The 57,671-nt window shown below is 46.4% G+C and carries 54 protein-coding genes, 1 tRNA gene and 1 pseudogene; 20 read left to right on the top strand and 36 right to left on the bottom strand.

Annotation, left to right across the window (positions count from 1 at the left end):
• Positions 1-36: 36 nt before the first annotated feature.
• Positions 37-1,464 carry a family 43 glycosylhydrolase gene (locus tag H583_RS0108585; RefSeq protein WP_028560112.1) on the bottom strand — a complete coding sequence of 476 codons (1,428 nt, stop codon included), beginning with the start codon at positions 1,462-1,464 and terminating at the stop codon, positions 37-39.
• A 362-nt stretch (positions 1,465-1,826) separates the two neighbouring features.
• Between H583_RS0108585 and H583_RS0108575 the strand changes: the two genes are divergently transcribed.
• Both H583_RS0108575 and H583_RS0108570 read left to right on the top strand, forming a co-directional pair.
• Complete coding sequence (locus tag H583_RS0108575; protein WP_028560110.1) at positions 1,827-2,384, top strand: PadR family transcriptional regulator; 558 nt, start codon at positions 1,827-1,829, stop codon at positions 2,382-2,384.
• A 3-nt stretch (positions 2,385-2,387) separates the two neighbouring features.
• Positions 2,388-2,876, top strand: coding sequence for a DUF4188 domain-containing protein (locus H583_RS0108570; protein ID WP_028560109.1), 489 nt, complete (start codon positions 2,388-2,390; stop codon positions 2,874-2,876).
• A 172-nt stretch (positions 2,877-3,048) separates the two neighbouring features.
• Here the strand turns inward: H583_RS0108570 and H583_RS0108565 are convergent, their stop codons facing one another.
• Positions 3,049-3,411, bottom strand: a complete 363-nt coding sequence (locus H583_RS0108565; protein ID WP_028560108.1) for an MmcQ/YjbR family DNA-binding protein — start codon at positions 3,409-3,411, stop codon at positions 3,049-3,051.
• A gap of 351 nt (positions 3,412-3,762) precedes the next feature.
• Here H583_RS0108565 and H583_RS0108560 point away from each other — a divergent pair, with 351 nt between their 5' ends.
• From H583_RS0108560 to H583_RS0108530, 7 genes are all read left to right on the top strand, one after another.
• Positions 3,763-4,743, top strand: a complete 981-nt coding sequence (locus tag H583_RS0108560; RefSeq protein WP_028560107.1) for a LacI family DNA-binding transcriptional regulator — start codon at positions 3,763-3,765, stop codon at positions 4,741-4,743.
• A gap of 314 nt (positions 4,744-5,057) precedes the next feature.
• Entirely contained in the window at positions 5,058-6,125 is a 1,068-nt protein-coding gene (locus H583_RS0108555; protein ID WP_028560106.1) for a BMP family lipoprotein, read from the top strand.
• Positions 6,126-6,217: 92 nt separating this feature from the next.
• The gene (locus H583_RS0108550) at positions 6,218-7,771 is read left to right on the top strand and encodes an ABC transporter ATP-binding protein (protein ID WP_028560105.1); all 1,554 of its coding nucleotides are present in this window, start codon (positions 6,218-6,220) and stop codon (positions 7,769-7,771) included.
• Positions 7,761-8,852: an ABC transporter permease gene (locus tag H583_RS0108545; protein ID WP_028560104.1), complete on the top strand. Its 1,092-nt coding sequence runs from the start codon at positions 7,761-7,763 to the stop codon at positions 8,850-8,852. Before H583_RS0108550 ends, H583_RS0108545 begins: the two co-directional genes overlap by 11 nt.
• Positions 8,842-9,798: an ABC transporter permease gene (locus H583_RS0108540; RefSeq protein WP_051236201.1), complete on the top strand. Its 957-nt coding sequence runs from the start codon at positions 8,842-8,844 to the stop codon at positions 9,796-9,798. Before H583_RS0108545 ends, H583_RS0108540 begins: the two co-directional genes overlap by 11 nt.
• Before the next feature lie 33 nt (positions 9,799-9,831).
• Positions 9,832-10,770, top strand: a complete 939-nt coding sequence (locus tag H583_RS0108535; protein WP_173477215.1) for a nucleoside hydrolase — start codon at positions 9,832-9,834, stop codon at positions 10,768-10,770.
• A 46-nt stretch (positions 10,771-10,816) separates the two neighbouring features.
• Positions 10,817-11,731 (top strand): nucleoside hydrolase, encoded by a 915-nt coding sequence (locus H583_RS0108530; protein WP_028560101.1) that lies wholly within the window; start codon positions 10,817-10,819, stop codon positions 11,729-11,731.
• A gap of 757 nt (positions 11,732-12,488) precedes the next feature.
• Here the strand turns inward: H583_RS0108530 and H583_RS0108520 are convergent.
• From H583_RS0108520 to H583_RS0108495, 6 genes are all read right to left on the bottom strand, one after another.
• Positions 12,489-13,553: an amidase domain-containing protein gene (locus H583_RS0108520; protein WP_028560099.1), complete on the bottom strand. Its 1,065-nt coding sequence runs from the start codon at positions 13,551-13,553 to the stop codon at positions 12,489-12,491.
• Between the two features lie 403 nt (positions 13,554-13,956).
• A complete protein-coding gene (locus H583_RS0108515) occupies positions 13,957-15,624 on the bottom strand; it encodes an AraC family transcriptional regulator (RefSeq protein ID WP_028560098.1) in 1,668 nt (555 codons plus the stop codon).
• A gap of 135 nt (positions 15,625-15,759) precedes the next feature.
• Positions 15,760-17,688 (bottom strand): ABC transporter substrate-binding protein, encoded by a 1,929-nt coding sequence (locus tag H583_RS0108510; RefSeq protein ID WP_028560097.1) that lies wholly within the window; start codon positions 17,686-17,688, stop codon positions 15,760-15,762.
• 159 nt (positions 17,689-17,847) lie between these two features.
• The gene (locus H583_RS0108505; protein WP_028560096.1) at positions 17,848-18,867 is read right to left on the bottom strand and encodes an ABC transporter substrate-binding protein; all 1,020 of its coding nucleotides are present in this window, start codon (positions 18,865-18,867) and stop codon (positions 17,848-17,850) included.
• A gap of 170 nt (positions 18,868-19,037) precedes the next feature.
• Complete coding sequence (locus H583_RS38105) at positions 19,038-19,631, bottom strand: pentapeptide repeat-containing protein (protein WP_028560095.1); 594 nt, start codon at positions 19,629-19,631, stop codon at positions 19,038-19,040.
• A gap of 183 nt (positions 19,632-19,814) precedes the next feature.
• Complete coding sequence (locus H583_RS0108495) at positions 19,815-20,594, bottom strand: ABC transporter ATP-binding protein (RefSeq protein ID WP_051236198.1); 780 nt, start codon at positions 20,592-20,594, stop codon at positions 19,815-19,817.
• A 297-nt stretch (positions 20,595-20,891) separates the two neighbouring features.
• Here H583_RS0108495 and H583_RS0108490 point away from each other — a divergent pair, with 297 nt between their 5' ends.
• The 5 genes from H583_RS0108490 (at position 20,892) to H583_RS0108470 (ending at position 25,696) form a co-directional block, all read left to right on the top strand.
• A complete protein-coding gene (locus H583_RS0108490; RefSeq protein ID WP_081667055.1) occupies positions 20,892-21,704 on the top strand; it encodes an ABC transporter permease in 813 nt (270 codons plus the stop codon).
• Between the two features lie 12 nt (positions 21,705-21,716).
• Complete coding sequence (locus tag H583_RS0108485) at positions 21,717-22,643, top strand: ABC transporter permease (RefSeq protein WP_028560092.1); 927 nt, start codon at positions 21,717-21,719, stop codon at positions 22,641-22,643.
• A gap of 80 nt (positions 22,644-22,723) precedes the next feature.
• Positions 22,724-23,719: an ABC transporter substrate-binding protein gene (locus tag H583_RS0108480; RefSeq protein WP_051236196.1), complete on the top strand. Its 996-nt coding sequence runs from the start codon at positions 22,724-22,726 to the stop codon at positions 23,717-23,719.
• Between the two features lie 22 nt (positions 23,720-23,741).
• Positions 23,742-25,361, top strand: coding sequence for an FAD-dependent oxidoreductase (locus H583_RS0108475; protein ID WP_028560090.1), 1,620 nt, complete (start codon positions 23,742-23,744; stop codon positions 25,359-25,361).
• Complete coding sequence (locus tag H583_RS0108470) at positions 25,358-25,696, top strand: 4Fe-4S dicluster domain-containing protein (protein ID WP_028560089.1); 339 nt, start codon at positions 25,358-25,360, stop codon at positions 25,694-25,696. Before H583_RS0108475 ends, H583_RS0108470 begins: the two co-directional genes overlap by 4 nt.
• Positions 25,697-25,755: 59 nt before the next feature.
• On the opposite strand, the gene H583_RS0108465 is transcribed toward H583_RS0108470, so the two are convergent.
• The 14 genes from H583_RS0108465 to H583_RS0108400 form a co-directional block, all read right to left on the bottom strand.
• A complete protein-coding gene (locus H583_RS0108465) occupies positions 25,756-26,907 on the bottom strand; it encodes a serine hydrolase domain-containing protein (protein WP_028560088.1) in 1,152 nt (383 codons plus the stop codon).
• A gap of 151 nt (positions 26,908-27,058) precedes the next feature.
• Positions 27,059-27,715, bottom strand: coding sequence for a metallophosphoesterase family protein (locus H583_RS32325; protein WP_036708949.1), 657 nt, complete (start codon positions 27,713-27,715; stop codon positions 27,059-27,061).
• A gap of 100 nt (positions 27,716-27,815) precedes the next feature.
• A complete protein-coding gene (locus tag H583_RS0108455) occupies positions 27,816-29,231 on the bottom strand; it encodes a Sapep family Mn(2+)-dependent dipeptidase (RefSeq protein ID WP_036708946.1) in 1,416 nt (471 codons plus the stop codon).
• Positions 29,232-29,264: 33 nt separating this feature from the next.
• Positions 29,265-30,110: a carbohydrate ABC transporter permease gene (locus tag H583_RS0108450; protein WP_036708943.1), complete on the bottom strand. Its 846-nt coding sequence runs from the start codon at positions 30,108-30,110 to the stop codon at positions 29,265-29,267.
• 2 nt (positions 30,111-30,112) lie between these two features.
• Positions 30,113-30,985, bottom strand: coding sequence for a carbohydrate ABC transporter permease (locus H583_RS0108445; RefSeq protein ID WP_028560085.1), 873 nt, complete (start codon positions 30,983-30,985; stop codon positions 30,113-30,115).
• A 102-nt stretch (positions 30,986-31,087) separates the two neighbouring features.
• Positions 31,088-32,353 (bottom strand): ABC transporter substrate-binding protein, encoded by a 1,266-nt coding sequence (locus tag H583_RS0108440; protein ID WP_028560084.1) that lies wholly within the window; start codon positions 32,351-32,353, stop codon positions 31,088-31,090.
• Positions 32,354-32,395: 42 nt separating this feature from the next.
• The gene (locus H583_RS0108435; protein ID WP_028560083.1) at positions 32,396-33,571 is read right to left on the bottom strand and encodes an acyl-CoA dehydrogenase family protein; all 1,176 of its coding nucleotides are present in this window, start codon (positions 33,569-33,571) and stop codon (positions 32,396-32,398) included.
• 95 nt (positions 33,572-33,666) lie between these two features.
• Positions 33,667-34,761: a response regulator transcription factor gene (locus tag H583_RS0108430; RefSeq protein WP_028560082.1), complete on the bottom strand. Its 1,095-nt coding sequence runs from the start codon at positions 34,759-34,761 to the stop codon at positions 33,667-33,669.
• A complete protein-coding gene (locus H583_RS0108425; protein WP_028560081.1) occupies positions 34,754-36,478 on the bottom strand; it encodes a cache domain-containing sensor histidine kinase in 1,725 nt (574 codons plus the stop codon). Before H583_RS0108425 ends, H583_RS0108430 begins: the two co-directional genes overlap by 8 nt.
• Before the next feature lie 585 nt (positions 36,479-37,063).
• Positions 37,064-38,089, bottom strand: coding sequence for an alpha/beta hydrolase family protein (locus H583_RS0108420; protein WP_028560080.1), 1,026 nt, complete (start codon positions 38,087-38,089; stop codon positions 37,064-37,066).
• 32 nt (positions 38,090-38,121) lie between these two features.
• Positions 38,122-38,751: a GNAT family N-acetyltransferase gene (locus tag H583_RS0108415; protein ID WP_028560079.1), complete on the bottom strand. Its 630-nt coding sequence runs from the start codon at positions 38,749-38,751 to the stop codon at positions 38,122-38,124.
• Positions 38,748-39,548: a helix-turn-helix domain-containing protein gene (locus H583_RS0108410; RefSeq protein WP_028560078.1), complete on the bottom strand. Its 801-nt coding sequence runs from the start codon at positions 39,546-39,548 to the stop codon at positions 38,748-38,750. The genes H583_RS0108415 and H583_RS0108410 overlap by 4 nt, the downstream gene beginning before the upstream one ends.
• Before the next feature lie 617 nt (positions 39,549-40,165).
• Complete coding sequence (locus H583_RS0108405) at positions 40,166-41,002, bottom strand: sulfurtransferase (RefSeq protein WP_028560077.1); 837 nt, start codon at positions 41,000-41,002, stop codon at positions 40,166-40,168.
• Between the two features lie 256 nt (positions 41,003-41,258).
• A complete protein-coding gene (locus tag H583_RS0108400; protein ID WP_036708940.1) occupies positions 41,259-42,473 on the bottom strand; it encodes an MFS transporter in 1,215 nt (404 codons plus the stop codon).
• A gap of 116 nt (positions 42,474-42,589) precedes the next feature.
• On the opposite strand from H583_RS0108400, the gene H583_RS0108395 reads away from it, so the two are divergent.
• Complete coding sequence (locus H583_RS0108395; protein ID WP_051236191.1) at positions 42,590-43,093, top strand: GNAT family N-acetyltransferase; 504 nt, start codon at positions 42,590-42,592, stop codon at positions 43,091-43,093.
• A gap of 79 nt (positions 43,094-43,172) precedes the next feature.
• On the opposite strand, the gene H583_RS0108390 is transcribed toward H583_RS0108395, so the two are convergent.
• Complete coding sequence (locus H583_RS0108390; protein ID WP_028560074.1) at positions 43,173-43,466, bottom strand: hypothetical protein; 294 nt, start codon at positions 43,464-43,466, stop codon at positions 43,173-43,175.
• Between the two features lie 368 nt (positions 43,467-43,834).
• On the opposite strand from H583_RS0108390, the gene motA reads away from it, so the two are divergent.
• Entirely contained in the window at positions 43,835-44,626 is a 792-nt protein-coding gene (motA, locus tag H583_RS0108385; protein ID WP_028560073.1) for a flagellar motor stator protein MotA, read from the top strand.
• Positions 44,619-45,428: a flagellar motor protein MotB gene (motB, locus tag H583_RS0108380; RefSeq protein ID WP_028560072.1), complete on the top strand. Its 810-nt coding sequence runs from the start codon at positions 44,619-44,621 to the stop codon at positions 45,426-45,428. The genes motA and motB overlap by 8 nt, the downstream gene beginning before the upstream one ends.
• Positions 45,429-45,635: 207 nt before the next feature.
• Here the strand turns inward: motB and rluF are convergent, their stop codons facing one another.
• Entirely contained in the window at positions 45,636-46,337 is a 702-nt protein-coding gene (gene rluF, locus H583_RS0108375) for a 23S rRNA pseudouridine(2604) synthase RluF (RefSeq protein WP_028560071.1), read from the bottom strand.
• 385 nt (positions 46,338-46,722) lie between these two features.
• Here rluF and tadA point away from each other — a divergent pair, with 385 nt between their 5' ends.
• Complete coding sequence (tadA, locus tag H583_RS0108370; RefSeq protein WP_036708938.1) at positions 46,723-47,217, top strand: tRNA adenosine(34) deaminase TadA; 495 nt, start codon at positions 46,723-46,725, stop codon at positions 47,215-47,217.
• Here the strand turns inward: tadA and H583_RS0108365 are convergent.
• Complete coding sequence (locus H583_RS0108365) at positions 47,214-47,399, bottom strand: aspartyl-phosphate phosphatase Spo0E family protein (RefSeq protein WP_028560069.1); 186 nt, start codon at positions 47,397-47,399, stop codon at positions 47,214-47,216. The genes tadA and H583_RS0108365 overlap by 4 nt on opposite strands.
• A gap of 363 nt (positions 47,400-47,762) precedes the next feature.
• Between H583_RS0108365 and H583_RS0108360 the strand changes: the two genes are divergently transcribed.
• Positions 47,763-47,836, top strand: a tRNA-Arg gene (locus H583_RS0108360).
• Positions 47,837-47,995: 159 nt separating this feature from the next.
• Positions 47,996-49,045 carry a tyrosine-type recombinase/integrase gene (locus H583_RS32320; protein ID WP_051236189.1) on the top strand — a complete coding sequence of 350 codons (1,050 nt, stop codon included), beginning with the start codon at positions 47,996-47,998 and terminating at the stop codon, positions 49,043-49,045.
• A gap of 57 nt (positions 49,046-49,102) precedes the next feature.
• Here H583_RS32320 and H583_RS32315 read toward each other — a convergent pair whose 3' ends face one another.
• The 11 genes and pseudogenes from H583_RS32315 to H583_RS37155 form a co-directional block, all read right to left on the bottom strand.
• The gene (locus H583_RS32315; RefSeq protein WP_051236188.1) at positions 49,103-49,804 is read right to left on the bottom strand and encodes an N-acetylmuramoyl-L-alanine amidase; all 702 of its coding nucleotides are present in this window, start codon (positions 49,802-49,804) and stop codon (positions 49,103-49,105) included.
• Positions 49,804-50,238, bottom strand: coding sequence for a phage holin family protein (locus tag H583_RS0108345; RefSeq protein ID WP_342663517.1), 435 nt, complete (start codon positions 50,236-50,238; stop codon positions 49,804-49,806). Before H583_RS0108345 ends, H583_RS32315 begins: the two co-directional genes overlap by 1 nt.
• On the bottom strand, positions 50,235-50,426 hold the full coding sequence (locus H583_RS0108340; protein WP_028560067.1) for a hypothetical protein: 192 nt from the start codon (positions 50,424-50,426) through the stop codon (positions 50,235-50,237). The genes H583_RS0108345 and H583_RS0108340 overlap by 4 nt, the downstream gene beginning before the upstream one ends.
• A gap of 54 nt (positions 50,427-50,480) precedes the next feature.
• On the bottom strand, positions 50,481-50,768 hold the full coding sequence (locus tag H583_RS0108335) for a hypothetical protein (RefSeq protein WP_028560066.1): 288 nt from the start codon (positions 50,766-50,768) through the stop codon (positions 50,481-50,483).
• Positions 50,769-50,922: 154 nt separating this feature from the next.
• Positions 50,923-51,165 (bottom strand): hypothetical protein, encoded by a 243-nt coding sequence (locus tag H583_RS0108330; protein ID WP_028560065.1) that lies wholly within the window; start codon positions 51,163-51,165, stop codon positions 50,923-50,925.
• Positions 51,162-51,320, bottom strand: a complete 159-nt coding sequence (locus tag H583_RS36565) for a hypothetical protein (RefSeq protein WP_154665843.1) — start codon at positions 51,318-51,320, stop codon at positions 51,162-51,164. Before H583_RS36565 ends, H583_RS0108330 begins: the two co-directional genes overlap by 4 nt.
• Positions 51,321-51,393: 73 nt before the next feature.
• Complete coding sequence (locus H583_RS0108320; protein WP_028560064.1) at positions 51,394-51,927, bottom strand: hypothetical protein; 534 nt, start codon at positions 51,925-51,927, stop codon at positions 51,394-51,396.
• Positions 51,928-51,991: 64 nt separating this feature from the next.
• Positions 51,992-53,908: a phage tail spike protein gene (locus tag H583_RS0108315; protein ID WP_028560063.1), complete on the bottom strand. Its 1,917-nt coding sequence runs from the start codon at positions 53,906-53,908 to the stop codon at positions 51,992-51,994.
• A gap of 18 nt (positions 53,909-53,926) precedes the next feature.
• A complete protein-coding gene (locus tag H583_RS35210) occupies positions 53,927-54,439 on the bottom strand; it encodes a phage distal tail protein (RefSeq protein ID WP_051236186.1) in 513 nt (170 codons plus the stop codon).
• On the bottom strand, positions 54,439-54,762 hold the full coding sequence (locus H583_RS0108305) for a hypothetical protein (RefSeq protein ID WP_028560062.1): 324 nt from the start codon (positions 54,760-54,762) through the stop codon (positions 54,439-54,441). The genes H583_RS35210 and H583_RS0108305 overlap by 1 nt, the downstream gene beginning before the upstream one ends.
• A pseudogene (locus H583_RS37155) lies at positions 54,762-57,671 on the bottom strand (hypothetical protein); the annotation flags it as partial. The gene H583_RS0108305 and the pseudogene H583_RS37155, both read right to left, overlap by 1 nt.

Genomic DNA, 57,671 nt, shown 5'->3' with positions numbered 1-57,671 from the left:
CTTCCCGATGTTCGAAAAGATGCTAACGCCCAATCATTAAGGAATCAATGACACAATTACTTTAGAAATATTGGCTCCTCCCATACCTCCGCTCAGCTTAATCGTGTTATTCGTCCCCGGATTCAAGTCGACCAGGCGGCTGGTCTTGCCGGTATAGTTGCCCCAGCCTCCTGTGCCCGGAAGGGCAAGGAAATAGCCGTCCCCGGCTGTATCGCCACTGGCATCTACTTTAAAAGCAGCCCCGCTGTCGGCGGAAGCATACTGCACAGTAACTAGCGCCTTGCCGCCTGCCCCGCCGTTTATGCCTGTCAACTGGATATAGGAACCGGCAATATGCATGTTTTCAATATTATTGCCTGAACGTACCGCCCCGCCCCCGATGGTTACGTTGCTGGCGGTCATGGCATATTCGGTCTTCTGCGTATATTCATCATAATTATCATTTATTAAATCATAATACTTGATCTCTGTAGCGTGGGAACGCGGACCGACAGCCGGCACACCGTCAGTCGTTTGAATAACCTTTTGAATGGTTCCATCCGCATTAAAATATAACCGGTCTACAGCAACTGAACGCAGTGTACCGTTGCCCGAAATTTTGGCATTGTGATAGAACATGTACCAGTTGCCCTTGTATTCCACAATAGATCCATGTGATGTTTCGCTGCCGACTACCGGGTCCAGAATGACGCCGCGGTTGACCCATGGTCCAAGCGGATTGCTGCTGGTAGCGTACCGCATGTTGTTCGCTCCAGGGTTATTATCGGAATACATCAGGTAGTACGTGCCGTTGCGCTTGAATACCCAGGATGCCTCATGGAAATCATTCAGCTCGGTGAACTGCTTGAGCGGACCGTCCAGCGACATCATGTCAGCGCCCAGCTTGACGCCGTAGCTTTTGCCCCCGCCTCCGCCATACAAGTAATAGCTTCCGTCGTCATCGCGGAACACCGCAGGGTCAATAAAGCTGTTGCCAGGCAGCCCCTGTATATAGCCTTGAACCGTAAAGTCTGCAGCAGGCTTGTCGCTTGTTGCCACCCCGATTTTCCAAGTGTCATTCCAATTGCTGCCGCTTGGGTGAGGGAAATAGAAGTAATAGGTTCCGTCCTTGTAAGCAGCGTCAGGAGCCCACATAAAGCCGCCCTCCGGACGCCCCCAAGGCACATCATCCGCACGCAGGATTTCTCCTTCGTCCACCCAATCCACCATGTTGTCCGACGAGAAGACATGGTATTTATCCATCAAATCGCTGCCCCTGGAAGGGAAGATATCATGTGACGCATAAACATAAATACGTCCGTCAGCCCACACATGCGCAGAGGGATCAGCGGTAAAAATGCTCGTAAAAATAGGGTTTCCAGACATGGTGGTTGTACCCAATGCAGAAGAAGAGGACGTGCAAGCAGTAAAGATGGACAACAGCATCGTTCCTGACAATACTAGACTCAAGAGCTTTTTGTTCATCAGTGTTACCTCCTCATAACATAGATTCGGGATGCATCCCGTTATGCAGTGTCAATTGCATACATTAGCCTGCTAGTAAACCAGACAGCGAAGACGAATTCATCTCACCCCCTCGGCATTCGGCAATGGCAAAATTGTAAATCTATGATCCATCTTCAGTTTATCGTAAATGTAAGCGCTTTTATAATGAGACATTTTTAAATTATCCTTGTCATTCTTATCCTGGTGAATAAATTGATCACATTCACGTATGCTATCTCTCCTCTCTCTGCTGCAGAAATGTTTCATGAATCACTGGCATTCTCTTTAAAAATGGGTTACTATATATCAAAAAGATATATATCTATAAGATAGGTGATGAAATGAGTAAATACAATGACACAACCTATGCCATTCTGGGTATCCTGACAACCTCCTGTCGTTCAGGCTATGCCATCAAGCAGTTTATCGACCAGAGCCTGACTCATTTCTGGAAAATCAGCTACGGTCAAATTTATCCTGCCCTGAAGCTCATTACCGAGGAAGGGCTGGCAGAACTGCAGACGCATCAGCAGCCCGGCAAGCCTGACCGCCACGACTACATTCTGACTGATAAAGGAAAAGATGTGCTTAAATCCTGGCTTGAACAGCCTGTTGTACAAATGCCATTTGAACGTAACGAAGTGCTGCTGAAGCTTTTTTTCGGGAGCCACCTGTCCGCAATACAAACCATCAAGCTTCTTCACAATTATAAGGAGATGCTTGAAGCACGCTATGAGGTCTATCTGACTATTGAGCAGTCTATAGAGTCCGAAAAGAGTGAGGATGAAGCGGATGCGAGGTACTGGCTGCTGACATTGGACTATGGCAAACGAACGACACAAGCCGGAATTGAGTGGTGCACAGCCACGATACAGCAATTTCATGGAGAGGAGCATTGAGGAATGGCTAACCTGTTGCAAGGCCGCTATACCGTAGATAATCAAGAAGATATTGTTGTTTTTCTGATCGGAATGAGAATTAATAAATGGTGGGCCGTACACAAATGGCTGCCCGTATTTCTGGCTATGCCGGGGATGATTACAGAGCTGTTTTCCAATAAGGAGAAACTCGGGTTTCTCTCGCAGGAAACGTACTTTGGATTAAAAACGACGGTCATGATTCAATATTGGAATTCAGCTGAGCAGCTTCTGTCCTATGCCAAGCAGGAGAAGCACATGGCTGCATGGAAGGCTTTCAATCAAAAGGTCGGCAACAATAAAGCTGTCGCAATTTATCACGAAACCTATCAGGTGAAGAAGGGCAATTATGAATGCATCTATGTCAACATGCCGAAATACGGGCTGGGCAAAGCACTATCCCCTATTCCGGTCACCAAACAGCGTCACTCTGCAAGCTCGCGGCTCGCATCTGTCTCCTCATCGGATAAATAACTGGAAGAAATATTGAAGCAAGCGACCAATAATGCACCGCCCAAGCTATTCAAGCTTGAAGCGGTGCATCGTTGCCGGTGCAGATTTGCCGAGTGGATGCTTGGCGCGCATATGAGCGGCTACTGCACATAGCATCATGACCGCAAACCAAATACCGGCCCATACAAGCCATTTATTTTCGTTTCGTTTTCATTTCTGCAATCGATTCCCTCACACTCTTGGGAAGCTTGCTCACAATCAAATCGTAAGAGTGATCGATCATGGCCTTAATGTCATCTTCCGGCAAGGAAGCATCCGGCTTAACGGTATTCCAATGCTGCTTGTTCATATGGTAGCCCGGTGTGACGCCTTCATATTGCTCTCTCAGATTTTCCGCAATTACAGGGTCACATTTCAGGTTTATGAAATCCTTCTCCTCAAAAATTATCGCGAATATTTTACCTGCGACTTTAAAAACCATGGGATCGGGCCCAAAGGGATATTCCTTGGCGGCTCCTTTTTTCTTCAAGCAATATTCGATGATATAACGATCCATAACAGCCTCTCTCCCTCTTAGTAAACATCAATTTCCCTGCTTATTTATACCATAATTATAAATGGCATCTCCGATAAAAGTCATGCATTCTGTTCTCTTTTCCAGAACTAATGTTCCCGCTATTGTTGTTACCATGCTAGCACCCCACATGAATTTTTATACACACACTATCCACCCCATCTCTTTGAAATAAAAAAATTGATTGCATTTTACTCAAGCTCATGCTATCTTCATATCAAGAAACCGCTTTCTTATTTTTTTGAACTCCTGAGAAACCGGTTTCACACTAAAAAATGGTATTTTCATTTAAATAGCTGCAATATTTTAAAAGCTGCAATAGGAGATTGATTGATGAAGCCCAATATTGTGGATGTAGCCAGCCATGCAGGTGTATCAAAGGCCACCGTTTCAAGAGTGATTAATCATAATCCCAAAGTCAATCCTGAAATACGTGAGCGTGTGCTTGCTGCCATTCAAGAGCTTGGGTATCAGCCAAGCGCCATTGCGCAAAATCTGGCTACGAGTACAACGAACACGATCGGGTTGATTTTGCCGGACATTACAAACCCGTATTTCCCTGCTCTTGCACGGGGGATTGAGGATGCGGCGCACCGCCTCGGATATGGACTGTTCATTTGCAACACAGACAATGACTTTGCCACAGAGCAGGAATATATTCAGAAGATGGTTCATCAAAGGGTTGTAGGCATTATCCTGATCTCATCCGTGCTGAAAGAAAAGAACGTCAAGGATATGCAGCAGTTGAACATTCCCTTTGTGCTGTGTGACCGTCTGCTCGTCGACTCTCCATTTGACTCGGTAACGATCGATAACTACAAAGCGGCTTACGAAGCTGTCTTGCATTTCATCGGACAAGGCCATAAGGATATCGTGCATTTGGCTGGCCCGCCCAATGTTCATTCCGCGATTGAGCGGAGGCAAGCCTATATTGACGCGATGAGGGCGCATCAGTTGCCCCCTGTTGTGGCGAATGGCAGCTTTAATTATGACGCAGGCTATCACGCGATGGAGGAGTTGCTCCAGCATATGACGCCTACGGCGGTGTTTGCGGCAAATGATTTAGTCGCGCTTGGAGCGATGAGCGCCATCTTTAAAAAAGGGCTCCGAATCCCGGAGGACATTTCGGTTGTAGGCTGTGACGATATTTTGTTCGCCCAAATGAGTTATCCAAAGCTGAGCACGATTTCCGTTCCTGCTTATCAGATTGGAGAAAAAGCCGTCGAGCTGTTAATTGACCGATGTAAGGGGGTGAACGATGGTGAAACGAGAAACATCATTCTTTCACACACCTTTATTCAGAGGGAATCCTGACAGCTTGCAACTGGACTCCCGGCATGGTGGCCGGTGGCAGCCCGAGTATGGATAAGGCTGCCACTGCCACTGTATTCCGTACAACAGATTGTTGTAGTAAAAAAATCACGGGCTAATGACCGCCACTCAGGTGAAGATTTAGAAAGGAATATGAATTTCTTCAATTATGTAAGTGCTTAAATTGTATACAAAGCATAATATTCCTATTATTTTACGCCCGTCTCAGCTACATTCGTGTCCTTAATTGTTTCATTTCATTAAATTCAACGAAATTGAAATCTGTGCGATCACCATAAATCAGGGAGGCATTTCTAATGAAAAGATCTATGAATAGAAAATGGTTGGCAATTGGCATGGTTTGTCTGATGGTTCTGCTTGCAGCTTGCGGTAAAACGGGGACCGACGTTAAAACGGAAGGTACTGCTTCCGGAGATGGTGCCAAAAAGCCGACAGTCGGGTATTATGTCAACTCTACACTAGGAGACAAATCTTTCTTTGACTCTGTAAAGCGCGGTGTCGACCAGGCTGCCAGCGAGCTGGGCTACGAGGCCAAAACCATTGAAGGCGGCAATAACCAGGCGGACTGGCCTGCGGGACTCGAGTCCATGATCACAAGCAAAAAATATGATGTGATCGTCGTCGGCACCAGCCAAATGATTGATCTGACGAAAGAACTGGCCGCGAAGTATCCGGATCAAAAGTTCATTTTCTACGATGATGCCATTGCAGATATGCCTAACGTATATTCCATGATCTACTCTCAAAGCGAAGGTTCATTCCTGGCTGGCGCTTTTGCCGCACTGGTCACGACCAGCACAGAATTGACAAACAGCAATCCGGAAAAAGTCATTGGCTTTATCGGTGGCATGAATGTCCCTATTATTAACGATTTTAAATCCGGCTATGAGCAAGGTGCCCACTATATCGATAAGGATGTCCAAATCGTGTCTTCCTACATCGGCAACTTCTATGATGCTCCAAAAGGCAAAGAGCTGAGCCTTGCCATGTACAACGGCCAAAAGGCAGACATTGTGTATCAGGTAGCGGCTGCTGGCGGTCTTGGCGTGCTGGAAGCCGGCAGTGAGCTTGGCAAATACAGCATTGGTGTAGACAGCAACCAAAATGGCTTGTACCCGGGCAGCGTACTGACATCCATGCTGAAAAATCTGGACTCTTCGACGTTCCGCGCCTTGCAGATGTTCAAGGAGGACAAGCTGCCGTTTGGAAAAGTGGAGCTGCTTGGTGTCAAAGAAGACGGCGTAGGCCTGGCAGCAGACAAGCTGTACGAAGAACATGTGCCTCAAGCGATCCGTGACAAAATGAAAGAGGTTGAAGATAAATTAAGAAACGGTGAAATCAAGGTTGAAAGCGCGCTTGATTAAGCCGTCCGCTCCATTACGCTAACAAGTGCAGAGGGGAACAAGCAGTTGCTCCCCTCTGCGGATTACACGCCATAGGCGGGAGGGCGACATTCATGACGGTACTGCTCGAAATGAGAAATATTCATAAAACGTACCCCAACGGTACCATTGCCAATCGCGGTGTTCATTTGGAGGTGCATGAAGGCGAAATCCATGCATTGGTTGGTGAAAACGGCGCGGGCAAATCAACCTTGATGAAAATTTTATTCGGTTTGGAAGCGCCTACATCAGGCGAGGTTTACTACAAAGGCAGCCCTGTCCATTTTCAGGGGCCTCGTGACGCCATCAAGCATGGCCTCGGAATGGTTCACCAGCATTTTATGCTGGCATCATCCTTGACCGTATCTGAAAATATTGTGCTTGGCGATGAGCCGCGAAAAGGGCCATTTGGCCTGTTCCGGGACCGGGGCAAGGAAATTCAGGATATTCAAAGCCTTGTGGACCGTTTCGGACTCAAGCTTGATCCGAATGCAGTTGTCGAATATATCTCGGTCGGCCAGAAGCAACGGGTTGAAATCATGAAGGTGCTTTATCGCGGGGCCAAGCTGATCATCCTGGATGAGCCGACGGCCGTTCTTACACCACAGGAAACGGATGAGCTTTTTGACTCCTTAAAAACACTGGTCGCTCAAAAATACACCATTATTTTTATTACGCACAAGCTGCGCGAGGTCATGGAAATTTCAAACCGGATTACGGTGCTCAAGGCAGGCCAGACGATTCATACGATGCTGACCAAGGATACGAACAAGGAAGAAATATCACGGTTAATGGTTGGCCGCGATGTGTTGCTTCGTGTCGAGAAAAAAGAACAGGTGTTGAAGGAGACGGTACTGGAGCTTCGTGATGTTCATGCAAATGATGCCAAAGGCTTTCCAATGCTGAAAGATGTGTCATTGGCCATTAGAGGCGGGGAAATATTCGGCATTGCCGGAGTAGAAGGCAACGGACAACGTGAATTGGTCGAGGTCATCACCGGACTGATTGGAGCGACAGGCGGACAGGTCTTGTATTTCAATGAAAATATATTGGGCAAAAGCATTGGGCAGATCCGCAATATGAAAATTGCCCATATCCCCGAGGACCGTCAAACGACCGGGGCATGCTTAACCTCAACCATCGAGGAAAATTTAATTTTGGATGTTTATGATCATCCCGAATTCCGTTTTGGCCCTTTCTTACGGAAAAAGAAGCTGAAGGAATTTGCCAAGGTTATGATGACAACCTTTGATGTAAGAGCGGCCAGCGAAGAAACGTTGGCGGGTTCGTTGTCGGGGGGAAACCTGCAGAAGGTGGTTATCGCCCGTGAAATTGCCAAAAATCCAAAGCTGATTATCGCATCGCAGCCAACCAGAGGCGTGGATATAGGCGCAATCGAATCGATTCACCGTGAAATTGTGAAGCGCCGTGATCAAGGGGCGGCTGTCCTGCTTGTATCCGCCGAGCTGTCGGAAATTATGAGCCTGAGCGACCGCATCGGCGTGCTGTATAACGGTGAGCTCGTTGCCATTTTGAACAATACCGATGATCTGACCGAGCAAGAAATCGGCTACTACATGCTTGGTATCAAGAAAGCGGAAAAAGAGGTGGTTCCTCGTGAATCATAAACGTTTTTTATACCTGGACGTAATTGGGATTGCCGCTTCGATTGTATTGGCTGTTGTGGTTGGCTTTATCATTATTATGATGGTCAGCGATGAGCCGCTGCAGGCGATCTCCTCATTTTTGCTCGGGCCATTTTCAACGCCTTTTAACCTAAGCACCGTATTTAATAAGGCGGTTCCACTCATATTTACAGGCCTTGCGCTGGCTGTTGTGTTTCAGTCCAACGTCTTCAGTATGGGTGCCGAAGGGCAGCTGTATGTGGGCGGGTTTACCGGTGCGCTGGCAGCTGCCTACATCCCGGGCTTGCCGGTCTGGATTCACCTGCCTGTCATTTTGCTGTGCGCGCTGGCTGGTGGCGCCATGTTCGGGGCCATCCCCGGCTTCTTGAAATCAAAATGGAATGCCAATGAAATTGTAACGACACTGATGCTCAACTATGTCGGTATTATTTCCACTTCTTATCTGGTTAACAACTGGTTCAAAGACCCTGGAAGCGGCGGCTTTGCACGCATGCAGTACTTCGAGAAAAATCTGCTGCTGCGCAAAATTTCCGACAGCTTCCCTGTTCATTACGGCTTTTTTATCGCTCTGCTGTCTGTAGTTGTGATTTCCGTCATGCTCTATAAAACCAGACTGGGCTATGAGCTTCGGCTGGTTGGAAAAAATGAAGCCTTCGCCCGTTATGGCGGAATTAAAACCAAAAGGCTAATCATTTACAGTGTGATGATCAGCGGTGCGCTGGCAGGACTTGGCGGCATTGTTGAAATTCTTGGCGTACATGGCACGTACAAGGATAATTTCTCAGCCAATCTGGGCTTTGACGGCATCATCATTGCGCTGCTCGCCAGAAATAACCCCGTAGCTGTCGTGATTGCCGCCTTATTTTACGCTTATTTGCAAGTAGGCGGACAAATTATGCAGGCTGAAAGTGATGTATCCCGCGAATTGGCCGTCATCATTCAGGTACTGCTCGTCTTATTCGTATCTGCCCAAGCCGTATTTAACTACTTCAAGCAGCGTGCCGTTCTCAAGCACTCACAGTCTCATGCAACCAAAGGGGGGAAAAAGGACCATGTGGCTTAATGTATGGGCTCAAATCGCAGATCTAACCATCATTGCCGTCCTGCTGCGCTGTATGACGCCGATTTTGCTGGCAGCGATCGGAGGCTTGATCTCGGATATTACAGGTGTAACCAATATCGGTCTGGAAGGGCTTATGCTCGTATCGGCCTTTACCTCGATTGCAGTCAGTGCGGCTTCAGGCAATTGGATGGTTGGTGTTGTTTCCGGCGTCCTGATTTGTGTCGGCATGTCATATGCCATGGCCTTTTTCCATATCAAGCTCAAGGTTGATATTGTCATTACCGGATTCGCCATGAATATATTCGGCTCCGGGGCCACCATATTTTTGATGAGCAAACTGTTCCAGGCAACAGGCAGCTACAACCCTAGCAATCTGGACAAAATTCCGGTGGTAAATATTCCGTTTATCGAGAACATTCCTTATGTGAACAAACTGTTTAGCGGTCATAGCTTGATGGTGTGGATCGCTTTCCTGGCTGTGTTATTTTGCTTTATTATGCTGTACCGGACACCTTACGGCGTTCATCTGCGGGCGATCGGCGAAGCTCCGGATTCCGCCAAATCCCTTGGCATCCCTGTAGGACGGCTGCAATATTCCGCCATGGCCTGGAGCGGGGTGTTCGTTGGCTTGGCCGGTTCATTCATGTCCATGGGAATGACCAGCATGTTTGTTAAGGATATGACAGCGGGGACAGGATTTTTGGCTCTGGCGGTCGTCCTGCTGGGCAACCGTAATCCGATCGGGGTGTTGATTGGCTCCATTATATTCGGCTTAGCCAAGACATTTGAGACAATCTTCCAAACCATCCCGAACAGTCCGGTTCCCAGCCAGTTTGTACAAATGATGCCGTATGTGGTCACCGTGCTTGCCCTTGTTGTTTTTGCGATCAGAAAGCAAAACCGGCAAAAGAAAGGACTTGTTGCACCTGCGGCGGCGAAATCATAACGACGATGACATGAGAAAAGGATGCGTGTATACATGAATGACATCATAAAGCGTAAAATAATTCTGGATTGTGATCCCGGCCATGACGATGCCATCGCGATTTTGCTGGCAGCAGGAAATCCGTCCATTGATTTGCTTGCGATTACGACTGTTGGCGGCAATGCCGGTGTTACCCATACAACAAGGAATGCCTTGCAAGTATGCGAAGTAGCCAACATTCCACATGTGCCTGTCTATCGCGGATGCAGTGATCCTCTTGTCCGTAAAGGAGAGACGGCTGCTGAGATTCATGGGGAATCCGGCATGGAAGGTCCTGTGCTGCCGGAGCCTACCCGTTCTGCTGAGAAGGAGCACGCGGTGGATTACATTGTCCGTACACTGCTCGCATCGGAAGGCGATATTACCCTTGTAGCTGTAGGTCCGCTGACCAATATTGCCATGGCTATGCGCAAGGACGCTGCGATTTTGCCCAAAATCAAAGAAATTGTCATCATGGGCGGCGGAACATTCGGTAATTGGACCCCTGCTGCGGAGTTTAATATCTATGTGGATGCGGAAGCAGCCAAGGTTGTTTTTGACAGCGGTGTTCCGATTGTCATGATGGGACTGGATTTGACGCATCAGGCGTCTGCGACCGGAGAGGTTGCGGAGCAAATTGCACAAATTGATACTCCGGCAGGAAGATTGGTTAATGACCTGCTCATCTTCTTCCGCAAAACGTATCAGGACATGTTCGACATTGCCGATCCGCCTGTTCATGATGTATGCTGTATCGCCTACTGCATCGATCCGACCGTAGTAGAATGCAAACATTATCGGGTTGATATTGAAACCAAAGGTGAACTGACCTATGGCATGACGCTGGTTGACCGGCATAACGTAACGGGTCTGGCTCCGAATGTCCAGTTTGCATACAAACTCGACCATAGCAAGTTCTGGGGTCTGGTGAAGGATGCACTGGCTGCATTATAAATAACCCGAACAGTTTGTTACAATAGAATCGTAAAGGAGGCTTAACATGAAATCCGTTATACTGGATGTAGATACAGGAATTGATGATGCAATGGCGATTGTTTATGCTGCCCGTTCGCCGGAGCTTGAGCTTGTCGGGCTTACAACTTGCTTTGGCAACATCCCGGTACAGGATGCTACAAGAAATTCACTGCTTATGCTGGAGAAGCTGGGCGTACAGGCTCCAGTAGCAGAGGGAGCAGCAGTTACGTTCCGCCGCGGCGAGAAGGAGGACTACGCGCGCCATGTCCATGGCCAGGACGGCTTGGGCGGTATCGTGGACAAGGAGCCTGCCGGACATAAGGCCGATGTGTCTGCCGCAGATTTCATTATTGAGCAGGTCAAAAAACGTCCGCATGAGCTCACCATTATCGCGGTAGGGCCGCTGACGAATATAGCTTTGGCGCTGGAGAAGGCGCCAGAAATCGTACCGCTTATTGCAGAGCTTGTTATTATGGGCGGAGCGGTATACGTCCGGGGGAATGTTTCGCCGTATGCGGAAGCCAATATTAAATCCGATCCCGAAGCAGCAAAATATGTGCTGCATTCAGGGGTGAAGACGACACTGGTCGGACTGGACGTTACGATGAAGACGCTGCTGCCGCATGCACAACTGGAACACTGGCGTGCTTCTGACAATCCGCTGGGCCCTTACTTGGCGCAAATGACCGATTTCTATATGGCTTGTTATGAAGGTTTCCAACCGGGCATTGGCGGCTGCCCGCTGCATGATCCGCTCGCTGTCGGCATCGCAATCGACTCTTCATTTGCACAATATGAGGATGTACAGGTGGATGTCGTAACCGAAGGCGAGAAGGACGGACAAACGGTCGCCAACCCTGAGGGAACAACGAAGATTCGTGTATGCGTCGGCGTTGAGAATGAGCGGTTTTTGGATCATTTCTTGAATCGTATGGTCTAGAGGCCAGTTACGAGATACAGCTGCAATTGAAGATAGAATAAAGAAGCCATAACCAACTCCTACCAGTCGGTTATGGCTTTATTCATTTGGATAAAAGTATACGCTAATCAGGAAAAGTTCAGAAAAACCATTTAAACTGTTTTATTCTAGGGTAAGCAAAGTACTGTATGTCACCGTTCTTTTCAAAAGCACCCAATGCCCCCATACGTTCCTCTTCTATATATTTATATCCCTTTTCCTGCATTCGTTCCAAGTAAATCTCAAAAAGCTCTTTCTCATTCGTAACCAGCGGTGAATTTACAGCTTTGAGAAAATATCTGTTCTCTGAGAATGGTACTTTTATTAGACTGTTTTTTGGAGCCAACGTAATAATTAGGACAACAAACGAAGCGAAGATCAAGAAAGCCCTTAAGAGAAAAATACGCTTCTTAATGCCTCTCCCTCCTTATTATTTCCCTATACCAATCATTTTAATTTTACCATATGAAACATGAGATAGATATTTCTTAACATTCAAATGTTTTTTGTATAAGGCTCTTGGCTCTACACAGACATCAGTGCTTGACACCAACTTGGGGGGAGCGCTGCGAGCAAGAGGGGGCTTCCGATCGCTGTTGTCCCCAGATTTCTTGAATCTAACCGCCACAGCGATTGAAATCCGCGGACAAAGGCGAACGTTTCACTTCTTTAGCCTCCCTCTTCCTCTCCGCTCTTGCGACGTTAGGCTGTCAAGCACTGATTCTTAGATTGAGCCAGACTATTTTACGGAATAAAATATAAACTGATAATTCGATGAAGTATATCCTGATGCTATTGAATTCAATGCTTTATCTTTGGTATTGGTAGTATGATAAGAAAGGGTAAAATCTCCATTCGAATAACCCGTAATTATCATGGTATGAAATGCTTCATACCACCAAAAGTTCTTTTTTAAAATCTGAACTACATCACCTTTGTAGTAAGACTTATTGTAAATAGTACTTTTATTATCATATACATAGGAACCAGAGAAGGTTTCATTAGAAAAAATAGGATACCATTTAGCATTAAATTCTTTTGCACTTATCCAAGGACTGGGAGAAGCTAACGTCCAAGAGTGATCAAGTTCAGCTACAGTTTGTGGTGATGGGTACGTAGAATTCTTTTTATAGACATACCATGAGCCGTTCATAGGTATGCCACCAGCATAGAGTGATTGAGAAACAAAATTGGCACAATCTCCTCCTAAAGCTGTAACATTAGGGTAAGAGGAATTATAATTATTATAATTATTAAGTGCGTAATTCACTGCATTTGTTGAGTTATAGCTCCAATTATTCAAAGTATTAAAGTTACTTGCTTTTCTATATTCTTGTACTGATTTTACTGAAATAGTATTGTAATATTCTCTTATAAATTGCTCATCTACATAGGGAGCATATTTGGAAATATAGCTATTAAATTGGTTTCTATGCTCTTCTTTAATAGATGGGGATTCTTTGATGAACAGAATCATTTCCTTCATAGCTGATATTTTATCTTCTTTTTCTGTCGAAAGAACGAGATTATACATTTCCTCATTCCCAGTCGATGATCTCAAGCTTTCAGCAATTTGAATTTCATATTTTTCTTCTTGTTTCAAATAGGTTTGATATTTAGCTTCTATTTCTGCTATTTCCTCAGTTGTAATACGATCAGTGAGAGATTTGTTACTGACTTCCAACCCTGCTTCCAACTTTTCCTGTACTCGTGACTCTGTATCTGTTACAGCAAATACAAATGATGGAACTGACAGGCACATCAAACTAATTAACAATACTAATAAAAATCTTTTTAACCTCATTATCTACCAGCCTCCCAAAGATTTTTTCATTTGCAGCCTTAAAATGACCTTAGACTTTACTAAATAACTGCATAATAGATATGTCTCATGTTCGTCATTATTTTCCACTGATACCCTTCATTCTAAAGAAGTAGCTTTTACATGATTTAAATTAAATAATACCAGCAGAGCGTTTGTGACTCCAATCATCAACAACAACCGCGCAACTATGACTAATTAATTCCAATATATCAATTTTAAGGCTTATTTACAATTATACACATTTTAATTGAGTTGTAAATTTAATCGGTATTTTCCATTTGGATTTATTCCTTGAATCCGATCAGCTTTCGTTCAATAGATTCTCTTTTCCTACTTACGACTAATAGTAACCGTATTGAATAACAACAGACCGTATTCTTCTTCATAATCTATTTTCTTCCACCACAGCTGGCAGCAACTCAATCTGATGCTCTCTAGTATAGGCATCCATCAAATTCCACTTGCCCTCCTCCAGCACATGAACCTTCCCGTTTCTGACTGCGGTTAATTCCTTCCAGCGCTTGCTGTACATCAGTTCCCATGTCGCTTGACACGACGGCCCGCTGCTTGGCAGCATAACGAACAACCGGTCGCCTGCGTATAACGGCAATTCTGATTCTACAATTTCACGGTAGGGCTCCCCGGCATCCAGAATTTCCTGAACAGCCGCCTGCGCCCCAAAGCCGGACGGATGATAGAGCAGTGAAGACAGACCGCTCGTCCCCATAACAAACAGACGGCGCCCGCGATGATAAATCAACACCGTAGCCGTCTCTCCTGGAAGAATCGTCCCCTTCAACCGCTGCCACATCAACGTTAATCGGCGGCCATATTCAGCCAGCCACTGATTTGCTTCCTTATGCTTTCCAAGCAGCTCACCTAAGCATAACAACCGCTGCTCCACGGGTGCAAAAGCATTGTAAGTAACTGTCGGCGCAACTTTGGCCAACTGCTCGTATTGTCGTTCATCCGGGCTTGAGAAGATAATAAGATCCGGTTCCAGTTCCGCTGCCTTATGCAGGTTAAGAGGTATGCCAATATCTTCAATTCCCTGCGCAATCGTCTGCATCCATGTATTGCGCAGCGCGTATACATTCCCGCCTAGCGGCCGCACCCCCAGCACCAGCAGATCTCCCGTAGCCTCCCCATAATAAAGGATACGTTGCGGCTGTATCGGGATTTGAACTTGATGGCCTGTCCAATCATAGACATTCCGCCGTTGATGCAACGACTGGGCATACTGCCTTGGTGTCATCCCGGTGAACTGCCGAAACCGCCGGTTATAATAATACTCATCAGCAAAGCCGACTTTACAGGCAATTTCACGCAGCGGCGCATTCATGGACAGGAGCCATTCTTTGGATCGGTCGATTCGCACCTGGTTCAAATAATCCAACGGCTTCTTTCCCGTCAGAGTTTTGAATAGTGCGCTATATTGCCAGGCTGGCAACTGCGCCTGTTCTGCAAGCTGCTTCACCGTTATCTGACTGGAGTAGTTCTCTTCCAGATAACGGATTGTCTTTTCAACCGCAGGGATATCCCCCGTATTTCTGCTGAAAGGCCAGTTATGCTCCAGCATAATCCCCATCAATTCCTGGAATAGCAAATGCCGCTTGAACCAATCCATTTCCTCCGCTTCATCTGCATCCATCAGGATGCCAGTTGCCAGCCGGTTGCATCGCTCATACGGGTACATATGCCAAGCATGATGAATAGGCAGCAGTTGCTCTTCTACTATTTTCTGACCCCGTTCATTTGCACATATAATTGAAAAATAAATACAATGCAGCTCAACATCATCACTGGAGAGATTGTTCACATACCAACTGTTCCCGGGAGCAAGCAGATAGCAGCTTCGCTCCCCGGCCGGGATCAACTGGTCATTGACATAGAGACTTACAGCCCTCCCGGTTGTCATCAGCAGGGTATGCCGCCGCTCCTCGCTTCTTAAATCGGATACCCATTCGGCTGGACAGTTCAGCAGCTCGGCAGAAGACAACTGAAACAGCAGCGATTTCAACCCGTGAAGCTCGAAGCTCTCATTATTCATAGCTGAATCACCTCTCGATGATAATCGTTATCACTCTCCTTAGTGTAAATAAAAGACGGAAGCTAATCAACATGGATTTAGCTTCCGTCTTTTTCATTGTTGTTTATATGTCCTCCAGTACAGGCCGAACGGACGTTACTGCTGCAGCCGCGTTACATGTTCAATAAACTCATCCACAGCCTCTTCAACTTTATAAGGCCCAAAATTCCATTTGTCACGGGTAACGTTGATTACCCGGTTATTCTTCACAACGGGAATCGATTGATAGACCGGCTCGCGGAACAACTCCATCATTTCTGGCAGCTCTTCATCCTTCATTTGGGTGAAAAAGTAGTCAGCCGGATGATTGACCAGCTCTTCCATGGACAGTACACCGCCGCCATCTGCATATTTCTCAAATTGCTGTGGCATCTTGAATCCAAAATCTTCATAAACCAGTTTCCCCAATGTGCCGCCTTTACCTCCCAGCAGCACTTCGCCTTTATATAAAATAAACGTTATGGCTGTCGTTCCCGGCTTGATTTTAACTTTGATTTGTTCCCGGATCGTCTGCAGCTTCTGCTCAAACTTGGCAATCCAGGCTTCCGCCTCCGGCTTTCGGTTCATAATATCGCCAATCGTTCGCAACGTGTCTACGACATCCGGATCGCCGCCCCAGGCTACGGCGATAGTTGGAGCAATTTTACCATACGCTTCATAGCTGGCAGCTTCGAAATAATCCGGCACAATGATTAAATCCGGCTGCAACGCCGTGATGGTCTCTTTGTTCCCGAGCCCTTCTCCAATGCTGGTGACCCCTGCCAGCTCATCCGGATATTGATCAAGCACAGCTTGGTCTGCGCCCACTGGTTTTAAACCTAATGGCAGCACATATCCGCCATAGGTTATAATGACGACTTTTTTTGGCTCAATCGGGATTTCCGCTTGCCTTCCCAATGCATCCGTGTATGTTCTTGTTTGTTCCGGCATTGCACTTGCATTGCCATTGCTCGATTGACTCTGCTCTTGCGCGCCCTCCTTCAATGCAGGACCTGCACCACCGCATGCTGCAAGCAGCAGAGATAAGCTAAACAACAGGGATACCGCCAAAGAAGGCTTGTAACGACCTTTCATTTCATTCCCACCCCAATGATCTAATTGATAATGATTCTCTTCGTTATCAATATAATGTTCTTCACCCTGGGGAGCAATGAACGATCCGGGCATAATATTAGGACGAATTGAACCTTTTGATCCGATACTTTGCATTTTGAATTGCGCGGGGGTTATGCCTGCCACCTTTTTAAAAAGCTTGCTGAAATAATACATATCCGTATAGCCGACACTTTCCGCAATCTGCCGAATAGTCGCTTCTGTGCCCGCAAGCCGCAGCTTGGCATAATGCATTCTTGTGCGAATGAGATATTCACTTGGACTGCATCCGTATTTGCGCTTGAAAACCCGTGCCAGATAATGAGTGCTGTAATGAAACTGACTCGACAAGGACTCCATAGAAAGTGTTTCGTGATAATGCTCATTCATGTACCGGGCAATCTGGGCAGCCAGATCGGGTACTTGTATATCCGCCCCGACAGTCTGCAGTTGATGGAACTGCTCGTACACAAATTGATAGAACAGGCCTGACACCTGAAGCCGTTCGAGTTCCTTGCCCTCCGACCACAGCTTGTCCATCCTCTCTAGAAGGGAGAGCAGTGACAATGGATAAAGCGGCTGTAGGGTATATCGAAGATTGAATGGGACCGTTTGCCCCGAACGCTGGCCTGTTGATGAAGGCGAATGTCCCGGAAACGGCTTATATAGGAGCAAATAATAGTCAAATGTACTATTCAAGCATTGAATGTTGAGTGTGGCACCCTTGCCGCAATGAAGCAGATGGGAGGTGGTATCATACAACTCCGTCTCATCCAGCATTAACCTGGCGTCTCCTTGATTGGCGAATAAAAAAGCGCTGGCAGGAAGCCGATACGAACGAAGCTCTTCCCCCGGCTTCATGGTCAAATGCCGGATATCCAATACTTTAATAGGGGTTTGGAGCCAAAGTTTGATGACTTTCTGCCACTCCATCCTAACACCTCAACCATTCATTTATGCATAAAACTACGTCATTAGTCATCGTTGAATCACCTCTCGATGAGAATTATCCTCACTCTCCTTAGTGTAAGTAAAAGGAGGAAGCTAATCAACATGGATTTAGCTTCCTCCTTATTCCACTGCATGCATTCTTTACGGGTTAAGCACCTTGGGCAAATTCTGTGTAATCCACTCGCGTGATAAGGCATCACTATAAGCTTCTAATATGCCAAACGTATATACCTTCCCGCCTTTGACTGCAGGCAGGCTCTTCCATACACTGCTTTCCAGCAGCTCTCCGGTTTCCTTCACGGCCTCCTCGGCAACCGGCGTCAAAATGAAAATACGGTCGCCGGCGAACTCTGTAAGCTTCTCCATAGAAATCTCCACAAACCCTTGATCCTGATCCAATGCTTGCTGAATGGCAGGAGTCGGCTTGAAGCCGCCCTCATCGTACAATACTTGCGACAGGCCTGTACGAGCCATGGCAAACAACCGGTTGCCGGGATACATCGTAAATACCGAAGCTGTCTCATCCTGGCCGATACCCGCTTCACGAATCTGCTGCCACATCGCCTTGACCTGACGGTCATAGTTCTCCAGCCATTGCTCCGCTTCCTTTTGCTTTCCAAACAGCTCGCCCAGTGTGCGCATCCGATCCTCCAAGGAGGCAAAGGTGTCAAAAGTAACTGTAGGCGCTACCTTGGAAATTTGCTCATATTGCTTATCGTCACGATTGCCAAAAATAATTAAATCGGCATCCAGAGTCATCGCCTTCTCCACATTGAAGGGAAAACCCAGGTCCTCGGCATTTGCGAGTTGATTGTCATAGACCGTTCCATCTACATTGGATTTTAAAATACCGATTGGTTTCACACCCAGAGCGAGCAGATCTCCTGTTGTCTCCCCATGAAAAATAACTCTTTTGGGCGATACAGGCACTTCCACCTCATGTCCGGTCCAATCTTTGAATTTTTTCGTCTCTTCATCACCCGATTTGGACGGATTGCCCTGATTCGTCTCCCCCGAATTTACAGGCTGTACCTCTCTGGCACCCTCTGCATTTGGCTGACTACTGTTGCTGTTCTTCGTATTTCCACCGCAAGCAGCCAACAAGATCACCATGGTGGCGATCAGCAAAAGCAGCTTGGACAGTTTCTTTGTCTTTGTCATTATAGATTCCCCTCCGAAGCTATATAGATAATGATAATCATTATCTTAATCTGCTTATCTTAAGGGAAATGCATGGTCATCACAATGGACAAATAAAAATGATGCTTTTTATTTGGACAAAACACTGCGCAAATTTAGTTGAAACCTTGGTGATCTCTCTAACCCCCAAACTATTCTTCTTTCAAATGAATATTCATGCTATATAGCAATGATACTGCTTCCGGTAACATGAAAACTGCATTCGCAATTCGATTGCTGCCCGGGTCAATCTGATAGTTCGCAGCATATGAGAAATCTGCTTTTGTCAGATTGGTATCACCAAAAATACTCTCACTGAAATCAGTCGAGCTAAAATCTGAATTTGTGAAATCAGCTTCCCTGAAATCTACGTCTTTGGCGAGGCATTTCCTGATGATACACTTCTGCAGCCCGAGTCCGATAAAAGTGGAATGGTTTAATGTACATTCTTCGAATACGAACGTACCCGGCATGCTAATTTTAGGCCAATGCGCTTCCGTCCAATTAATTCCAATCATTTTGCATTTGGAAAAGCTCACTTGTGAGAACTTGCAATCCAGTACTCTGATTACGTTCAAGTTGCAATTTATAAACTGGCAATCTGAAAATTTACAGTCTGTGAATAACGTTTCTCCAAAATCACAGTTCGTAAATGTACAATCGTAGAATTTGACCGAGTCGAGCACCTCTTTGGAAAAATGGACTTCCTTAAACTGTTCATCATAATATTCGGATTCAGTGAACAACCTTCCTCACTCCCAAGACTGTTTGTTGTCATCATAACTTCTACAATCGTATTACATTAACCTGCCTGCCGGCTCAACGGATCTTGTCCTCTTGCTCCACATTAAACCCCTTTGAATCCATAACAAAAACTGCACCTCCCATGTTAGTTGAATGTCCAACAGTTGGAGGTGCAGTTCCTGATGCTAAATTCCAGTCCCTTGCTTCAATACGCTTTGTTCCGCCGACTCGAATTGGTTTAGAATGTGCAATCGCAGATTTTGGAATTCCGGCCCTGCTTTTTTACGTGGATGTGGCAAATCAACCGGTACAATGGAGCTGATTTCACCTGGACGGGGTTTTAATATAACAACCCGGTCAGCCAAAAAAATAGCCTCATCAATATCGTGGGTCACAAAAATCATCGTGGTCTGGTTGGTCCGCCAAATATCTAGCAACACTTCCTGCATATGAGATCTGGTGAATGCATCAAGCGCGCCAAAAGGCTCATCAAGCAATAGCACCTTGGGATTGCGCAGCAAGGCCCGCGCTATAGAGACACGCTGTGCCATCCCTCCCGACAGTTCGCGCGGATAAGACTTCTCGAAGCCTTTCAGCTTCACCAGCTCAATCAGCGTATCGACCTTTTTCCGTACTTCCTTATCACGAAGAGACAGGTCGGCGGCAATGTTCTTCTCTACAGTCAGCCACGGAAATAATCGATGCTCTTGAAATACAAATCCTTTGTCTATTCCAGGTCCGGTGATCGGCTCGCCATTAAGCCCAACGAAACCGGAATAGGCCTTATCCAGTCCCGCAATAATGCGCAGCAGCGTACTCTTGCCACAACCGCTTGGGCCAATGACCGTGACGAATTCTCCCTCCCTAATATTCAAATTGATATCACGGAGTGCGTGCACAATGCCTTTCCCTGTTAAAAACTGCTTATCAAGATTTTGAATATGGAGCAAAGCGGAAGACGTCACATAATCACCTCTGCAAATTTATATCCGACTAATATGATGTTATTTCTAGGCTATCATTGCATCATTGAAAGTGTCAATACTCGGTTCCATTTGGTCAGAAAAGCTAAATTCAACTTGACTAATCGGAATTGTTGGTATACATTACTCTTTGCACTCCTATATTGTGCAAATTAAACACCTCGTACCTTACAAAAGGACCCCTTTAATGAATCTCCCTTGCAGCTAAATTCTCATATTTCATACTTGTCCACCATTCAAATGGCGATTGTAAATTTGAATCACAAAGAGGGTGTATAGTTGAGCATACCCAGCAAAATAGCTGTCAACCCAAAAATCAAGCAGGAACCGGGCAGATTAACCCTCTCCCTATTGGCTTTGGTGCTTCCTGTTACCACATTAATCATTTGGCAGGTTCTTGGAGATCTGGAACTGATATCAGATTTGCTCTTTCCAACTCCTTATACCATAGGCACGACATTTATTGAACTCGTTCAGTCCGGTACTCTTTGGGAACATGTCAGCGTTAGTGTCCGGCGTGTTTTGACAGGATTTCTGATCGGAGCCAGTTTGGGATTTCTATTTGGCATTGCCGTCGGCTTGTTCAAACGAACAGAAAAGCTGCTTGATCCGACGATTCAAATGATTCGTATGATCCCAAGTCTGGCAATTGTTCCGTTATTCGTGCTTTGGTTCGGGATTGGCGAGTTATCGAAGGTTCTCATTATTGCCCAGGCCACGTTTTTTCAGCTGTATATTAATACTTTTCTGGGCATTCGGAATGTGGACAATAAACTATTCGAAGTGACGCATGTGCTGGGCTACAGCCGCTTTCAGCAAATTATCCGTCTTGTTCTGCCGGCCGCGCTGCCGAATATTTTGTTAGGCGTCCGGATTTCATTCGGTATTTCATGGCTGGGTCTGGTCGTTGCCGAGTTAATCGCCTCGACTTCCGGAATCGGCTACATGATGTCCGATGCCCGGCAGTTTTCAGATACGCCGGTTGTATTCGTAGGAATATTTCTGTTTGCCATCCTTGGCCTTACAGCAGACAGTCTGATCAGACTGCTGCAGCACAGGCTGCTCCGTTGGAAAACCACTATTAACAGGTAAGGAGGGGAACTTATGAGCAGCCCGACAAACGAGACGCTGCGGACAGAGCGCAGAGGTTCCCGCTGGCGGCAAAGAAACAGCCCGCCTACAAGCGGCTTTCCCGTCCCGGGACAAGAGAATAGGCTAAATGATGCTACTGCCCCCTCCACCGCTTCACAGGTCAGAACACGCTGGCAGTTGTTTTCAACCGATGCCATCCAAGGTGTTATCCTGCCAGTCATTATATTGACGGTATGGCTCCTTATTGACTGGAGCGGCAGCGTTCCTAAAACCCTTCTACCGTCCCTTTTTTCCGTCATCGAGGTTTTTGGGCGCATGCTGGCTTCCGGTGAATTACTGTCCCACCTCGGTTACAGTTTAGAACGCGTGGCCTATGGTTTTTTGACTGGAGGCCTGCTGGGGCTTGGACTAGGCGTCATAGCCGGATTCATACGCAAGATCGATTATTTGATTGATCCCAGTCTTCAAGTGTTGAGACTGGTGCCGCATCTGGCCCTGGCACCACTCATTACGCTATGGTTTGGCTTCGGCGAAGCATCCAAAATCGTCATCATCGCATCCGGGGCATTTTTTCCGCTCTACATCAATACATACATTGGGATTCGCAATGTAGACAACCAGCTGTTTGAAGTGGCAGACATATTGCAATACAACAAGTGGAGGCGTGTAACCCATCTCATGCTGCCGGCAGCGGTGCCGAATATTTTAATGGGTCTTAGAACCTCCATTGCGGTCTCCTGGATCAGCCTCGTCATTGCGGAATATGTAGGTGCCTATAACGGGGTTGGGTTTCTAATCAATGAGGCCAAACAGAATCTCAAGCCCGAAGTGATTTTTGTTGGCATTATCGTGTTCGCCATTGTCGGGAAAATTCTCGATACGCTGATCAAACTCCTGGAGCGCAGTCTGCTGCATTGGCGGGACAGCTATCAAGGCTGATTCAAAGCCAGGTTAATGCCCTTTCATGGACCCATCGAAACTACACAATGACAAACCTACTTGGAAAGGAACGCGATTCTATGAATTCCACCCGTAAACACCGAATCTTGTCCTTACGACTCGCCATTATCTCATTACTGTTATTCTCCTTACTCCTTTTACAGGCTTGCAGCAGTACGTCTGCAGATGCCAAGAGCGTTCCGTCCGTTCTGAACTTTGGCTATATCGGTTCCAATACGCTCAATTTGCCCAACGGTGCTGAAGGCTGGGGACTCTATAAAGGAATTATTCAGGAAGAATTAAAAAAACACGGTATTGAAAAAGTAAATACTTTCGGTTTCCCTAATGGACCGGACGAATCGGAAGCACTGATCAGCCGTCGTATTGACGTTGGAACGATTGGTGATACGCCTGGCATTATTTCATATTCAGGTGGCGCCAAAACACATCTTCTGGGTCAAATCAATTCCGGGCTTAAAGCATTCGTAATCGGCAAAAAAAATGGCCCCGCTACAGTAAAGGAACTTGAAGGCAAAGTGATCGCCGTCCCAAAAGGTTCATATAGTCATCGGTATATTATCGGCTTGCTTAAAGAAGAAGGTGTCACCAAATATGAGCTCGTACACATGCTTGGCTCCGATGCGGCCGCAGCCATTGCCAGAGGTGATATTGACGCAAATGTAGGATTTGGAGCCGATGCATTATCATTGCTGGATCAAGGATTCCCGCTCATTCATTCATCAGATGACACCCCTCATTTGGCAGGAGCAAGTATAGCCGTCGTCACAGATGACTTTCTCAAAAAATTCCCGGACTTCCCTAAAATTTGGGATGAAGCCCGAGCAAAATCACTTGCCGATCTGAAGCAGCATGAGGAAGAGTATTACGAATTTGTGTCTAAGGTCATCGGGACGTCTGTCGAAAATGTAAAGATTCTTTATCCGATCAGCGCAATAACAGATCAGCTTATTACGGATAAGACTTACGAGCATTTGGAGAGTGTAAAAGAATTTCTGACTGAAGAAGGGCTTTCCAAAAAAGACTTTAATCTCAAGGACTGGGCAGTTAAAAGATGAAAATGAAGGGCGGTTCGACAAGATGAGTAAAGATGCTAAGGAAGCTCTGAAACTTCAAGCGGATGTGTTAGTCATTGGCGGCGGTCCGGCAGGCGCATGGGCTGCAATTACCGCTGCCGGGCAAGGCGCCAGCGTCATTCTTGTTGACAAAGGCTACTGCGGGACCAGCGGAGCGACGGCTCCCTCCGGTACAGCCATTTGGTATGTGAAGCCTGAGCAGCAAGCCCGCGAAAATGCCATGATGAGCCGGATGGATATGGGCGGGAATCTGGCGGAGCGTCCATGGATGCAGCGTGTGCTTGATCAGACTTATCATAGTATGCATCAGATTCGGGACTGGGGCTATCCGTTCCCAACCGACGAGACAGGAGGACCGAATTACATTAGTGTACAGGGTCCTGAATACATGCGCCTCATGCGCAAACGGGTACAAAAAGCCGGCGTTCGCATCCTGGATCACAGTCCTGCTCTGGAGCTGCTGTCTGATAGTCATGGCGTGGCCGGGGCTGCCGGAATTAATGAGCAGACGCGGCAACCTTGGCGCATCGATGCTGCGGCAGTTGTCATCGCTACAGGGGGCTGTGCATTTTTAAGCAAAGCACTCGGAACGAATGTCCTGACAGGAGACGGTTATCTGATGGCCGGAGAAGCAGGAGCCGAGTTTTCCGGAATGGAATTCTCGACAGCCTATGCGATTGTACCGTATTTCTCACCGGTCACGAAGACAGCACTATATCAATTTGCTACGTTCTACTACGAGGATGGAAGAGTCATCGATGGAGCCGGATCGCGCAGAGGCCGTTCAATTATCGCCAAGACCCTGCTCAAAGAGCCGGTGTATGCATGTCTGGATAAAGCTGACAAGGCACTACAAGTTTCGATGAGAAAGGCACAGCCCAACTTCTTCTTATCCTTTGACCGGCTGAAAATCGATCCTTTCACAGAGAAATTCCCGATTACCCTGAGATTCGAGGGTACGGTTAGAGGCACGGGAGGCATCAATATTGTGGATGAAACCTGTGCAACGAAGGTTCCGGGCTTGTTCGCAGCAGGCGATGCGGCCACCCGCGAGCTCATTTGTGGCGGATTTACGGGCGGCGGCAGCCATAATGCAGCCTGGGCAATGTCATCGGGGTATTGGGCCGGAGAAGGCGCTGCCCGCTTTGCCTTGAAGCAGGGCGAGAATCGTTTCAACCGCAATGCCCGCGGCTTATCCGGACTGTCCGGCGTGCCTGTACAAGCGGAAGGCTCCCGGAGCCGGATAAATACGGAGGAAGTTGTCCGCCTTGTACAGGATGAAGTCTTTCCTTATGATCGCAACTGGTTCCGCAGTGAAGAGGGCTTAACCGCATCCCTCGGCCGCCTGAACCAGTTATGGCTGGAAATCAAACAGGGTATCCGGACAGCAGAAGGAAGCAGAGTCGGTGTAAGAGAGGTTGCAGCGATGACGGCTACGGCCAGATGGATGTATGAAAGCGGACTGGCAAGGCGGGAAACCCGCGGGATGCATGTGCGTACGGATTTTCCGGAGCGGGATGCCGCGCAGCATTACCGGCTGATCAGCGGCGGCTTGGATCAGGTATGGGTGAAGCCAATCACTGCAACAGATAACGGGAATATAGAGGAGGCATTACAAGCGTGATTGAAGTATTAAGTGCCGACCGCTGCATCAGCTGCAATCAGTGCGTAAAAATCTGTCCAACCAACGTTTTTCAGGAAGTGGAGAACGGTATCCCGGTCATTGCCAGACAATCCGATTGTCAGACCTGTTTTATGTGTGAGCTGTATTGCCCTGTAGATGCCCTCTACGTACTGCCCAATGCAGATGGAATTGAGCAGGTTCAAGAGTCCGCTGTCATTGAAAACAAACTTCTTGGCAGTTACCGTGAACGGGTAGGCTGGGGGAAGGGCCGTAAATCCACCGCTTCGGACGATGAATCTTATATTGTCTTTCGCAGGGCTCGCGGCTCGAATTAGCCCAAAAATGAAAAAAAGGAGCATGCGCAGCTCCTTTTTTCTTTGGACACGGGCACTTCTCAAACATCCCAAATGCTCGCGTAAGCATAGTTGCGTACCGTGCCGTGCCAGCGATACCACGGCGAACCATTTTCTTGCTGCGCATAGAACAGTGTCACTTCTGCTTCAGGATCAATGACAACATAACACCCTCTGGCCCCATCCCAGCCAAACTCCCCATTTTGACTAAGTGAATTGTTGTCCTCACGATTCACCAAAGTTCTTACACCAAGGCCGTATCCATAACCGAATTTGCTTGCCCCGCCAAATCTGTCAAAGTCCTGCTGGGCAACAGGAGACAGGCGGTTCCTTCGCATCGCATTCACTGTTTCCGGTCTTAGAATACGCTCTCCATTCGGCGCCAGGCCCTGGTTGCACAGCGCCTCTGCAAATACAATATAGTCGGACACCGTAGAAAACAACCCTCCGCCGCCACTTTCATATGAGCGGCCCGGCTCAAACATGAGCGTTTCCCCGATGCTGTCCGCTTGATGCGTCTGGCTATTAAAATGGTTATACAGCTTGCAAAAACGGCTTTCGTCCTTCAGCTTAAAAGCGCTGTCCTTCATGCCGAGCGGATTAAAAATATGCTCCTCCAGATAGCTTCCAAAAGCTTGACCCGTAATCACCTCAAGCAGGGCTCCCAGCACATCATGACAAACCGTGTATTTAAAACGCGAACCTGGCTCAAAGGCAAGCGGCTCCTGCGCCAACGTTTTGATTACTGCAAGTGTCTGGCCTTCCCCATTGCTTTTTGCAACAGCCCTATGAATTGCATCCGTATTGATCGTTTCAATACCTGCTGTCATCGTAAACAAATGCTCAATCGCAATCGGATTTTGAGCGGGGAGAAGCTCTACTGTTCCATCCGGCAGCGAATGACGGACAAGCATATGCTTAAACTCAGGGATGTATTCATATAGAGGATCAGAGAGCTTATACTTTCCTTGCTCAAGCAGTTGCAGCAACGCTGTACATGTCACAACCTTCGTCGCCGAATACAACCTGAAAATACTATCTCTGCTAAAAGGGATCTGATTCTCTACATCAGAAAAACCAGTATAATGCTCGTAGACAGGCTGGTGCTTGTGATACATGGCAACACCCAGACCAGGAATGTTTTTTTCCCGATAAAACGTATCCAAGTATGCGGTAAATTTCGTAAAATTCATCCTTATCCACCTGCCGTTTCACATAATCGCAGTCCCTAAGCATCCTTCTCCCTTATATTTTACTGAACCTGAGTGCTCATTATAATAGTGTGTTTTAAAAGAATATAGTGTATATTTAGCGTTTCACACCAACCGCCTATATCCTCGACGATCAATCGGTTACATCTATGGATTGTGTTGGTTCAAATATGATTTCAGCTACTTTTCCTTCCCCATTAATTTTTACGGCTGTAAGGCCTTTAGGCCGATATGCCCCTGTATCTATATTCATTACATTGCTCTCCGCATCAAATTCAGCCCTTCCTGATTTACAAGGAGTATGCCCGATAATCTGCAGCTTTCCAATATTCTTGAGTTGGCTCCTGTTCCACAAGACACTCTCTGGATGGGATTCTTCAAACGGATTTTCTGCTTTCATAGAAATACCTGCATGACTAATGAAAACATGGTCCGTTTCATAATATAGAGGCAGTGATTTCATCCAAGGAACATAAGTAACCAGATCCAATGATCTTCTTTTAAATTGTTTTAATGTCTCTTCTCCGCATTGTCTTAACCAATTCTCATTTCCTTCTTCTGTGTGCACAATAGCTTCAAACTCATGATTTCCCTTAAGAAAATAAACGTTATTGGGATTGTTTTTTTGCAATTCAATCGCATATAGAATGGTCTCCGGAGAGAATTTCCCTCTATCCAATAAATCACCCAACTGCACGAAGATCTGTTTTTCACGATCCCAATGCTCGTTAATTAACTTCGTAAACGTATGAAAACAACCATGTACATCACCAACTACGAATAACTCCATGCCTAACCCCCATAAAATGCCTAGCAGTATTTACGCTTCGCGTTATATTCACAAACTTCACAAGTCCCCTTTGGCTCTCTACTGAATATCACCGTAGCACTTAGCAGAAGTACTCATTTAGCTCAAGAAGCGCCATAATATAGATCTTTAATGCCATCATCAAATTAGGAATAGATTGAACTTCATCTGGACCGTGAATATGTCCATGTCCTTGAGGCAATCCAAGTTCTGAGAAATCAGCAGGCAGTCCAGGACCAAAGCCAACCGCATTGGTCAGCTTCCTGGCATAGGTGCCACCACCCATAACAAATGGCTCCCTCTGCTCACCGGTTATTCCCTGATAAGCACTCATTAATCGCTCTACCTCTGGTGTGTTAGGGTCACAATAGCTTGGTTCACTAACCGTAACATGATTAAGCGTTAGTCCACTTTCCGTTAGCTTCTGCAATAATGTCTGTGCTGATTGCTTAATGGGATAACGAATATTCAGCTCAAGCTCCACGCTGCCATAATCTACGTTCACTATCGTTCCAACACAGGTTAGAGGTCCGGACAGCTCATCCTCACATTGAATATGGAGCGCCCTGCCATCATAATGTCTGCAAATGTCATGCAGCTTTTGAAGTCCCGTATGAACAGTACCCTCAAACCATTCATCCTCAATCAGCGGCTGGAGCAGATTGGCAATGGCATTGCTTGTTCCTTGAGGAAATGCAGCATGCCCGGACTTACCCCATGCTTCCAGCTTAATCTCTTGCTCTGTCACACTATATTGTATGGATGGAGGCAATGTGCTTAGCTTAGCCAGATGCGCTTCATTGCGCTGCAGCACAAGCCCTGCATAACCAGGCACGCTATTGGAAGAAACTCCACCCTTTAATGAAACGATCGATGAAGTCCCAAGTTCAAAGCCTAGTAACACCGATAGCATCCCCTTCTCGCCATAGCAGACCGGAAATCCGCTGTCAGCAACAATATTGAAGTCCGGCACAGCATAATGCTTGCGATAATACGCAACATCGTGCATGCCAATCTCTTCTCCACTGCCAATGATTTGCTGAAGATGATAGCTTAAGGTTATCCCCTGCTCCTTTAAGAATCTAAGAGCGTACAAGACAGCAATAACCGCTCCTTTGTTATCTTGCACACCTCTGCCAATGAGGAAGTCGTCCTTTTGTGTAGCTTGAAAAGCCGGGTAAATCCAGCCTTCTCCTGCCGGCACAACATCAACATGTCCCCATATGCCGACGGATCGCTTATCCTCATCACCCATGCTAATTACTGCACAGTAATTTTCCCTATTCATCGTATTAAAGCCATGACGCTGCCCCAAGCTGAGCACATACTGCACAGCCTGTGCACACTGCTGGCCAAAAGGATACGACGAGGACGGATCATAGCTGGCTACGCTCGGAATTTGTACTAATCCAGCAATATCCGCAAGCAACTCTTGCTTATGCGACTCGATCCACTCACTAATCTGCGCTTCCAGCGCTGGTGATCTCCATTGTATCATTCCGTTGATCCTCCCTACTAGAATATTTCCCCCTTATCCCTTGATCGCTCCTTCAGTTAATCCAGCAATAATATGCTTCTGACCTGCAGCATATATAACGATTATAGGAAGCATCGCCATTAGGTATGACGTAAAAGCCATCGTGTAATTAAAGGAATATTCCGTCTTAAAATTATATTGGAACAAGGGTAGTGTCCAAAACTCCTTGGCTTTGTTCAAAATTAACAGGGGCAGCATAAAGTCGTTCCAAAACCATAACGCGTCCATAATAACCAGCGTAACCAACATCGGCATCGTTAGTCGCAAAATAATAGAGTGGTAGATTTGAAAGGTGCTGCAACCATCAATTCTAGCTGCTTCCTCTATCTCAGTTGGCATCGCTTGAATATAATTCACAAGCAGAAAAACCCCTCTTGTTAAACTGAGTGCTCCATATAATAGGATAAGTCCATAAGGATTTAATAGATTAAGATTCGTCATAATCTTTGTTAACGGAAGCATTATGACCTGAAAGGGTACAAATAGACCCAAAAGAATGTACACATAAACAAAGTTGTAATATTTCTTATGGCGATTACGTGCAATGGCATAGGATACAGTTGGATTAATCAATAGAACCATAATAATAGAACCCACCGTAATGAAGGTCGTATTCCATACATATCTCCAATAGTTACCCTTAGAAAGCAGTTCCGTATAATTAGAGAAATTCAATGATTGAGGCAGGCTAAAAAATCCTCTCCCCGCTTCCTCCAAGGATTTGAAGGAATTAACAATAACAAGATACATCGGTCCCAATATAATGATGATGCCAATAAGTAATATGATATTACGTATAATTCTCCAGCCAAGCCCCTCTTGTCGTATCGTAAAATTCATACTTAATGCACACCACCCTTACTTGAAATTTTAATTTGAATGAAGGAAAGCACCGCAATAATAATAAACAAAATGACCGATTCGGCATTTGCCATCGCAAATTTCAAATTCTGAAAGGCATCGTTATAAATCATAATCCCAATCACATTTGTAGATTTTATTGGTCCTCCGCCTGTCAATGTATAGGCATAGTCAAAGGAGGTAATACCCGACTTAATCGCAAGCACCATGTTAACAGTAATCGTAGGCATGAGATAGGGGAACGTAATATAGCGAAAGCGATTAAAGGTGCTCGCTCCGTCAATTCTTCCCGCTTCATACAGCTCAGAGGGTACAGATTGCAGACCAGCAATAAAGATCAAGGTCGGTAATGCAACTGCCTGCCAAATGTTAACAACAACGACTGCAATTAGCGCATATTTCGGATGTGCCAGTGGGCTTTGAAACAGGGCAGCAACGTTAAGTGCTTCGCCAATTGGAGGTATGACTCGTACAAAGAGCTGATCCCAAATTAATGAAATGGTCACCGCACTTATCATCGCGGGCAAAAAGTAAACCGACTTCGTAAAGGTTTGAAATTTCTTAAGCGAGTTTAAGCTTAATGCTAAAATTAAGGATAAAATCATCACTCCAGCTACAAGCATACCTGCGTACTTTCCTGTAACGATTAACGATTGCTTAAAGTTGGGGTTATTCCATAGCTCGATATAATTATGAAAGCCGATATAGTTATACTGAGCGCTAATTCCATTCCAATCTGTAAAGCTATATTGAATACCTACAAAAACTGCATAAGCAAAAAATAATGTATACAGAATGACAGCAGGAAGTGTGAATAAGAAATAAGTAGAGCGTTCTAGAAATTTGCTTATCATGCTATGCAGCACCTTCCTCATCTTATAATGCCTTAAGCTGGCAAAAAGGCTGAACGACAACTTGATACACTCAAATTGTCGTTCAGATCAAAGCTATTGTTATTACTTAACAGCGTTCAGCTTGATGGTTTCATCAATGTTTTTCAGGTATTGTTCAGGCGTGTCATTGTTAATGAGGTAGCCCTGTGTTGTAGCATATAGTTCCGTTACAATTGCACTTGGAATTTTGGAAGACATCCAGTCATGAACATTACCGTTGTCAATAAAGTCAAGCAGCGGCTGCAATGGCTCATCGCCATACGTTGTACCATTGATAATGGAAGGTTCGCCTGATACATCAGACCACTTCTGAGCAACCTCTGGACGAGCTAGATATTTCAAGAAGGTTAGAGCAGCTTCCTTCTCTTCAGGCTTAGCTTTAGCAGAGATGGATAGAGAAGCATTGACACCAGACAGTACTGTTGTTGTTTCAGCTGTATCATTTGGCAGTGGGAAAGCACCGAATTTCAAATCAGGATTAGCAAGCTTAATATTTCCGCGACCGTAAGAGCCTGAAATAATCATAGCAGCTTGACCATTTGCAAATGCTTCCTGCATCATCTGATTGCTTACGCCAAAGGCATCCTTATTGGCATATTCCGTTAGCTCTTTAAGCTTTTTAGCAAAATCCAAAAATACTTGATTGCCTTCAATTTGTCCTTCACCATTAGCGACTTTAGACATTTCTTCAACACCGCCAGGAGCGAATGCAATATTCGTAGCTTGGAAGGTATGACCTACATCCTTAAGAGGAAGGTAAATTGGCGTGATGCCCTTGCTCTGGAATTGCTTGCAGACTTCAATAAACTCCTCGTATGTCGTTGGAATCTTCACTCCATTTTGCTCGAATAGATCGATATTGTAATATACCGCCATGTAGTTTCGAGCATATGGCAGAGAGTAGTATCCACCATCATCTGCTGGTGTCATATCCAAATACTTTTGATTAATATTCTTAATGAAGGGTTGATCGCTTAAGTTCTCGATATATCCGTTTTTTACTTTTTCCTTAAATTGAAGCTGTGTCGGATAATCAGTAAATAGCGGAGGAATATCGTTAGTTGCAAAGCGTGATGTCAGTACCTTTACTGGGTCAGGCACTGTGTTCATATCGATGATGATGTTTGGGTATTCTTTTGTAAAATCAGCAATAACCTTACGATATGCATTTTGAATCGCTTCTTCACCCTGCTGCTGGAAAAACTCAATTTTAATTGAATCGCTCTTTCCAGAATTTTCATTGCCAGGTGCGTTGTCTTTACCGCAAGCCGTTAATACTAACGACAATAGCAATACAGCAATAATTGATAATTTAGCACTTTTTCTCATCTTACTCTCCCCTTTTTTTCTAAAAGTTCATTCATGTAGAATCTACTTGCCTAATGCACGATTAGCTAAATTCGTAATGACAATATCATCCATAGGCGGATTGTGCAGACCGGCACGAACGTCACGATACATGCGCTCAAGCGGAAACGCTCTGGATAAGCTTAAGCCTCCTACAATTCGCATCGCATGATCAACAACGCGCAAGGCAGCGTTAGTAGCCACATGCTTGGCAACGCCTAGCTCAATCTTCAGCTCGGCACGATTGTCTACTTCCTTATCCCATCGATCTGCTGTATGATACAAGTAGGTTCTTGCTGTCGTTAAATCTAATTCAATCTCACCGATCAGGCGCTTAATGTTCGGCAGTTCCGCAATTGGAGTCTGCAATGAATTGGGCTGATGCTTAGCCGCAAAATCAATGGCGAAATCTCTAGCTCCATGTGCAATGCCCAGATAACAGGCTGGAATATGAAGCATATTGCCATCTGTTGGTACAGGCTTTCGCAGTTGATCACTGGCTCTGCCGCGAATGAGGTGACGATCAGGTACAAAAACCTCGTTCATCACAATATCATGACTGCCTGTTGAGCGCATGCCTATCGTATTCCACGTCTCAATAATTTCGACGCCCTCACCCGCTTCTACTAGAAATGATCCAACTGTATCGGTATCCGACATCGTAGCTGAAATAATAAATTTCTTAAGAATCGGACTCAATGTACAGAATGATTTCTGTCCAGAAATTAACCAGCCACCGTCAACCTTCACTGCTTTTGTTTGTGGCTTTCCGCCACGAGTAGGGCTGCCAGTTGCGCGCTCGCTAGCTAATTCATTCATCACAAGGCCATCATTCACAACCTCATGACATAACTCACTAAATAGGGGTTCAGGGCATGCACCCGATAAATGAAGCTGCTTCAATAAACCAATATGCCAACCAACCGCCAATGCTGTGGAGCCGTCTCCTCTAGCAAGGCGCTCTTGAGATAAAACAAGTTCATATATTGATGCTTCCTCTCCTCCGTATTGTTTTGGTACGGTAAGAGCAAGGTAGCCAGTCTCTCTTAATTCATTAAAGTTCTCAAAAGGAAATGTTCCATCAAGATCATGCTTAGGAGCCCGCTCTGCAAAAATAGCTGCTAGTTGATCAGCCCTCGCTGCAATTTTCGCTTCTCGCTCATTTCGTATAAAACTATTTGAAGGATCAGAGTGTGTCATCATAAACAACTGCCTTTCTCATAAATCTTATTGGTTTACTTTGTTTTATAGTAATCGTATTTCTATCGTAATAAAAGATAAAAAAACCGAGTATTTTATTGTAAAAAACCGAACTTGCTGCTCTCGGCATGCTGCTTGCGATATTCATTAGGTGTGTAACCATAAAACTTCTTAAATACGTTTGAGAAATACTGTGGGTCCTGGTCAAATCCACATTGCTCCGCCACTTCATAAATTTTCATAGTAAGATGCAGTACTAGCAGTTCCTTCGCTTTTTTCATACGGGTCGAGGTTAAAAATGTCGTATACTTCTCTCCCGTTTCCTGACGAAACAGCTTGCCTAGATACTCCGAGTTAAGAAATAAATAGTGCTGTGCCAACCATTGCAGTGATAGCTGCCTATTCTGAATATGCTGAATCGTTAGTGCCTTAATCTTCATCACAAGCATAGCCTTCTTATCCATTTTACGATAATGATAGCTTGTATAAAGCCTGCTCAGTTCCTGCTGGAAGGCTCCAATATCCTGACTCATTACCACAGTATGTGTGGTACTAACGCCATATTCTAATTTCAAGCCATTGCGAAGATAGGTCAAAATTTGATTGTTGTTATCTTGAATATCTTGTAACGATACGCCTTCACTTAATAATTGCTCAATCCACAGTCTTGATACCTGCATGAGCCGCTCTTCATCACCGTCGACAATCGCCCCCATGAGATCACTAGGAATTGACGAAGAAATGATTTGTTGATGCTGCTTAGGGGGTGTAACAAATATTGGGTTGTGCTTGAGCAGGCTGCCACGAATGGAATCCACTTCATCCTTAGACCATTGTAGTGCCTCTGTAATTTCATGCTCATCACTGGGCTTAAGTAAATATCTTCGCACACCAAAGCGCATCGCCTGCGTAGCTAGCTCAAATTCTCCAAAGCCAGATAATACAATAAACACCACTCCAGGCTTCAATCTTGAGCCCTGCTCAATGAATTGAAGACCATCGAGAACTGGCATTTTGATATCTGTAATGACAACATCAGGGTCAAGCTCGTTCAGTTGATCCAGCGCCTGCTGCCCATTAACAGCCGTTCCAATCAAATCCATACCCAGAGCGTTCCAGTCAATTGCCTCTGCTATGCCCTCTCTTGCCATTCGTTCATCATCAACGATTAACACTCGATAGCTAGACATGATCACCCTCCCCTTTCAATAACACCGGAATTCTAATGCGAATAATCGTACCTTGATCGATGCCTTCCAATATCGCAATTCCATACGGTGCCCCATATAATAGACGCAAGCGCTCATGAATGCTTCTAAGTCCAATGCCTTCTCCTGCGCCCTGCTCTAAATAATGTGTATCCATCCCTGGCCCTTGATCTCCAATCCAAATATCCAGCTGTTGGTCAAAGGCTTCTCCGCTGATTGTGATATGACATTCACCAGTCATTTCATCAATACCATATTTCAGGGCATTTTCGACAATTGGCTGAAGGATCATCGTAGGGATAAAACAATTCTGCAACTCGTGAGGAATATTAATTTCACATTGTAGTCGATCCTCAAAGCGATATTTTTGAATCAGCAAGTAATTATTCACATGCTGAATCTCTTCCTTTAACATGACCATTTCCTTCTTGCTTGTTGTACTTCGCAGCATATCGCCAAGCGCCTTAACCATACTAGAAATTCGATCCTGTCCATTTCGCCTAGCAAGCCAATTGATGGAATCCAATGTATTATAGAGGAAGTGTGGATTTAACTTGGCCTTTAATGCTTCATATTGAGATTCCTTTAGATGAATTTGCTTAATATAATTATCCTTAATTAATCGATCTAAGGATTCTGTCATTTTATCAAAGCTGCTAGTTAGCCATCCGATCTCATCCATATTTTTCGCCGGCAATTCCCGTTGAATAGCAAAATCGCCTTGCTCTACCTTGCTCATTCGAAATGCCAGCTTTTCCAAAGGCCTAGTAATGCTTCTCGCAAAAATAAAACCAATCCATACAAGCGAGATCACAATAAAGGTATATAAGAGCAACAATATGGTCTTCATCACACTCGCCTTTTGAAATAACGATTCATAAGGTACAAGGTTTACAAGCGTCCAGCCTGTAAAGCTCATTGTCGACAACGTGGTTAAATATTTATGGTTGTTAAGCGTCAACATCTCATAGCGTTCACCTAATCGTTCATTTTGTATTAATGAGCTTGGCATTGCCCCATCCTTCCACTGTTCATCATTCCAATAAATCGGCAGATGATCCTCATAGATCAATAAAGAATTATTGGAGCTTGCTGATCCATTAGAGCCAATGGAATCAATTAAATCGTCCGCATTTACTCGAACAATTAATGTGCCTAAGGTCGGAAAATCCATGCTCTTTACAGCCCTAATTTCTCTTAAGGAAGTAAATACCTTGGAATCTCTTTCGCCACCCTTCCACAGACTTCCTCCCTCTTTCTGTGCTGCCATTGCAATAAATTGCTTGCTGTAGGCAGGTGCAGTCTCATCCTTTGTAGTGCCTAACCAGTATTCATTGCCCCAATAGTCAACAACTGCCACAGAGCGTATTGGATAATTAAAAACACGATAGGAAAGCAGCTTATCCTCCACTGCATTAATCGCAAAATAGGTTTCTCTACTATCCTTGCTTTCCTTTATTTTCTCCAAGCCCTGCTGAATGTCAGCATCACTAGCAATGGATTGTGTCATTCGATCAATAGCCGCCAGTTTGTCCTCTATTCGCTCTGAATAGAGATACAATTTCTCACTTGTTTGCTCGTATACCAGTTCTTCGTAAAGCTTTTGCATGTTTTGCACATACAATAAGCTAATGCCACTGGTCAGAAGCACACCAATTAACACAAACAAGACCAGCTTATGGCGTATTCTTATATTCATTTTGAATTCTCCTCTTACTACCTATATCATTCCATCGCATCAGAAACATTCTAATAAAAAATACTCCAAATCTCCCAGTAAAACAATAGGAAAATAATAATATAGAGATGTCGGCTAGAAATGAAAAGAACCCACCTTAGACATAGCCATAGGTGAGCTCCGCTGTTATTGTTGTTATTTTGCATAGGATATATCTGCTACCAAAGCTGCAATAACTTCTTTCTTGTATCCATAATGGCCCTCAGGGGAGCGGTGTATAAGAAAATATTGTTAGGGGAATACATCGAATACATCGTGTAGTCTTGGCATAATCGTCCCGCGGCAGGACTTCGGGACTCAAAGAAAATGGTTACAGGAAGCAAACGTTGACTTTCTGTTGACTTCGACACTTACCAGCACAACACAAAAAAGTACATCGCCACATAAGCGATGTACTTCAAGTCATAGCCTGTATATCTGCTTAAGCCTAGTCTTCGTCTCCCGTCGCAATCGGATTCTCTTTATAAGAAATCCAATTGCTCCAGCTGCCTGCATACATTTTCGCATTGACTATACCTTAACACAGAGAATTTCAATTTATTTTATCTACTGTATTCCTTGTATAGGAAAAACGTTTTGTAGGAAATCTGTGATTTCATCCATGTAGCCCTTCTTGGTAATGTCCCTTGGCGCAAATAAGCTGATCAATAGCGCACGTATCGGCGAGTCTGCTGTCTTGGTAGGTAGCATGGAGTGCTCTGTATCGGGCAATACTTTGACGCGCAATAATTCGTATGGTCGTACACGTTCCCGATATACCATCTCCGTTTCCTTCACGTCTACATTAACATCATGATCACCAAGCATAAGCAGTACTGGGGAGTTAAAATTTGCAATATCTTCTGTTGCATCCGCTGTGTAGTTCTGACTAACAAACGTCCAGCGTTCTCTCGACATGGCATCTTTCTTACCCACAAAGCTCATGTATTCATTATATGATGCGCCTGCTTTTAGGAGTTCTTTGACTTTGTTACCTGCTTTCACCTGCTGCTCAATCTCAACTGAGGATCGTCCTTCCTTTACCATTTGACTGCGTGTATTGTATTCACCCTGCCTCAACCAGTTGATCGCAGGCGATACCAGAATGCTGAAAGCAAGTGACTCTTTATCTGCCAGTTTGGGGACAACCCATCCTGCCTGACTTGCTCCCCATATGCCAATACGATCTGTATCGATTATTGGTTGCTGTCTTGCCCAGACCAACGCCTGCTGTGCTTCTTGCACTCGATCATCAATACTCTGATCTAGCCAGTTGCCTTCTGAACCTCCGATGCCTCTCTTGTCCAATGAGAGTGATGCATAACCAAGTGAGGCAAGGCGCTCCCAAAGTGGTTTATATCCATCATTATGGGTCGCATCAATTGGACCATCTCCGTGAATGAACAATACTAGACCAACCTTGTCTTTATATGACTTGGGTAGCGTGAGAATTCCCGTCAACTTACCTTGTGGTGACTCGATTACCACAGCTTTTTCATCCATAGCAAAGGTATTTTGGTGCAAAACATACGCGCCTGTACCTCCCAAAAACAGTAGGATGATTAATAGACTTATTCCCCATTTCTTTTTCATGCTTTTATGAAATTCCTTTTCTGATAATAGTCTTAGCCTTCGTAAATCATGTAATTCCATTTTTTTTCGCCAATCAACCATGCCAAAAGTGTGCTGTTCTGAATTTCCAATGTCCTAAATCCCATTCGTTCATATAAGTGTTTGGCTCCTACGTTGCTATCAGAAACATGCAGGCTAACAAATTGGTTTCCTGGTTGCAACGCTGCTTGTCCAATCGCCCATTCCAGCATGGTTTTGCCCACACCAGATCCATGGCACCTCTCATGAACAACTAGATCAGAAATGTACACTTCACCACGTCTTAGACGATGGTTCAAGCATATCAATCGTACAGAAAATCCAAGCGCATTTCCCAAACCAACTTCTTTAATTCCTTTCCAAAAAGATAACAGCTCTGTGATCGTCATACTCGAGTGTTGGTTTCTCACTTGTTCCTGAAATTTTATTGAGAAGCTGCCTATTACAGAAGATTCCTGTACAGCAACAAAACGCTTGCCTTTGCCTAGTTGTTTGTCCAACACAAGCATTTTTTCCAATAGCAACTGCAATTTCATGTCATTCATCTTTGTACCAAACTGAAATTTGCTGCGAAATCCTTGTACAAGCAATTGGCTGACTGGAACGCCATACTCCTCTTTCATACACTCAATATGAATGTTCATCGTTTTTTCTCCTGTTTAATAGCTACATCGGAACCACGATCAACACACGCAAGCAACTCATAATGTATACTTTCCTGAGCAAATAGAGACAGATACGATTTCTCCACAAGAATTTTTGGACCTGTTAGAATAAAGGAAGATTTCTCGGCAAAGGTTTGAAATAACTCGAAGTGTCTCTCAAGGTCTGCCTCACTCTGAATGGAGAACATACAAGACAAATATTCTCCTGCTGGCAGAATCATATTCCCTTCCACACCATTCACTTCCGTACAAATTGTTAATCGAGATTCCTCCTCATACACGTAATGGATATCCGCTTCAAACAACTCTGGCAGCACATTATCCTGTTGAGCTAACATACGTGCATCAAGGTCCGCTTCGAGCTCAGTTTCGAACCATGACGATAGAACAAATGCATCACGTTGAATGATTTTAATAGAAGAAGTTTCTTGCCCAAAGCGCTTGTGCTCATCCAACACTTTGTGAATAAGGCTACTTAATGTTTGCAATTGGTCTATTTGAGACTCTATTCTAGAGACAGATTGTAGAAGCAAATCCTGCATCTCGTCTGGAGTCCCATCCTCACTCCAACTTGCAATCGCTTGTACAGACAACCCCATCTTTCGCAGGAGTAGTATATGTGCCAGTCGATAAATCTGGTCAGTACCGTACATACGATATTTGTTTTCATCTAAGTAGGCAGGATACAATACGCCTTTTTCCTCAAAATAACGAATTTGATGAACAGACACGTTCATCAGTTTTGCTAACTCGCTTATGGTGAGTTCTTTTTTCATCCAGATAACCTCCTTCTAATAATCATTGTTATATAAGGAAGCATACACCTTAGGTTTGACCTAAGGTCAAGTCAATATTAGTAACTATCGCCTCACATCTTGAAAAGAATTGCTAACGATAACATGTATAATTGTAATCAGAAGGTGATATCTCCAGATCAACATTATGGTTATCTTTCTAGTGCATCAGTTGCCATAACTGAGGACAGCTGCTCACACTTATGGAGTATATTAACAAACAGCTCAGAAGCTTAATATTTACTAGCAGACAACATCTAATCTCGAAAAAGCTTTGTTTACTCGTTGTTGATCATCCCGGATACTTGTTGATTTTCAAAATAGCCATATGAATGCACCAAGGGAATGCATCGCTTCAACTACCGTTCCTAGAGGACGTTGTATTTATGCTTAGGTAAGCGAGGGTAGGTGAATTGAATACATCGTGTAGTCTTGTCATGACCCTCCCACGGCAGGACTTCGAGACTCAGAGAAAATGTTTTCAGCGAGCGAGCGTTGACTCCCTGTTGACTTAGACACTACTCAGCCCAGCACAAAAAAGTACATCGCCACATGAGCGATGTACTCCAAACTACAACCTGTATATCTGGTTAAGCCTTTTACTCTTCCCCAACTGCAACCGGATTCTCTTTATAAGAAATCCAATCACTCCAGCTTCCCAAATACAATCTCACATTATCAAATCCCGCTTCATACAGCGCCAGTACATTCGGGCAGGCCGACACACCGGAGCCGCAGTACACAATAATTTCTTCGGCATCTGCCAGATCAGCGAATCGTTCTTTTTGCGTGGCTTCGTCCTTAAACAGGCCATGCTCATTCAGGCTGTCCTTCCAGAAGCGGTTCACGGCACCCGGGATATGCCCGGCTGCCTTGTCAATTGGCTCAACCTCGCCGCGGTATCTGGCCGCTTCGCGGGAATCAATCAGCCTCGTAGAGGCTAAGCCCAATCTATCCTGCACATCGTACACTTCAGCAAGCATGTCATGCTGCACCACTGCATAGAAGGTTCCCGGGATTATTACCCGCTGCTCATTCGTCAACGGAAATCCAGCCGCCTGCCAAGCCTCATATCCGCCATCCAATACATATGCCTGCTCATGCCCAAGGTAGCGCAACTGCCACCACAGCCTGGAAGCCACCATGCCGCCTTGGCTGTCATAAGCAATGATCCGGCTGCTATTGCTGATTCCCGCTTTTGCCAGCCGGTGAGCCAGCCCCGCGGGATCAGGCAGCGGATGACGTCCCCCGTGCTCATCAAGCGGAGCAGACAGATCCGCCTCCAAATCCAGATAAATTGCACCCGGAATATGCGATTCCTCGTAAGCTTTGCGGCCAGCATCGGGCTGTCCCAAGGCGAAACGGCAGTCGACAATGACGACATCCGATTCATACATTCTGGCCAGCAGCCATTTTATCGAAACGACGGATTTCATAATAATTAAGCCTCCCAAAAATTCGGTCTTCTATAATCCATATCATCATTATAACAAATCTGCAGCCTGCAACGTTACTCCATACCCTGCTCATTCCGGTTCTCATTCTATAAAAAAGAGAGGGAACCGTAAGTCATGCCTTACGCACCCTCTCCTTGTCACTTTCCAGGCAAAACTCATGACCATACCCGGCAGTCCAATAGGCTTAGTTGCCGCTTTAGAGGCTGCAACTGAAAGCTATCAGGCATTGGCGCTTCTATTTTCCCGCCGTTAATGTCCGAGCTTTGTCCCCATTCAGCCTTGCCCGGTCCAACACCGCCAGCACAATCATAATGATCAGCATGACGACGGTCATCGCAGCCAGCATTGCGAGTGTCCAGCTTGCATTATAGCGGTCCATCAGCCAGCCTGTCAGCTTCGGGAACAAGGCTCCGCCCAGTCCGCCGAAGGCGACCAGCAGACTTGTTGTGCGTTCCGTATAGCCGGGCAGCAGATGGTTCACGTAGACAAGGCCGATAGCGAACACGCCGGCCCATACGAGACCGCTTAAGCCGATAATGATGAGGCTAAGGCTGGCCTGCCAGACAAGGCTAAGCGTAATCAGGCACAGCATGCCCATTCCTGTTGTTGTGACCAGAAACCTTGCATACCCGCTTCGGTCCGCCACTCTTCCGGCAAAGAGACGCCCTACAACCATCAGCCCCCAAAACATGCTGATCGTTGATGCGGCTTCCGCTTCGTTAAGTCCCAGCCGCTCGATCATAATGGAAGGCAGATAATTGGAGAAGCTCATCTCCATCCCTACATACAGCATGAAGAACAGTACCCCGAGTATGAGAATCGGCATGCTTCCCGCAGGATAGCGAACCCGGGGCGGCTGCTTGGCCTCCCCCTGCTTCGCCTGTGGTTTGCGTGCCATCAGTTCGTCGACACGGCCAAAGGACATCGTTAGCCAGAGCAGCATCGTGATCGCAGACATTGCCGCCACAATCGGGAACGACAGCTCCCAATTGCTGTTCTTTATCAGCAATGCGGCAATCACCGGCATCACCAGCGCGCCTACACCGAAGAACGTCTCAATGAAGGTCATGGCAGTGGCCTTCTTCTCCTCCACATATTCAATGATCATCACCCCGATGATCGCCTCCGTCATTCCAAAGCCAAGGCCGGCGACCGGCGCAATGGTCAGCATCCAGCCCCATGGGAGGAACAAACTGTACAGCCCTTCTGCCAGCGTCAGACTTCCGAGCGCAACCAGCAGAGTATTCCGCCGTCCAATTCTCCCGGACAGCCACGGCGTAATCAGCACCCCACCGAGAAATCCGAGAAATTGGTTCATAATAAACTGTCCGCCTGACCGGTAATCCAGCCCGTAGCTGGCGATCAGCGGCTCCAAAATGGCACCTGCCACTACATGTGCCATGCCAATGACCAAATAGGACAGGCAGCCCATCCAGATAAGCTTCCTCATGATGCAACTCCTTTTAAAATCTTGGAAAAATATATGTAACCCGCAACACTTACCTATGATAGCATGGCAGCCCTGGTTTGGTATAATTAATTTGGGATACATCAAGGAGGTATCAGATGGGACACCAACACCCATTCCGGAGAGAACAACTGGAATTTCATTCTTTAACCAAAGCCCACGCCCAAGAAATCTGTTCCTGGCGCTATCCTCCTCCCTACGATGTTTTCGAACGGGCATCCTGGGCGCATCAGGAAGCTGCTGAAATGGACCTTGGCGATCCCGTCGTACGGGACGGGCAATATCTGGCTATTGTAGATCAACATCATATTCTGTGCGGTTTTGCCCAGCTATTTCCGCTATCTGGTGTGCTGCGGCTTGGGATCGGACTGCGTCCTGATCTCTGCGGCTTGGGACTGGGCGCTTCATTAATACATAGGCTTGCGCTCGAAGCCCGCCGCCGCGCTCCCGGTCAAGAAATTGATTTGGAAGTGCCGGCATGGAATGTGCGTGCTATTAAAGCGTACGAAAAAGCCGGGTTCCACATTACAGATACGTATCCGCTCAAGGTTGGTTCAGAATGGCAGGACATACACTGCATGGTGCTGAACGACGGGGAATAATATCAAAAACCAATGCCGCTGCACACCCCTCACAGGGACGAAACAGCAGCATTGGTTTTTCCCTGACAAGCCCTAAAGCTTAGGTCAAACGAACAATCCGAATTTCCTTGCCGTCTACGGCGACTTCAATAATATGAAACTTCGGATGATAGGTGACCGTGCCTTCCCCTACCGTAATAACAGGATCCACGCCAAGTCCATAAAACACATCATCCGCCAACGCTTCAATGACCTCGCCGCGCTCCGGTGTACCCAGCTCCGCCCATTCCTCATTCGTCATTTCAAAAAATTCATAGCTGTTGTTGATGGCCCCCAGCGCCTCTGTCAAATCACTCAAAATCTCCTGGTATTCACGTCCATGCCGTACACCCATATCCATACCTCTTTCCTCAAATTTAGGATTCATACTGGTAGTTCAGCTGCCTCTTATAAAAAAATAGAAAGGAATATTCTGCAGAATGACGCCTTATTTTTCGCTTTCATTCGCATTTGCTCTACATTTTACTCTAATGTAATCGCGAGATTTGTCGATATATAAATATATCAGAGTGTCGCCATAGTTTCACACGCAGCAGAAGCTGCACGTTGTCATGTAATGAAGTACATAGTATCCTTCCCCAGGGAAGGGTCGGATCTTTTAGCCAGGACAGCATGAGCCGGAGTTTTTACTGGCTTCCTGCCTCTATTTTAACTCATTGTGCTGCTCTTGGCTTATACCTAATTATTTAGACGGGGTGTCACATGGAAAAATCAACGGTTATAGGTATTATACTCGGACTGGTTGCTGTTTTGCTCGGTATGCTTCTCAAGCACGCACCGCTTGCAAGCCTGGTCAACCCTGCCGCATTCACCATCATTATTGTCGGGACAGCGGCCTCCCTGTTTATCGGATTTCCAATGTCCGAGATTGCCAAGTTCCCTACGCTGATCAAAATGATTTTCGTCAACCCGCAGCTGATTTCCCGCAATGAACTGATCCGCCTGTTTATGGAATGGGCAACAATCACTCGCCGTGAAGGTCTGCTGGCTCTGGAGACCAAGGTTGAAGAGATCACAGATCCTTTCCTGAAGACCGGCATGCGGATGATCATCGACGGCAACGACCAGGATTTCGTGCGGGATGTGCTGCTGGAAGATATCTCGGCAACTGAAGAGCGGCACAAAGCCGGCGCACTCATCTTCACCCAGGCTGGAACCTATGCACCTACACTCGGGGTACTCGGAGCGGTTATCGGTCTGATTGCAGCCTTGGGCGAACTGTCCGATATGAACAAGCTGGCACAGGCGATCGCAGCGGCGTTCGTGGCCACACTGCTTGGTATTTTTACAGGATATGTACTCTGGCACCCAATTGCCAATAAGCTTAAGCGTCTGTCCAAGCGCGAAATGGAGATCAAACTCATGATGGTTGAAGGTCTGCTCTCCATTCAATCCGGCGTTTCGACGATTGCAATCAACCAAAAGTTATCTGTATACCTCACACCTACTGAGCGGGCGAAGCTGGCTGAGAAGGAAGGTGGGTCGGTTGAGTAAAAAACGCAAGCATCATGATCATGATGAGCATATGGACGAGTCTTGGCTGATTCCGTATTCGGACTTGATGACATTGCTGCTTGCACTGTTTATCGTACTCTATGCCGCAAGCTCCACAGATGCCAAAAAATTCGAAGAAATGAGCCAGGCCTTCAGTATCGCTTTTAATAACGGCAATGGCGTTATGGAAGGCTCTTCCATGATTACGACCGGCCAGCAGATGACCAACCAGAACAAGACCCGGAACATGAAGGACGGCAGCCAGAAGGATATGACCCGTGAGCAGTTGGTCAAGAAGGAGCAGGAAGACCTGGAACAGCTGAAAAAGCAGCTCGACCAGTACATCGATAAGAACGGCCTGACCACCGATCTGGAGACGAAGCTGAATCAGACACAACTGATGATTACCATTAGCGACAATGCACTGTTCTCGTCAGGCAGTGCGGCGGTCAAGCCTGAATCACGCAAGCTTGCAGTAGCGATCGCCAATATGCTCCAGCAATATCCCGATTATAATATCATTGTTGCCGGACATACGGATAATCAACCCATCTCCAATACAGAATTTGAGTCTAACTGGGAGCTCAGCTCCAAGCGCGCTATCCGGTTCATGAATATATTACTTGTGAATCCGAATATCGACCGTCAGCGGTTCAGCGGCATCGCATATGGCGAGTACCAGCCGGTCGATACCAATGCTACAGCGGAAGGCCGCGCGAAGAACCGCCGGGTTGAAGTATCGATCATGCGGAATTATGTCAATGTGGATAATGCGGACAATATCTCCGTTCAGAACCCGTAAAGTTATTAACATGTGCATAACTTATGAGCAGTCGTTATACCCAATCAACGGCTGCTTTTTTTTGCCCGTTGTTAGAATATCCACCTCTCAAGTTTAACCTGTCTTCTAGTTTTATCCTGTTTCAAAACGCCGAACACCCCCGAAGCCAGCAAGGACTTCGGGGGTGTTCTTTTGCTGCTGGTTATAGGCCAACATACAGCTGGTTGCTTATTGCGGACGATACTGCAGCGTTTGAAACATAACGTCAAGTTCATTTGCCGTTAAATCACGCCATTGGCCTGTCGGGAGCTGTCCCAGTTCAATATTCATAATCCGCACCCGCTTCAACTTCCGCACCTGATAGCCAAACGATGAGCACATTCGCCGGATTTGCCGGTTTTTTCCTTCATTTAGAACGATTCGGAAGGTCCGCTCAGACATGCGGGTTACCTGGCATGGCAGCGTCATGCTGCCCAATATTTTAACGCCCTCGCTCATCGCTTTGACAAAAGCGGGAGTTACAGGCTTATCAACTGTCACAATATATTCCTTGTCATGCTTGCCCTCGGCCCGCAAAATGCGATTGACGATATCCCCGTCATTGGTCAGGATAATCAGCCCTTCCGAGTCTTTATCCAGCCGCCCGATAGGGAAAATCCGCTCCTTATGCCTTACAAAATCGACGATATTTTCCTTTATATGCGATTCTGTCGTGCTTGTAATCCCTACAGGCTTGTTCAGAGCAATGTACACATGCTTTTTGTGTTCGCCAATCTGCTTGCCGTCCACCCGCACATCATCTGTATGATCCGCTTGGCTTCCCAGTTCTGCTTGGACACCGTTAATCGTGACTCTGCCACTCTCGACTAGCTTGTCTGCCTCACGGCGCGAGCAAAAGCCGGTTTCACTAATAAACTTGTTAATTCTCATTCTTACATGGCCCCTTTGGCTGCCTCTTCCTTAACGGAAGCTCAATGGCTGATGTTTCGATGCTATCCTTGTATAGATTTCCGTAGTATGATGGATAGCAGGCTATATCTTGGATCATACCATAATTGCGCCTATAACATCTAAAAATTCAGATAAAACAAACAAATCAACCTAGTTATCCACATTTTATTCAACTTTTCCACAGAAAAGTTGTTGATATGTGAACAATGCTGTGCATGATTTCTTAGTTATCCACATAAATGCCCACAAGCTGTTAACAAGAATATTTGTTCGTAGCACAAGTCGAACGAAATTCAACATAAGAAATTGACCCGCTATTCACTCGTTTATAAGCAGATATAAGTTGCAAGGAGTTGTTGAGATCATGATTGATAATACGGAATCAGAGGATATAAAGTGGATGAGAGAGGCAATCAATGAAGCCCGCAAAGCGGAGGCGATTCAGGAAGTTCCGATCGGAGCGGTAATTGTCAGAAATGGCGAGATTATTGGGCGGGGCCATAATTTGCGGGAAACAACCTGTAATCCCACCTCTCACGCAGAAATGGAGGCGATCACGGAGGCCAGCAAGCAGCTGAATGCGTGGCGGCTGCTTGACTGCACGCTGTATGTAACGCTGGAGCCTTGTCCTATGTGTGCAGGGGCGATCGTGCAATCTCGGATAGACCGGGTTGTATATGGAACACCGGACCCTAAGGCAGGGTGTGCGGGGACCTTAATGAATTTGCTTCGCGAGCCGCGCTTCAATCATGAAGCCGAGGTCGTGGAAGGTGTACTACAGGAGGAATGCGCATCGCTGCTTACACAATTCTTTCGCCGGTTGCGCCAGAAAAAGCAGCCGTCTCCAAGCCCGGATTAATTCTGCTCCGGCTTCAGGCGATTCTCATTCTTCTTCATTCTCTGCAAGGCGACAATGACCTCGTCGGCTTCCTCACTGATGGCAAGCACCTCAGGGTCTGTCAGACTTCCGCGGGCCTCGGCAATCTCATGAAGCCTGCGGCGGAGCTTTTGCAGCTCCAAATATAACAATATTTTATCCATTTTAAGCCCCCATAAGGTCGCTTCAGTACGAAATACTTTGTTAATCTATCTATTATATCTTTAATAACATAAATATTTTGTAAATTTATGTCGACAAATTACAACTAAATTCAACCACTTCTCGACATTATTCGATATTTTTCAACTTTTTTCAAGTACATATTTAGGTATTCATGTAGTTGTCGTAATTGAACTTAAATGTTATATATAGACATCAAATTCATGTGCCGCCAGACACTGTATATAGGGCATATTTACCTATTTTATTCGTGTTTTCTAAACAATTTCATTTTTTTATCCCATAATGGATTATGAAATAATTTTAGCTCTTAAATACGCTTTATGTTATACTATATGTGTCGTGGCCACGTAGCTCAGTTGGATAGAGCAAACGTTTCCTAAACGTTAGGTCGGATGTTCGAGTCATCTCGTGGCCGCTTTTTGCAAATAAAGCCCGTCAAATCAACGTTTATGAGTCGCTAGGCCTTTCGTTGAGTGTACGGATAGACCAACGGTTTCGGGGCATAAATTCCCGGAAACGTAATACATCATTTTGGCGAGATTCCCACGAATTTGTTCGTAGGGGGGTTTTTGTTTTGAGCGGATATGACCCGCGTAAAGGTCGATCTATCGTAAGGGGAAAAAGCCGGGCAGGGAGCGCGGCCGGGCGGAAAATTGACTACACTTTATCCGAAGTATTTTCCATTTTCTACGAAGCTAAGAAAGCTGAGAGGGTACGAGATCGAACATTAGAGGATTATGTAATCAATTGGGGATACTTTACGGAATGGCTGAGGGAGGACATGCTTGCCAGTGAATTAACCCCGGAAAGAATACGGAAGTATATTAACTATATGTCTACGAAGAAAAAGTACAGTGAGGTTAAGGACCGTAAGAAAACAGAGGAAACCTTATCTACACAAACATTGATTAGCCGCTTAAGTACTCTCCGAACCCTTTTTAACTGGCTGGCAGCTAACAATTACCTAGAACCAAATCCAATGTCAGGAATTAAGATGCCAAAGAAGGATGAGGTAGAGAAGGCAACCTACACTGACGATAATTTCCTACAATTATTAAAAGCTCCAGACGAGGAAACTTACGCCGGTTATCGAGATAAAGTACTTATGATGACTTTAGGAGACGGTGGTTTTCGTATTCACGAGCTATTACTATTAATGACTGAGTACTTAGACGTGAAAGGCCGATGTATATACTTACCCGCATCGATGAATAAGAACCGCAAGCCAAGGTGGGTCCCCTTGTCCGCGGATACCATACGGAACTTAGTTAATCTAATCAATGAGACAAAACAATACTTTGACACCGCTTATATATTCGTATCAAACTACGGCGAACCTCTAAAGGCGGATAATTTCCGTAAAAGACTTAAGAAATACGCCAAAATCGCAGGGGTGGACCCTGGGATCGTATTCCCACACCAGTTCCGTAGTTACTTCTGCACATCATACCTATTGAACGGTGGCGACCCGTTCACCTTACGTAAAATCGTGGCACACTCCAGGATTGAGACAACGCAGCGGTATGTTAGGATGAATCAAGATAATATACGTGATCAACACACTAAATTCTCCCCTGTTCAACGAGCAGCTCGGATAAAACGTAAAAAGTCCGATTGGGATTAAAATACGAAATCCCGCCAGGCCCTCGTAGGCAAAGCGGGATTTCCCGTTTAGTCAAGTTTACCTCGTAATCTCCACCGATTTGGCCGCGCCATCCCACTTCACCTTCGCGCCCAATGCTTCGGCTACTGCCCGGACCGGTACGTACGTTATGCCTTTTTCCACGTAACCTTTTTCGGACAGCTCTTTCCCGTTTACTTTTACGATGGCTTCGAGCCTGTCGGCTTTTTCGGGCTTCTCATTCACTTTCGGTTCCTCCTTCGGTTTCATTTTCGCTTCGACCGCCGCCTTAAACGCTGCCCACCCCGTCCATTTCCCGCCATCATACATGAGCCGCGGACATACTTTGCCGGACCAGTCGAAATGTCGGCGTAACTGCGATATACCCCATCCCCGTTCCTTGAGCAGCCGGGCCACGAGTTCGGCCGCGTTATCCAGGGTCTTCGCGTAATTACCGGACTCGCAGATTTCAATGCCAATGCTGGTCCGGTTACCCGATCTGGCCCCGCTACCATCGCCCGCATGCCAGGCCGCCTCGTTTAACGGCAAACACTCGATGGCCTCCCGTTCATCGACCACGATGTGGTACGAGGCCGTCCGATTATTCGCGGGATTGGTCAGCCATGCCCGTTCGTTCGCGGCCGTAGACGAGGCATTTCCCGTGTTGTGAATCGTAATGGTATTCGAATGCATTACGAGACCAGGCCGCCTATTTGCCGGAGTCGACTTCGGAATATGATTCGTTACGTATGCGTATGCCATTATTTATCGTCTCCCTTCGGGGTTGTATCGCCCTTCCGTTTCAGCACCTCGATAATATCCGTAATTTTATCCGGCAGCGCGAGGCCCGCCCGCCCAATGTTCTCGGTTATACTTACGAGTTCGTTCGCGATATAAAAATACGCCGCGGCCGCAATGACCACAGCGTTAAGCTCCAGTAGCACGTCGATCCGGTGCGCTAGGATAATTACGAGCAGCATGAGTCCCTTTTTCGCGAGGCCCACGGAGGCCACCGCCGAGTTAAGCCCCCGGCCCTCCTTAAGCGAAGCCGTCACGCCGGATATGATATCGACGGCCATCGCGATTAATAGAAACGTAAGTGCCTCCGACCAGCCGCCGAATGCGAATCCGATTACCGCGCCGATTCCGCCAGCCGCTACGCCCGTTCCGGGATTTACCGTAAGAAAATTCATCATTCGGCGGGCACCTCGCTTTCCGAAGAGAATACCGCTAGGGCCGCGTCTATCTCCGCTTTCAGTTCGGATAGGATTTCGGATTCCCGGCCTGGATGAAGCTGGAGGAACCCGTTGATTACGTTCTTAATTTCGGAAACCGGCTCGCCTGCATTGACGAGGATTTCGAGTTTATGCGTGATTTGCGCCATATAAAAACCTCCTAAATTATAGATTAAAAATTCAAGCAAACTTTCCGAATCAGTTTAGCGAACTTTCCCAGTCAAGACGAAACCGTCCTCGCTGACGGAGCCATAACCGGACCATGCTCGAACTACTTGCGCTATGTCCCGAAGGAACTCCGCATATTTTTCCGCAGGGAAGCTCGCAGGCAATTCTGGAGCCAAGGCGTTAAAGTCGAACGTAATTGTCATCTGCGCAACGTCCGTTCCTTTTTGGATAATCTCGTAACCAGAGAACGACACGAGCGCCTTGTCTTCCAGAACTCCGCTTTTCCAGTTAATCAATCCGATTGTTTCGTTATTAGTGTGCATACGTATTCCCTCCGTTTGTTTGATTACTTCCGGAACTTTAAGATTGCCACGTATACCGCCGCAGCCAATAGCCCGATCCATCCATACTTTACGAAGAACTGGCCGGGAGTGAGGTCGATCACATGACGTAATATGTCCGCTACCTTCTCCACGATCACAAAACCCCGTCTGAATTTCGTAGAATCGCGTAAGGAACGCTTTCTCCGTTATATTCGCGGATGACATCGGCCAGCTTCGCCATGAAGTCCGCGTATTTTTCCGGAGTAAATACGTCAAGGTCGTGATTTTCCATCTCAAATCCGAACGTGACCGTAAGTTTACCGGTATACAAACTCTCCTGCTTAATCGTGTAATCTACGAATCCTACAGAGTAATTGCGGGCATTGCCGTTTGTCATTCGAAATCCCCCTCCGGTACTGGCATCAACTCTATCGAGTATCCGTCCTTAACGATCCACTCGTTATCATCCGAGATAATTGCGATTACCTCGTCCACGCCGTCCACCTTACGAGTGACAACGATTTGCTCCAGTTCGTTTCTGCCGATTTTCATACGTAACCCCTCCGATATTTTTATTTCGTAAATTAAAAAGGCCGCCTACGTAATGTAGACGGCCGTGACTTCGTTAGTGCTTTTCTGTTTTCTCGTTCTGCTGCTTCGCGTAAGCCTCTTCCAGTTCGGCGAGTTTCGCTTCCAAATTGGCGATTTCCTTTTCCGCTTTCGGGAGTCTCTCACGGTAGAATTCGATCTCGCCCGCGTAGAGTTTAGCGTCCTTCGTTGGGTCGGCGGACATTTCTTCGGCGTAGGCTAATTTAAAGCGATCACCTTCGAGGTACTTCTTAGCCCTCTCCAACGATCCCCGCAACATTTCTATATCTTCTAAACTTACAGCATTTTCAACAACATCATCTGCCTTAGAGATACTTACTACCCCTTTCTCGAATTTTACGTCAAATCCTGATTTTTCGTAAACGCTTCTCAGAGGTCCGTAGCTCTTACCGTCAATAACTATAGCTGTGTCTACGATTTCATTGTTTAATTTAATCTTAGCCTCGGATTGTACTTTCTTACCTACGAGATTTAACACGTCAGCAGATACCGCAGAAATCCCAGAGAACGTTAAAGCGCCCACAACAAAACCAAGGATGTATTTTTTCAATTCCGCCACTCCTTTTCGACTTTTATACTATTACGTATCAGTATACATAAAGTGGCGGATTTTGTCAGTTGGTCAGTGTGTGCGTGTGTGTAAATCCTCCGTAAGCAGACCATGTTAAGTACCCAACTACGTTTCCGGCTGGATCGCATATAGCTAGTCGAGTACCGTCCGGAATACCGTGATTGTGCCCGCCTGCGGTTACGTTAGACATGGTAGCCCCGATATTCAATTTTGCTGCTAGGGCAGTTGCCAGCGAATGCCCCTGCGCTCGACTTAAAAGATTACCCCAACTACTTATCTCCACGTTTCCCACTATCTCTGTGTATATACTATTTAGCCGCAACTGGTTCTTTCCATAAATCTCCAGGGTACCCGTCAACGTATTGATTCTCCCGACTATATCACCGCTATTAACGAAGTCCAGCGTCGGCGTCCCGGCGTAATTCGGATCAATTTGTATACGATTACCTGCATTTGACGCAGCCGTAAACACGTTACCCGTCGAACTCAACTCGACCATCGGGTATGACCCGGCCGTCCTTATCTGCGAGCCTATTACGCTACCGCCTGTGATAAATGTACCGTTAATATTACTAGCGGACATGGTCGTACCAGTGATCGTACTCCCGTTGATCTCAGAACCTATGACTTTCCCCGCCTGTACCGTGCCTCTGAACGTACCTGCCGCAGCCTCCAACGTACCGGCAAATACGGCATTTCCAGTTGAATCATCAAGCCATATTGTACGGGTCCCGGCTTTGTTTAATACGAGCAGCCCGTATTTCCCCGGCTCATATTGTCCGAGAATCACGCGCTTCCGGTTAAAGTCGTCAGACACGGTAATCCCGAATCCGTCAGCCACCGTAATTGAATCGTCATATTTCACGCCTTTGAGTATCGCATTACGACTCGTGTACTCAATAGCCTTCCGACTTCCGACCGTCGCCCGGAAGATATAATCGGCCGTCGTAAGCTCGCGGAAATTAGCCAGCACGATACGCGCCCGCTTCGGCTCAAACGGATACCTTACGTATTGATGTACGCGGGCGTCGAAGCGGTAGCCGAGTGGTTCGTCAGTTACCGTAACCGTGTCGCCGACTTCCCGTATTCGCTCCTCGTAAAAGTCATCGTCGACCTTTTCGAGTTGCACAAACTCCACTTCGTAGGACACTTTCGGAAGCTCGACGGTCGCCAAATACTTCTGCATTTCGGCGAGTAGTCGGGCCTGATCGTCGATTTCCGGAAAGTCGACTTTACCTTCGAGCGGCGCGGCCGGATCGAAGTATTTGCTGTCGATATACTTTACGGAGCGGCCCGGTAGCCCCTCGATGGTCAAACCGTTCTTTCCGTAGCCGTAAAGACGGGTCACCCGCTCCATCGTATGCGAGTTACGTTTGATCCCGGCGCTATTCTTCCGATACCGGATTTCTGCCCCGTAGTTGTTACCTTTACGGGAAGTTAACATAATTTCGTAGTTATCGAAAGAAAGCTCCGCCCCGTACAATTCCCGTAGGTTCTGCAATAAGTCGATCCGCCGGGCCTCACCCCATTCGAATATATCCTGCTTGGCGAACGTGCCTTCGACCACAAAAGAAAACGGAGTGTCAGCGGCCAATAGCCCCAACATCTCCGTTATATCCTTCGCCGCGGCGAAATCGATATAGTCATCGTAAAAATAATTTCCGAGATTAAACGCTACATGATGCGCCTCGACCGTCTTGTACATCTGTTGGCCTCGCCGGAATTCGTCTACTTTACGAATCGTGAACCGTTGGCCCCGTTCGATATGCTGCGGGAACCGGACCTCGCTGCCCTCCGTGAGTCCGGCGTACCGCTCCACATCGCCCAAGACTTTGGGATACGTAAAGGTAACGTAATACTCTCCGTTGAGGGTTTCGGTTACGACGACCTCTTTCGCGGCCGCTAGTATAGACCGGCCCTCCGCCGTGTGAAGTTCGAGTTTCGACCGCCACTTTGACAATGTATCGCCTCCTTTACGTTAAATGAACCGATCGCGATACGTTACTCTTACGGACCACGTACGACCTGTTGCTGTATCCGTATATGTCAGATCGTTAGGCCCCGGATATAACACCGGAAAATCCCCGTCGTAATTAAGGAATACGCCGTTTTTCGTAGATCGTAGGCGCGCCGAGTCAATCACAATCTTATCTCCTGGAGCGAACGGACCAGTTAATTCGATTCGCTCGACCCGGTTGCGATAAGCGTCCGCCCATACCTCGACTTCAACCTCCACCGTCCCGCCAGCCTTAAACTCCCGGATAAAGGACCCGGATACTTCCGTCTCAACCTCGGCCAGCCCGCCGCCAACAATCTGCCGGAGGAACTCGCCCCAGACTTCGGTTTCGACGGATACTGTTCCGGCTCCAACAATATCCCGGAGGAAGCTGCCGGATACTTCCGTCTCTACCTCCACCGTTCCTCCCGCGTATACGCTTGACGTCATGTCCGGCGCACGATTGAGCGGCAGCCGGTTAAATGGACCGAGCATTAGTCGTCACCTGCCACCGTAATCATATCCACCCTATATCCCGGAGCAGATACGGATATCACTTTTGCATCAGATGGAACTGCAATGGACACGGCCCCGCCCTCCGTCTCAGCCACTTGCTGCTTCCCGTCAATATCAAACGTTACCTCTACTCCGTCAGTGTCCTGCTGCTCTCCGAGGTAATCGTAAATCTGAGCGGTGACCGTACCGCCATCCGATGTAAGGCGGAAATGGTATTCCGCGTCATGATAGGTCACAATGACTGTTCCGCCATCCGTTACCCTTTTGGTATACACCTGGCTATTATTTACGATGTATTCCATCACTTGACACCTCCAAAGACAGTTGCGCGAACTTTGTAAATGTCGGAATTCATTTTCCGCACTTCGATTTTTAATGACGTTTTGAATTTTATCGGAGCCGCGGTAAAACATACTCCGCACTGCAAGGCGGCCGAATCCCACATTACTGGTCCGGTCGTGTCAAACGTCGGGGTAACGGAAGACAGCGTATAAGCACCGACTGACATAACCATCAATAAAGGAGGGCCTTCCGCTGTCACAGGGGTAAGTCCCGAATTGACAGCCGATAAACCAATAGCCCTCTTTGTCGCAGATCCCTTTACGTAAAGCCTGACAACCCCGTCGATAGTAATACGAAATTCGTACGGAGAATCAGCACTGGAGGTTAACAGCGCTCTCTCTACGTTGCCCTCGCCTGTTATATTGACGAGTGTCTGCCACGACATATCCGACAAAGTAATCTCAGGGAACGCCGAATACGGCGTATATTCCACATCGCCCACGCTCTTCCACCCCGTTCCATCGTTGTATTCTAAACGTCCGCTATTAAGACGGAAGCTCACGTTATTAAGCAACCGCGTGTCAATTGCCTGCTTAACCCGTTGCGGCGTCATAAACCGGTTAGCTGCTGTTCCAGCCTCCGCTTCCGCCTGCGTGGCGGTCGGATTGTTATCTACGCTGCCTAATCCGACGTCGGCTTTCGCGACCACCACCGCCCCGGTACGTCCAGCAACGGATGTGACTGTGTTTACCTGTGCGCCCGCTTGGATTCCGTTCAATTTCTCGAATTGGGCTGGCGACAGGAATCCGGCATCGTCTTTTGTGGCTAACGGATGCGTGGAACCACCTATGCCTACGTGTGCATCCAAGTCAAGCCGAAGATTATCGATGTGCGCCCCATTTTCGGTATCAACCCACTCCTGTACGTTAATGCGAGTCGTTGCCCGCGCGATCTGCTGCGTATTGGCTGACACCGCAGACCCAAGGCTGCCAGCATAAAAAGCCGTAGCCGCCTGCACCGCTGCGGAATAGGCATAGCGGTCAAGGGCTATATAGGTGACGGTGTATTCAGCGGACTTGTCAAAATTAAAGTCATCCGCTGCAACAACCTGACCAGTTGCATTAGTTGTGGAAGCCGATGAAACGTTCCACACTTTGCTCGGATCACCATTTTTGTAAACGGACAAAATCCGTTCCGCTCCGTGAGACAAGGTGGAGTTTGGTATGCCCGGCTGTCCAGTAGCGTTGATATACCACGCCTTGTTTGTTGGGTTTTGCGTAGGTGTAACTTTTTCCCGCAGCACGGCCGCCTCTCGCATCTCAAGCGCATTAACCCCGGCATACAGGCTGATTGCACCCTCAATCCGCGCAGGGTCGGTTACTGGCTTGGCGAGCTGGTATTGCAACGTACCGTAACTCGTCCAGCCCGGAGCCTTATTTGCAATTACATATGTTTCTGGTCCGGTACCAACTGGCGGTGCGCTGCCGTCAAGAATAGACACCCACCCGGTATATGTTGAACCGTTATTAGTTGAAGCTCTCCAGCCATTGAGCAGTGCTTTCACAGCATTACCGCTAGGGTTAATGCTGTCAATCCATCCACTCACAGCGTTATCCACTGTCAAATAGATGTAATCGTTGATTAACCTTATCTGGTCTGCGCTGTCCCACACTGATGTATAAGGGATGGGTTTCCCGTCAAATCGCGCTGCTATATGTGTGTCATTTACTCCGCCAAAATTCCCATTCGCTACCCGAATCCGCTTGTAACCCGTGTAGGAGGTATCAAATGCCCAAGTATAAGATGCATCAAGCGGAATGCTTTTGACAAACCGTGTAACTGTTCGATCAAGGATACCCACCTGATCCCTTATACCATTCGGCAGGCTACGCAGCACCTCATCAATGATAATCCGCTGGTCTTCCCGCGGAACAAATGACGGCGGAAGCTTTTCCAATCCGCCAAGGACGATCATCATATCCGAAAACCTACGAGTGCTGGCAGCAATATTCCTGATATAAAAGCGTACAGCATTATTGTTGCCACTATTGAAAGTCTTTGGTGTAGTTCCGTATCCAACAATGGAGGAAGGAGTGTTTGAATCAGTGTAAATAGCAAAATCTGTTCCACCCTCCAAATTAACAGACACAGCATATTGCTGATTTGGAATTACTGGGACTACTATAAAAGCATTGGCATGTGCTGCCGTCGTGGTCAACTCAATTAAGTTTGTGCCTAAAGCAATAACAGTTGATGATGATGCTTGTGTTATGACATTTGTGGCAGGGGGAACAAGGTTACGCCCCGGATGCTCGATCAGCGCTCCCCGGACGGATTGCATACCGTCGATGTAGTTTCCGTACCTCATTTCCAACTCGTTTTTACTAAGCAGCGGAATTTCAGACACTTCTGACGAGCCGATATCGATGACAAAAACGCCATCAATGGTGAACTCATCAGTTTCTGCTGATCCTGCATCCTGCATCATTAAGGTAATGTTAATCTTCGGTGTGTTCGCAGGAAGTAAAACATTATAAAACACAAAATCTTCTGCCGCCGATACTGCGAGGTTAGCAAATGTTGTATCAGCAGTGTGCGACCCATTTCCTACCCTGAAACGAGTCGAATTCCCTTTAGCTTTGATCCATGCTGTAACTAAATACCTTTTGCTTGAATCAAGATTAAGATTCTTATATATCCGGGGGTTAGATGATGTGGAAAAAATAAGCTTCTGTGCCCAATCACCAAATTTTCCTTTTGTCCTGGACGGTATTCCTGGCCCTCCACTTCCAAACGTTGATATCCAGCCATCCGCAACACCATCGTTATTGCTGTCTTTTTCGAAGTTTCCTTCCGGCTCCCAGTTAACCAACGTCCGCCCATATACCGTACCGTCGAACAGACTGGGTTGGTCCGTCTCTATCTTGTT

This window comes from Paenibacillus pinihumi DSM 23905 = JCM 16419, from assembly GCF_000422505.1.
Classification (GTDB): domain Bacteria; phylum Bacillota; class Bacilli; order Paenibacillales; family Paenibacillaceae; genus Paenibacillus_D; species Paenibacillus_D pinihumi.
The sequence above is the reverse complement of the archived record's forward strand: the minus strand, read 5'-3'. Positions and strand labels throughout refer to the sequence as shown.

Excerpts from the sequence above, each read along its gene's own strand:
- H583_RS0108585 (WP_028560112.1), bottom strand. The coding sequence starts at position 1,464 with ATGAACAAAAAGCTCTTGAGTCTAGTATTGTCAGGAACGATGCTGTTG.
- H583_RS0108575 (WP_028560110.1), top strand. The coding sequence starts at position 1,827 with ATGAGTAAATACAATGACACAACCTATGCCATTCTGGGTATCCTGACA.
- H583_RS0108570 (WP_028560109.1), top strand. The coding sequence starts at position 2,388 with ATGGCTAACCTGTTGCAAGGCCGCTATACCGTAGATAATCAAGAAGAT.
- H583_RS0108565 (WP_028560108.1), bottom strand. The coding sequence starts at position 3,411 with ATGGATCGTTATATCATCGAATATTGCTTGAAGAAAAAAGGAGCCGCC.
- H583_RS0108560 (WP_028560107.1), top strand. The coding sequence starts at position 3,763 with ATGAAGCCCAATATTGTGGATGTAGCCAGCCATGCAGGTGTATCAAAG.
- H583_RS0108555 (WP_028560106.1), top strand. The coding sequence starts at position 5,058 with ATGAAAAGATCTATGAATAGAAAATGGTTGGCAATTGGCATGGTTTGT.
- H583_RS0108550 (WP_028560105.1), top strand. The coding sequence starts at position 6,218 with ATGACGGTACTGCTCGAAATGAGAAATATTCATAAAACGTACCCCAAC.
- H583_RS0108540 (WP_051236201.1), top strand. The coding sequence starts at position 8,842 with ATGTGGCTTAATGTATGGGCTCAAATCGCAGATCTAACCATCATTGCC.
- H583_RS0108535 (WP_173477215.1), top strand. The coding sequence starts at position 9,832 with ATGAATGACATCATAAAGCGTAAAATAATTCTGGATTGTGATCCCGGC.
- H583_RS0108530 (WP_028560101.1), top strand. The coding sequence starts at position 10,817 with ATGAAATCCGTTATACTGGATGTAGATACAGGAATTGATGATGCAATG.
- H583_RS0108520 (WP_028560099.1), bottom strand. The coding sequence starts at position 13,553 with ATGAGGTTAAAAAGATTTTTATTAGTATTGTTAATTAGTTTGATGTGC.
- H583_RS0108515 (WP_028560098.1), bottom strand. The coding sequence starts at position 15,624 with ATGAATAATGAGAGCTTCGAGCTTCACGGGTTGAAATCGCTGCTGTTT.
- H583_RS0108510 (WP_028560097.1), bottom strand. The coding sequence starts at position 17,688 with ATGGAGTGGCAGAAAGTCATCAAACTTTGGCTCCAAACCCCTATTAAA.
- H583_RS0108505 (WP_028560096.1), bottom strand. The coding sequence starts at position 18,867 with ATGACAAAGACAAAGAAACTGTCCAAGCTGCTTTTGCTGATCGCCACC.
- H583_RS0108485 (WP_028560092.1), top strand. The coding sequence starts at position 21,717 with ATGAGCAGCCCGACAAACGAGACGCTGCGGACAGAGCGCAGAGGTTCC.
- H583_RS0108480 (WP_051236196.1), top strand. The coding sequence starts at position 22,724 with ATGAATTCCACCCGTAAACACCGAATCTTGTCCTTACGACTCGCCATT.
- H583_RS0108475 (WP_028560090.1), top strand. The coding sequence starts at position 23,742 with ATGAGTAAAGATGCTAAGGAAGCTCTGAAACTTCAAGCGGATGTGTTA.
- H583_RS0108465 (WP_028560088.1), bottom strand. The coding sequence starts at position 26,907 with ATGAATTTTACGAAATTTACCGCATACTTGGATACGTTTTATCGGGAA.
- H583_RS32325 (WP_036708949.1), bottom strand. The coding sequence starts at position 27,715 with ATGGAGTTATTCGTAGTTGGTGATGTACATGGTTGTTTTCATACGTTT.
- H583_RS0108455 (WP_036708946.1), bottom strand. The coding sequence starts at position 29,231 with ATGATACAATGGAGATCACCAGCGCTGGAAGCGCAGATTAGTGAGTGG.
- H583_RS0108450 (WP_036708943.1), bottom strand. The coding sequence starts at position 30,110 with ATGAATTTTACGATACGACAAGAGGGGCTTGGCTGGAGAATTATACGT.
- H583_RS0108445 (WP_028560085.1), bottom strand. The coding sequence starts at position 30,985 with ATGATAAGCAAATTTCTAGAACGCTCTACTTATTTCTTATTCACACTT.
- H583_RS0108440 (WP_028560084.1), bottom strand. The coding sequence starts at position 32,353 with ATGAGAAAAAGTGCTAAATTATCAATTATTGCTGTATTGCTATTGTCG.
- H583_RS0108435 (WP_028560083.1), bottom strand. The coding sequence starts at position 33,571 with ATGACACACTCTGATCCTTCAAATAGTTTTATACGAAATGAGCGAGAA.
- H583_RS0108430 (WP_028560082.1), bottom strand. The coding sequence starts at position 34,761 with ATGTCTAGCTATCGAGTGTTAATCGTTGATGATGAACGAATGGCAAGA.
- H583_RS0108425 (WP_028560081.1), bottom strand. The coding sequence starts at position 36,478 with ATGAATATAAGAATACGCCATAAGCTGGTCTTGTTTGTGTTAATTGGT.
- H583_RS0108420 (WP_028560080.1), bottom strand. The coding sequence starts at position 38,089 with ATGAAAAAGAAATGGGGAATAAGTCTATTAATCATCCTACTGTTTTTG.
- H583_RS0108415 (WP_028560079.1), bottom strand. The coding sequence starts at position 38,751 with ATGAACATTCATATTGAGTGTATGAAAGAGGAGTATGGCGTTCCAGTC.
- H583_RS0108410 (WP_028560078.1), bottom strand. The coding sequence starts at position 39,548 with ATGAAAAAAGAACTCACCATAAGCGAGTTAGCAAAACTGATGAACGTG.
- H583_RS0108405 (WP_028560077.1), bottom strand. The coding sequence starts at position 41,002 with ATGAAATCCGTCGTTTCGATAAAATGGCTGCTGGCCAGAATGTATGAA.
- H583_RS0108400 (WP_036708940.1), bottom strand. The coding sequence starts at position 42,473 with ATGAGGAAGCTTATCTGGATGGGCTGCCTGTCCTATTTGGTCATTGGC.
- H583_RS0108395 (WP_051236191.1), top strand. The coding sequence starts at position 42,590 with ATGGGACACCAACACCCATTCCGGAGAGAACAACTGGAATTTCATTCT.
- H583_RS0108390 (WP_028560074.1), bottom strand. The coding sequence starts at position 43,466 with ATGGGTGTACGGCATGGACGTGAATACCAGGAGATTTTGAGTGATTTG.
- motA (WP_028560073.1), top strand. The coding sequence starts at position 43,835 with ATGGAAAAATCAACGGTTATAGGTATTATACTCGGACTGGTTGCTGTT.
- rluF (WP_028560071.1), bottom strand. The coding sequence starts at position 46,337 with ATGAGAATTAACAAGTTTATTAGTGAAACCGGCTTTTGCTCGCGCCGT.
- tadA (WP_036708938.1), top strand. The coding sequence starts at position 46,723 with ATGATTGATAATACGGAATCAGAGGATATAAAGTGGATGAGAGAGGCA.
- H583_RS0108365 (WP_028560069.1), bottom strand. The coding sequence starts at position 47,399 with ATGGATAAAATATTGTTATATTTGGAGCTGCAAAAGCTCCGCCGCAGG.
- H583_RS32315 (WP_051236188.1), bottom strand. The coding sequence starts at position 49,804 with ATGGCATACGCATACGTAACGAATCATATTCCGAAGTCGACTCCGGCA.
- H583_RS0108345 (WP_342663517.1), bottom strand. The coding sequence starts at position 50,238 with ATGATGAATTTTCTTACGGTAAATCCCGGAACGGGCGTAGCGGCTGGC.
- H583_RS0108340 (WP_028560067.1), bottom strand. The coding sequence starts at position 50,426 with ATGGCGCAAATCACGCATAAACTCGAAATCCTCGTCAATGCAGGCGAG.
- H583_RS0108335 (WP_028560066.1), bottom strand. The coding sequence starts at position 50,768 with ATGCACACTAATAACGAAACAATCGGATTGATTAACTGGAAAAGCGGA.
- H583_RS0108330 (WP_028560065.1), bottom strand. The coding sequence starts at position 51,165 with ATGACAAACGGCAATGCCCGCAATTACTCTGTAGGATTCGTAGATTAC.
- H583_RS36565 (WP_154665843.1), bottom strand. The coding sequence starts at position 51,320 with ATGAAAATCGGCAGAAACGAACTGGAGCAAATCGTTGTCACTCGTAAG.
- H583_RS35210 (WP_051236186.1), bottom strand. The coding sequence starts at position 54,439 with ATGCTCGGTCCATTTAACCGGCTGCCGCTCAATCGTGCGCCGGACATG.
- H583_RS0108305 (WP_028560062.1), bottom strand. The coding sequence starts at position 54,762 with ATGGAATACATCGTAAATAATAGCCAGGTGTATACCAAAAGGGTAACG.